Source organism: Hoeflea sp. TYP-13, assembly GCF_040932035.1.
GTDB lineage: Bacteria > Pseudomonadota > Alphaproteobacteria > Rhizobiales > Rhizobiaceae > Hoeflea_A.
Window position 1 is genome coordinate 685,796 of sequence record NZ_JBFRBB010000001.1, and the last position, 56,031, is coordinate 741,826.

Genomic DNA, 56,031 nt, shown 5'->3' on the forward strand with positions numbered 1-56,031 from the left:
TCAACGTCTTCAAACCGCTGCTGGCCTATAACCTGCTGCAGTCCGTTCATCTGCTCGCCGACGCGTCGCGCAGCTTCGCCGACCGCTGCGTCGTTGGCATCAAGGCAAATGAAGAGCACATCACCGCACTGATGGAGCGCTCCTTGATGCTCGTCACGGCACTGGCGCCGAAGATCGGATACGACAATGCAACAAAGATTGCCAAGGCGGCCCACAAGAACGGCACCACCTTGCGCGAAGAAGCGCTGCGGCTCGGTTATGTTACCGGTGAGGAGTTCGACACGACCGTGAGGCCCGAGCACATGATCGGGCCTTCGTAGACAGGTGGTCAGGTCACCCGATGGCCAAAAACCGTGTGCAGGTTCGAGCGGTCAAGGTCTGTGATCTTACGCTCGCCGCAAAGTGCCATCGTCGTGTCGAGTTCGGTGTGCAGTATCTCGAACAGTCTGGAAACGCCGCTCTTGCCGCCGGCGCCGAGGCCGTAGACGAAAGGGCGGCCGACATAGGTGCCCTTGGCTCCCAGGCACACGGCTTTCAAAATGTCCTGTCCGGAGCGGATGCCGCCGTCGATATGCACTTCGATCTTGTCACCCACGGCGTCGACGATATCGGGAAGCGCGCGGATGGCGGAAGGCGCGCCGTCGAGCTGCCTGCCGCCATGATTGGAAACGACAATGGCATCGGCGCCGCAGTTGAGCGATTTCCTGGCATCCTCAGCGTCGAGAATGCCCTTCAATATGACCGGTCCGCCCCAGCGCTCCTTGATCCATTCGACGTCGTCCCAGGAGAGGGTCGGATCGAACTGTTCCGCCGTCCAGGAACTGAGCGACGACAGGTCGCCGACTCCCTTGGCGTGGCCGACAATATTGCGGAAGGTGCGCCGCTTGGTCATTGCCATGGCCATGCACCACGAGGGAGACGTTCCGATCTGCCACACATGCTTGGGTGTGAATTTCGGCGGTGCGGAAAGGCCATTGCGCAAATCCTTATGACGCTGTCCGAGGATCTGCAGGTCGAGTGTTATGACCAGAGCCGAACAACCGGCGGCCTTGGCCCGGTCGATCAGATTGCAGACAAAGTCCCTGTCACGCATCACGTAGAGCTGAAACCAGAATGGTTTGGTGGTGTTTTCCGCAACATCCTCGATCGAGCAGATGCTCATGGTCGAAAGCGTGAAAGGAACGCCGAACTCTTCGGCTGCCTGCGCCGCGAGAATTTCACCATCGGCCCATTGCATGCCGCAAAAACCGACCGGTGCCAGCGCTACCGGCATCGACACGTCCTGACCGATCATCGTGGTGGCTACCGAACGGTTGGTCATGTCTACGGCAACGCGTTGCCGTAACGTAATGTCGTGGAAATCGTGCTCATTGGCGCGGTAGGTGCTCTCGGTCCACGAGCCTGAATCGGCATAGTCGAAAAACATCTTTGGAACCCGCCGTCTGGCCCGCTTTTTCAGGTCTTCCACTTCAAGAATTGGCGCCATTGCGCACCTCCACAACTGATGGGTCCATGCCGGTGCAAGACACCGCGATCCGTGTATCGGGCATCGAATGAGCGTCCGGAATTGGGCGCATCATAATGATGATGAAGGCAGAGGCAAGCCACTATAGTCTAATTGGACAATTTTTTTTACCAGTTGAGAATTGAATGCTAATCCGTGTGCAGTTCAAGCATCTGCTGACGGATCTGCTTGTCCTCTATGACGTAGGCTTCGAAGGTGTGCGATGCCCCTCCGGCAAGGTCGGGGAACGGGTTCTTGCTGACGAAACCGGTATAAAAATCGATGTGATGACCCTTAACGCCACTGCCCGTATCGGCGGCAAAGACATATCCGTCATGGGTAAAGGCGGTTCCGTCCGCATACACCAGATCACGGCCCCGAAGGTCGGGAATGAAGATCAGCGTCCGGTAGCGGATGGGAAATTGGCGGCGGTCGACTGCGATCGACCGAAACGCCGCGAGCGGCATGTCGTCTATGCCATAGCCGTATTTGACCTTGGGCGAGGTGATCTTGAAAAATCGGGTATGGCGCATTCCAAAGCGGGCCCGGGCGTGAAGGTGGGGAAAAAACTCATCGCAGTTAACCTGCGACGGTCCTCCCGCGTCACGCACATTGACGATGACCTTGCTGCCGTCCGGCATGGCGATGACCGCAGCTCCCTCAAGCGCGGCTTTGCACCAGTCTTCCCGGCTGAGTGCAGGCCCGATCGGCTTGTTGTGCTGGTTCAACAGTGCAAAACCATCCTTGCTGTTTTGCGCAATCTTGGTGTGGTAGTAGGTGCCCCATAAATGCAAGCGCCGGTGTTTTGAAAGATCCTTGGGCTCGTCATAGCTGAAGGCAGACGGATCGCCGTTTGCGGTTGTGACCATGGCAAGGCTGGACACCAATGACAGCGCCAGCAGGCAGATTGTGGATCTCAAGAACATCGCAATTCCGGCGGTGTGTATAGGGCAGTCAGGCAGATATCGAGCAGTCAATATAAGAATAAACTGAATTTTATTTAAGTAAAATCAAATAGGCGCGATCAATACTGTCAGATACGTGCGGTATATACCGTAAGTAATGCCGCGCAAATAACCGCACGATCAGGTCAGTAGCCCCTTTCAGCCCGTTGTCTGAGCTGATGATAGCGACCGAAGGCGAATTTTCTCAGGGCAAGGTAATTGCCTTTGACGGACGTTCCGATACCCCGGTTGTTGTACTTTATCTTGCGGCGCCCGTCCTCCAGGAAGCTGCCTCCAAGGCTGGCGCTTATTTCCCCTACGAGCGACGGCCGAGCCGTCCATATATCCAGCCCCAGTTCCCAGAAATATTTGATATCCTCGTCGATCTGCCTGTAGATCCGTTCCCGTGACAGAATTTTTGCCGCGCCCTGTCGGCTGAGGATATATGCGACGGCTCCGGCTCCGACGCTGCGCGGTTTGATCAATTCGATGGGGCCGTGGTTCCGCTTGGTGACAAATCCGTTCCTGGGCGGTCCGAAATCGAACAGTTTTAACATATCGCCATCGGCCATCACCGCCCCGATGTTGGCGATGAGGTGCCGCCAATGCCAGGCAGATCCCAGATTGCCGAAATCATCCTCGAAAAACAGACCGAACGGATTGCCGCTTTCAAGGAACATTTGCATCATTTTTCTGTGGCCGGCATAGACGGCGATCTCGCCTTGGCTGAGCGGCCGTTTCGAGTATTTCCTGTTCAGTTCGGTGTCGTAGTGTTGTTCCAGCCTCGTGTCGTCAGGATTGAATCCGGAGACAAATTGCCAATCGATTTCCGGTGCGATCACCCTCATCTGTGCACCCGCCGAAGAGCGCCGCCGCTGGCCTGCGCCTTCGAATGTCAACACATAGGCGGTCATGTTCGCAACATGTGTCATGAGCGCACATGCCGGATTTCGGTGTTCGGCAAACCGATCGGAACGATGCCGCAATCGTGCGCCCAGTAGCCGAATCCCTCCGTTTCAAGCAGATTTTGATAGGGGATTTCCGGGAAGCGGATTCTGGCTCTGTGCACCGATGCATGGACCAGCAGCATCGTGCCTCCGACACCGTTCATTTTGATGCGGTCGCAATAGCGCAGATCGTGAAAGTAAAGACGCTTGCTGGTGTCGACCGGCGGTGTGTACAGGCCGCCGTGGACATGTTTGTAATAGGCACTGTCGCGGTTGTCGTCCGTCACGACAAAACTGTTGAGATCATAGGTCAGGCCGCCCGGCTCCAGCACGCAGTTCGGCACCACGATCTTCTCTTGCTCGCGCAGCAATCTGGTCAGAATGTCCGGCGGATAGTGGTTGACATCGGCGTCGATCCACAGCGCCCAGTCCGCGTCGTCGTCCAGTGCTTCGTCGATCAGGTAATTGCGAACTTGCGCCAGTCCGCTCCTGCGCTGCTTCTGCAGCCTTGGCTTCCAGCGGTCCGCTCTGTCGAATCTGTTTCCGGTATTCTTTCTCAGACATCTGATGCCGGCAAACTCACCGCGAAGTTTCTCTTCGATGCTTTGCAGCTTGGACCAGGTGCCGTCCTGGCTGTCGCCCTCGCAGAACGCGATTTTGAGGTTGGCGCGGGGGTGGTCGAGCTCGCGCAACAGTTTGATGCAGCGGTCCAGGTGGGGTTCAGCGTCACGCACCGGAATGAGACAGCAGATTTTCTGATCCGGGATGGGCCTGGACGTGTCGAGCGGCGTTTCAAGAACTGCCCGGTCCACCAGTGACACTGCCTGACTTTGCGACATGAAAGGTCCGCGGGTCAGCCGATGGCGGATCCGCCTTGCGTTCTTCTTGATTTTTCTGAACGGAGTTTCGGACCAGGGACTGAACCAGCTGCCGAACCAGTAATGGGTTGATAAATGGTGGTCGCAATATTCCCCGAACCTCTCCGACCGTGATTGCGTTCCGTCTTTCGCAAGCGGGTTGAAGATATGGCAGGAGTTGATGCACAGGGAACCGGGGGCATCATAGCGTTGCGCGCAGGCGGTCAGGACGAGCGGACCTGTCGTGTCGAGGACGTTACGGGCATAGCGGCAGCGTTTCATCTCCTCAAGCATCATCACCCAGAAGGGGTGACCTTTCGGGCTGGCGATGATGCCGTTGAAGAGCACATGGTCGAGGTTTCGCACCTTGCAGTGCGCGTCGAAATGTTCAGCCGGCTCGTGCGCCAGAACAATCCGCTCCTCGTTGCAAAGCAGATCGAACGGCTTGTGACACAGTGTGTCCAGATCCGCATAGACGCCGCCGTGCATGTATAAAATCATGTATCGGCCGGCATCGGCGCGCTGAACCGGATTTCCGTAGGCGCGAAACTGATCGAGGAAATCCGGGCAGTTCTCGGCGATCAGCCGGTCAAGGTCCTTGTCCGTCCACAGCCGGTAGGTCCACCCGGGGTGCTGCGACTTCCAACTGTCCACCAACTCCCGATATTTGTCGGGGATGTTTTCATCGCGCCAGGTTTGGTGAATTATCCTCGGTATCATGCAGCAGATCCGGCCACTAAAAATCGTCCAGTTCGTTATCGATCCGTTTCAGCAACCGGTTTCGGGAGCCGAACTGAGGAATGATGCTGTCAGGAAGGCGCTGTCGCAGATTGCCGATGTCGCAGTGGTTTCGCCGCAGTCTTTCGGTGTCTCAGGTAAACGTTTGTCATACAGCAAGAGCACCCCCACCCTTCTGGTGCCAGATGATGCATGTATGAAGAATTTCGTCAAGTATATCAATGAAGAAATACCCGACATAATCTTGCTTGAAGGAGTTTCGTTGCTGAAATTCGGTGAACAAATTCTTAAAAAAGGTAACTCTTTCTTTCCAAACGTAATATTGGACAGCCACAATGTAGAAAGTGCGCTGCAAGAGGAATTGGTGCTTGGAACTGCTTCGGCCTCAATCCGGAAATTACGCGCACTCCTGTTCGGCGGCGGGCTGAGCAGGGCACGCGAGGCCGATGCACGGGCCGTGCAGCTGTTCAACAGGGTGCTCGTTCCGACTCGGTCTGATTATCGCCGGCTTTCAAATCTGGTAGGGCCCGACTTAGCGAAGGCGAAAATCCGCGTGGTCGAAAACATTGCACCCGAATGGGCGCTGGACCATCTTGCCGATGGCGGGCAGGGCGCGCCGGAAAACGGACGACCGGTAAATCGTCTGCTGTTTGCCGGGCATCTGCGATACCGGCCAAATGTCGACGCCGTGGGTGATCTGTTGAGCGGTATTTGGCCGCGCATTCTGTCCGAATTTCCCGAAATGCATTTGCGCATTGCGGGTCGAAGTCCAAAATCCCGCATCAGGCGATGGACGGCTTCTGGCAGGAATGTGGAACTGGTGGCCGATCCGCAGTTCATGGCCGATATCTACAGCGCCTGCGATGCCGTCATAATTCCGCTTCGCTCCGGCGGCGGTTCCAGATTGAAGGTACTCGAGGCACTCGCAGTTGGAAAACCGGTAATTGCGACCGCTAAGGCCGTTGAAGGGCTGGATCTGGATGAAGGCAAACACTGGCTGAGAGCCGAGGCGCCGGACGACTATGTCAGGGCTGTTGCTCTTCTGAACGAAAGCAGGCAATGCGTCGCCGATTTGGTTCAAAACGGCCGGGAAATCGTCCGCCGGCGCTACGGCAATGATGCGATGGAGGCGAGCCTGAAGTCAGTGCTGTCCGAATTCCGTCCGTGATTGCCAAACGCGATCTTAAAACCGGATTTGCCCGACACTCATTGACTAGATTGGAAGGTTTTCGCGCTCAGCTGCCTGTTTGTGCATCGCATAGGCGCCGATCTTCGAGGTTTTCAGCCGCGAGGCGATAAGCGCTTCGGCAAATGTGATCGCGCAGGTCACACCATCAACCACGGGAAGCCCGTGTTCGTGCGACAGCCTTTGCATGAGATCCGCCATGCCGGCGCAGCCAAGCACGATCGCCTCGGCATGATCTTCTTCAATCGCCTTCTGGATTTCAAGACTGATCCGGCCCACGGTATCGGGATCGTTTCGCTCCAGTTCCAGAACGGGAATATCCGTCGCCCGCACCCTGGCGCAGCGCGATGCCAGGCCGTAGCGCTGCAAGTTGGCTTCAAGCCCCGGAACCGAACGCACCAGCGTTGTAATCACCGAGAATTTGCAGGCCAGAAAACTGGCGGCATGATACGCCGCTTCGCCAATGCCAATAACCGGCACATCGACCGCGCATCGCACCGCGTCGAGACCCGTATCGTCGAAACAGGCGATGACCACCGCATCGATATCGCGGTGACGTCCGACTTCGGACAGCAGCCCGGGAAGCGAAAGAGCGATGTCATAGAAACCTTCGATACTGCTCGGTCCCTGGTCCGGATTGACGGCTATAATCTGCGTGTCGGGTCGGGCGACGGAGCGCGCAACCTCTGCTATTTTCCCCGTCATCGAGGACGTTGTATTGGGATTGACAATCAATATACGCATTCGCTTCACCGCTCAGATGTCGCCGCCGAGATAGGCGGCTTTGATGCGGTCGTCATGCAGCAATTCGCTGGATTGTCCGCTGATAACAACGCTGCCAGTGGTCATGGCATAGGCTCTGTTGGAAATGCTGAGCGCCATGCGCGAGTTCTGCTCCACCAGCAGGACTGAAACACCCTCGTCCCGGTTGATCGATACGATCGAGCGGGCAATGTCCTGCACGAGTTTTGGCGCAATGCCGAGCGACGGTTCATCGAGAAGAAGCAACCGCGGCTTTGCCATGAGTGCCCGGGCGATAACGACCATCTGCTGTTCTCCGCCACTGAGCGTGCCGGCAGCCTGGGTAAAACGCTCCCTCAGGCGGGGAAACCTTTCAAGCACGTTTTCAAGGCTGGCCGAAACCTCGTTCTTGTCGGAGCGGGTAAAAGCACCCATCAGCAGATTGTCCTTCACCGACATGAGCGGAAAAACCCGGCGGCCTTCCGGAACCATGGCAATGCCGCCTTTCACGATGTCCGGAGCGGACATGTTGTCAATCCGCCTGCCGCAAAAGTGGATCGCACCCGATTTGATCTTTCGAAGACCCGTTATCGCTCTCAGGATGGACGACTTACCGGCGCCGTTTGCGCCGATCAGGGCAACGGTTTCGCCTTCTTCAACACCTATGGAAACGCCTTTCAGCGCATAGACATTGTCGTAGAAGAGTTCGACGTTTTCGAATTTGAGCATCTCGGTCATCGGTCAGATCCCAATCGCATCGTCTTCGCTGCCGAGATAGGCCTCGATGACTTTTTCGTTCTTCTGGATTTCCTCCGGACTGCCCTCGGCGATCTTCTCCCCGAAATTCAGAACGATGATCCGGTCGGAGATCGACATCACCGCCGGCATGTCGTGCTCCACCAGCAGGACTGTTACGCCCCGGTCGCGAACCGCACGTACCAGCTCAACGGTACGCATTGTCTCGTCGTGGTTCATGCCGGCAAACGGTTCGTCGAGCAGCAGAATGATCGGGTTTGTTGCAAGCCCGATGGCTATGCCGAGAGCCCGAAGGTGTCCTTGCGGCAGGTTGCTGGCAAGTTCGTTCCGCATCTCGTAAAGGCCCAGAAACTGCAGTATCTCGTCGGCGGACCGGCCGAAATCTCCGACGTCCTTTCGCGCCGATTTTGTGCTCAGGAAATAGCCGCCAAGGGTCGCGGTGGATCGAAGATGGTGAGACACCACCACACTCTCGCGCACGGTCATGCTCTTGAAGATGGTGGATTCCTGGAAAGTGCGCACAACGCCCTTTCGGGCCACCACATGAGGCGACAGGTTGGAAATCCGCTCGCCGCGCAGCAGCACTTCCCCGGAACTGGTTTTCAGGAAAGACGAGATCATCTTGAACAATGTCGACTTGCCGGCACCGTTCGGACCGATGACTGACAGGATCTCCTTTTCCTGCACGTCGAACGAAATCGCATTGTTGGCAACCAGACCGCCAAACCGGCGGGTAACATCCTTGACTTCCAGAAGCTGGGTCATTGTCCGGCCTCCCTTTTGCCGGGCAACCGGATACTCAATACGCCATTTGGCAGGAACAGCATCAAGGTGATGAGCAGGCTTGAATAAATGAGCAGTTGGTATTTGCCGAATTCGAACAGAAGGTCCCAGCCGAAATAGAGCAGCAATGTTCCCAGCATCGGCCCGAATACGTAACCCAGCCCGCCGAGGAAGCAGTTGAGCATGAAGTTGACCGAATCGGCGACCTGAAAGCTGGACGGATAGACCGATTGTGAAATGGCGACGAACATCGCACCGCCAATGCCGCCGAGAAACGAGGAAATCGCATAAACGATGATGCGCAGATAGGTGATGTTCACGCCGATCGAGGAGGCGAGTTCCTCATTTTGCTGCAGCGAACGGCACAGATGGCCGAGCCGCGAATTGACGAGACGGTACATGCCGGCAAAGCACAACACCATGAGGACACAGGCAACGTAGTAGAATGCGAGTTTCACATTCTCCAGCGTTGAAAAGTCCGGAATGAGCGTTAGGCCGAAAACCGACAGTTTCTGCGGCAGCGGTATGGAGACAATGCCCTTCGCTCCGTTTGTTATCGGCAGGGCCAGTGCGCTGAGCCGGGCGACTTCGGTCAGCACCAGCGTGATCATGGCGAAATAGACGCCTTTCAGCCGCAATATGGGCAGGCCGATGAAGACGCTCAAAAAGGCACAGAAGAGCCCGGCGAGGGGTAGTGTCCACCAGAAGACAAGGCCGTATTTCGTAACCAGTATCGCCGATACGTAGCCGCCGACGAGCGCATAGGCGCCCTGGCCGATATTGATGCGGCCGATATAGAAGGTCAGCCAGACACCGGCACTGGCGATCGAAAGCAGCGCGACCGATGTCAGCGTGTAGTAAAAGTCCCAGCGCCCGGTCAGGCTGATCATCATGGGAACGACGACAAAAAGGACGATCAGGAAGACGGCCGCGCCGGCAAGCTGTTTGGTGTGAGTTCCCGACACGCCGGTCAGTCCCGCTTGTTTGGTCTGAATATCTGACATGTCGGTCAACCCCACGGTTTGCCCATCAGCCCTTGTGGGCGAACGGCAAGGAAAATCATCAGCGAGACGAAGATCAGCAGATAGGTGATGTCGCCATATTGGGACAGGACCGCCAGTCCGACAGCTTCAAGAGCACCGAGTATGAAGCCTCCGGCAATCGCGCCTGAAATGACACCGGCGCCACCGATCATCACCATCATGAATGCCTTGATCGACGTCGGACCGCCCATGCCCAGATTAACTCCGGTGATGGTGACCAGCAGTCCGCCGACAATCCCGGCAAGCATGGCGCCGAGGGCAAAACCGACCATTGAATAGCGGTCAACATTGACGCCCATGAGTTGGGCTGCAACGCGGTCCTGTGCCAGCGCGCGCAGTGCACGGCCGGTCTTGCTATATTGCATGAAGGCAATAAAGCCCCCGATAAAGACAATGGCCAGAATACAGATGAGGATCCGGTCATAGGGCATGATCAGCCGGAAATCCCAATTGAAAACGCCGTTGACGATTTTCGGTACGCCGCGCTGTTTTTCACCGAAGACCAGCAGAATGATCGCATCGAGCAGAAACGCGATTCCCGCCGCCAGCAGCATGCTGCTTTCTTCGCGGACCGAGCGTTTCATAACGGGGCGGAACAGGAAGTATTCGACCAGCGCGCCAACGACGGCCAGGCTCACGGCGGAGGCAAGCAGCGCGACGACAAAAGGCAATCCAAGCTGGCCATAGACAGTGTAGGTTACGAATCCGCCCAGAACATACATCTGGCCATGGGCGAAGTTCAGGACGTTCATCAGGGCGAATATCAAGGTCAGCCCGAGTGCGATCATGGCGTATTGCGAACCAAGATAAAGGCTGTTTGCGATGACCTGTTCCATAGAGAATCCTCTTCATTCGGCCCCGGGCAACTTGCCCGGGACTTAAAGTCGACTTTGGATCTTGGAGGGGAGTCTAGTCGACTTCGGCGACAAACAGTGTTTCGAACTTACCGTCACGATACACGTTTACCACCAGAGGAACTGCAACCTGGCGCTTCTGGCCGAAGGACGTCGAGCCCACATATCTGAGCTTGGCGTCGCCCTTCATGTAGGGATTTGCGACTTCGAAGGAGTCCATTGTCTTCTTGAACTCGTCGACATTGTCGATCGCCGCCGGATTGGCCTTGAGGGTCTCGAGTATATATTCCAGCGCGTAGACCTTGGTGTTGGATTCGTCGTTATATTCGCCGAACTGTTTTGTGTAGCGTTCGACGAACTCGTTCATCAGATCAGAAGCAATATCCGGTGTTGAAGCGCCGCCAACCGAAATAAAGCCGTTGGCAAGATCGCCGGCACCTTCCTGCAGCACCGAAGCATCCTGCGCGGTTTCGGTGGAGATCAGGCCTTCATATCCGAGCTCGCGCGCCGAGCGGATCAGTTGCGGTGCGTTCGCCGGCGATACGCCGGAAAGCACCAGAAGGTCGGGTCTCGAGCGCATGACGGGAGTCAGCACCGGCGTGAAATCCGTCGTGTCCACCTGGAATGTGACGTTGCCGGAGACGACTTCAAGGCCGATGGCTTCGGCCGCTGCAATGCCGCTGTCGCGCTGGCTCAGCGGGTCGGATTCGTTGGCTGCAACAAATGCGACGGTCTTAACGCCTTCATTTTCCTTCAGATATTTGTAGATGGCCGGTCCCGACTGATAGTTGGCGACCATGCCCAGGACCGCGTTTGATGCCGGCGGGCTGTAGAGTTCCTTCGGGAACGCGTAGGGGAAATAAATGATGCCGTTCTGTTCTGCGACAGGGCGGACCGCCGCCGCACCGTCATCGACATTTGGTCCGACGACGTAGTGAATGCCCTCCTGCGCCATCTTTTCCATGCCTGCGATGGCCCGCTTCGGGTCCTTTTGATCGTCGAAAGTGACGATCTCGATGTCGTAGGTTTTGCCGCCGATTTCGACGCCGCCGATCTCGTTCAGCCAGTCGGCGCGGGCCTGCATGGACCGGACATTGGATATTCCCCATGCGGCGGCCGGCCCGCTTGTGACACCGACAAATCCTATTTTGAGCGTGTCGTCTGCCGCCAGAGCACCGGTGCCCATGGCAAACGTACCCGCGATGGCAAGTGCCGCCATTCTTGAAATCATTGATCTGTGCATGCTGTCCTCCCTGACTCGCACAAACTGCATTCGCATTTGTAAGCAACGGACCGGAATTCCGTCGCCGGTAACTTCCGTCCACGCCGCATTGAACGATTGTTAACAAAAATTGTCAACCATTTAAAAAATTATTGTAAACAATTTTGAATGTGCTTGTTTACTTTCAGGTTGAATTTTCTTAACAATATCACCAATCACAGCTATCTGGAATCACACGTCCCTTGGCGAAAAAGGTGCTGAAATTGGGCAAAGCTGCCGTAGAAATGAACGACAAGCAGTCCGGAGGCGAACGCGAACCGGACGAGCAGGAAATCGTAGACAGAATTTACGCTGCGGTCATGGAGCAGCGATTGCCGCCAAAGACCAAGCTTAGCGAGGCCAAGCTGTGCGAAAGCTTCGGCGTCGGCCGCATGCGCATCCGCCGTGCGCTGCTTTTACTTGCAAGCCAGGGGATCGTCGACCTGCACTCCAATCGCGGTGCATTCGTATCCTGTCCTGATCGCCGCGAAGCAACAGACGTGTTTGGCGCGCGCAAGCACCTTGAGTCGAGCATTATCAGGGAAGTGGCGGTCAACGCGTCCGCCAAGAACCTGGATGTTCTCCGCAATCACGTTGCACTAGAGGATGCGGCACGCCAGCAGAACGAGCGGCGTGAGATCATCCGCCTGTCGGGCGAATTTCATGTCAAGCTTGCGGAGGCGACCGGCAATATGGTGCTAAGGCGCGTTGTGCGCGAACTGGTGACCCGAACTTCGCTCATTATCGGCCTGTTCGGAACTTCCGGCGGATCGAGCTGTCCCGACCATGAACATCAGGATATTCTGGATGCTATCCAGGACAAGGATCCAGATGCTGCCGAAGCACTTGTACGGGCGCATCTCGAACATATCGAGGCAGATCTCAACCTCGCGACCGAAAGAGACAGCCAGCCGGATCTCGTTTCGATCCTTGGGCTGTAGCGTTGCCGGCATTCCCGCCCTGCGGCAATTCATCCGCTTGAAATTGAAGTGCAACGGCAACAGATTCACTGCGACCAACGGGGTGGATCGCAGATGAACGAGCGGCGCGAAAAGATATCGAGGGAAATTTCCGAAAGGACCGGCATCACCGAAGAACTGATAGAGCGGCTTGTCCGGCGGTTCTATGACCGCGTTCGCGCCGACGGCGTTCTTGGGCCGGTATTTTCCGCGCGCATCACCGACTGGGAGCCGCATCTTGAGCAGATGTTCGCGTTCTGGTCATCCGTCGCCCTCATGAGCGGGCGCTACCACGGACGGCCGATGCAGAAACATGCGCCTTTGCCGGTCTCCGCGCAGCATTTCGACCGCTGGCTTGCGTTGTTTGAGGAAACGGCGCGGGAGCTGTGTTCCGCGGCCGCGGCTGATCATTTTGTCGAGCGGGCGCACAACATCGCCAAAAGTCTTGAAATGGGTGTTGCACAACATCACGGTGTAATGCTCGCGCCCGGTGAGCGGCTGAATATTCCGAACGAAAAGGCACCCGGCGCTTTGGCTCAATGAGCAGCGGCGGGTGGAGCCTCCGGGCAAGAGGGCAGCAGCTTCTTTAATGCGTCAAGTTTTGACGATGCGTAGTCGGCGCGCCACACCAGCAGTGTTTTGATGTCGGAAAAGAGTCCGGGCAGGGGCTGTTGCTGAAACTGACCCTTGGTCTGCACCATGTCCAGAACGGATCGGGGAACCACCGCATAGCCGGTTCCGGCTGAAACGCAGGCCAGGATGGCAAGATAGGAACTCACCGCCATCACGTTGCCGGGAACAATTCCCGATTCCAGCAGCCACCGTTCCAGATACCTGCGATAGGCACAGCCGGTTTCAAAGGCGACAACGGTCCTGCCGCTGATTTCGGCGACATTTTGGAGAGACGGAAATGATTTCGGGGCGACCAGGACCAGCTGTTCCTGGAATACGACCAGCGTGTGCACGCGCTCGGAGCTGACCGGCTCGGCGATAAAGGCCGCTTCGATTTCGTAATTTTGCAGACGGTCCATCAATGCCCCGGCCGTGTCGGTGGTGAGTTCGATTTCAACGTCCGGATAGAGCTCATGATAGTGCGACAGGATTTCAGGCAACCGGGCGGCTGCCGTGCTCTCCATGGCGCCGATCCGGAACGATCCGCTCGGTTTGCCTGTTGTTAGTGCTTCGGAGGCTTCGATGGACAATTGCAGGAACCGCTCGGAATAGGCAAGCAGCAGTTCACCGTCCGGTGTCAGCGTTAGACCCCTGTTTTGCCTGAGAAACAGCGGTTTGCCCAGCTCATGCTCAAGCTGTTTGATGCGGGTGCTGATATTTGACTGCACCCGGTTCAACTTTACCGCTGCCCTGGAGATGCTTCCTTCAATCGCCACGGTCCGGAAGATCTCAAGGGCACGCAAATTAAGACCGTGCATATATATCTCCAAAAGAGAAACCTAAGTTCACTATAATTCATTTTTTTAAATGTATACCGCGAGCTACCGTGCGGGCAAGCGTCGAAATCAGAGACCGTATTATGCCCAATTCATCGCAGACGGCCCGGATAGTCATAGTCGGCCTGGGTTCCCTGGCAATCGCCATGGGGATTGGCCGATTCGCTTTCACGCCATTGTTGCCCTTGATGCGCGAGGACGGGTTGGTCGGCATTTCCGATGGCGGAGTGCTGGCATCCGTCCATTTCCTCGGATATTGGCTCGGCGCGGTTTTTGCGGCGAAAATCCCTTACCCGCCAAAAACAGTCTTGCGGCTTTCCCTTATTGCCATCGGTGTTTCGACCTTCGCGATGGGGATGACGGACAGCCTATTATTGTGGTCCGTCCTTCGATGGATATGTGGTGTATGCAGCGCATTTGCCCTGGTGCTTGTCAGCAACTACTACATCAAAAAACTTGCGGATCTGGGTCTTTCTCAAAAACAGGGCTGGGTGTTTTCAGGCGTTGGCATCGGGATAGCGGTTGCGGGTTCAGGAACATTAGCCATCATGGCCGGTGGAATTGGCAGTGCCCATAGCTGGCTTATATTTGGTGGGGCCACGCTTGTTGCGGCGGTAGTTGTGTGTGCAGGTATCGGACCGGAAATTGCCGCGTCCCGTGCCGATGCGCAAAGCCAGGGATCGCGAACGAGTCCGCTGAGCTGGCGCCTCGTCATTGCCTACGGCACTGCGGGTATCGGTTACATCATTCCTGCGACCTATCTGCCGGTGATGGCCCGCGAAACGGTGTCGTCTCCACTGTTGTTCGGCCTGGCCTGGCCGGTTTTCGGGATCGCGGCTTTTTTATCGACGCTATTGGCTGCAAGAATAAACAGCCGCTATTCAAACGCGCAGATATGGACTGCGAGCCAGTTCATCATGGCAGCCGGATTGGTCCTGCCGGTCATTTGGCCACACATTTCCACGGTCATCATTGCGGGAATTTGTGTGGGCGGGACTTTCATGATCATCACCATGATGGGAATGAAGGAGGCGCATCGCATCGCGCCGGTGCACGATGTTATGCGTCATATATCGGTGATGACGGCCGCCTTTGCCAGCGGACAGATGATCGGCCCGTTGTTCGCAGGCGTCCTTTACGATGTAACACGGAGTTTCAACGCCTCCCTCGTGATCACGAGCCTCGCACTCGCGATCACCGCGCTGTCGTTGATGTGCGGTTCAGCCGTTACGAAGACAGCCGCAACATGATCGAAAAAACCGATCAGTTCCGGAGCGGCAACCGGTCTTCGACGATCTTTGCCCAGAATGCGATACCGTAGGGCAGGGCCTCATCGTTGAAATCATATTCGGGATGATGCAGTCCAGCCGTCTCGCCATTGCCGACAAAGATAATGGCGCCGGGATTTTCCTGGAGCATGTAGGAAAAATCTTCCCCGCCGAGCCGCGCCGGCTGCTCGCGGTCGACATTCGCCTCGCCCACCACCTGCACTGCCGCTTCCGCCGCATGGCCGAACTGGTCGGAGTGATTGAATGTCACCGGACATAGCCGGTCATAGGTCAGGTCCGCACGCACGCCGTAGCATTTGGCGACACCTTCGACGATTTCATGCATGCGCCGCTCGATTGTATCGCGCGTATCTTCATGCAGATTCCTAACGGTCCCCTTCAGCGTGGCGGTTTGTGGTATCACATTGTTGGCTTCACCGGCCTGCAGGGCGGTGATCGAGATGAGGCCGTTCTTCATCGGGTCCGAGTTGCGTGTAATGATCGACTGGAAGCCATTGTAGATGGCGTTTGCTGCAACAAGCGGGTCTACGCATTTATGCGGCCGTGATGCGTGGCCGCCGACGCCCTCGATCTCGACATAGAAAAAATCTGTGGCCGCCAGTGTCGGACCTTCGCAAATCCCGAAATGACCGATAGGCAAATTTGGCATGTTGTGCATGCCGTAGACCTCATCGATGCCGAGCTTGTCGAATATTCCGGTATCGAGCATTGCCTTTGCGCCGACACCGCCTTCTTCTGCCGGTTGGAAAATGAGAACTGCCTTGCCCGCAAAATTGCGTGTCTCGGTCAGATATTTGGCGGCGCCCAGCAGCATGGCGCTATGGCCGTCATGGCCGCAGGCGTGCATTTTGCCAGGCGATTGCGATGCATGTTCCGCATCCGATGCCTCTTCAATGGGCAGTGCGTCCATATCAGCCCGAAGACCGACGGTCGGGCCTGCGGCGGACCCGTGGATTACGGCAATAATGCCAGTCTCGGCAATGTTTTCATGGATCTCGTCAACGCCGATTTCCTTGAGCCGGTCGGCAATGTACCGCGACGTTTTCGGCAGGTCGAATAGCAGCTCAGGATTGCGATGCAGCCACTGGCGCCATTCCCTGACTTCGGGAATGATATCGGCAATTCGGTTGTTTGTCGGATGCATGATTTATCCCTGTGAATTTGCGCGGCTGTTTGCGCCGCTTCAAAGCCGTAATGTGTGCAATGTCTGCCGGTCTGGTGCAAGAGCGAACCAGTAGATCAGGTGAAAATTCTCCGCTATCGACCTTCAAATTTCCGGTATTTCATCCGCATTTAGGTCGTTTTTTCAGCCCTCCCGGTCCCATAAACCGAATAAACCTTTGTCATAAGGCGCGCAGATTAAACCTCCGGGCAATGGGCATTCTCCGTATGTCGTGGCCTAAGCGCATTTGTCCAACCCTGAAATTTTATTGAGTCTCGGGTTTTTCGGACACATGGCGCGAATTCATATTGGGGACACATATGCAGCTTCGAGGGGAAGCGGCAGCGGCGGAGCCGGGCTCCGGGCGTTGTCACACGTTGACCGGAAAAGACAAATCAACGACACAAACATCCACAGAAGGCAAGCATCGGGTATCCGCTTGCCAATGGAGGGGATTCCCGAGAAATCGGCAGGTACGAAACCCCCGAAGCCATGCATGGCGGCGCTTAAGCCTATCCGTCGCGCTGTTTGCTGGCTTCTGTATCGGTGCGGAGGCGGAAGAGAATACGTACCACTCTGACCCCGCCGCAAAGTGGCACGGCTGGCTCGAATTCGGTGGCTATTACGGTACCGATCGGACCAGTCGCGGCGAGGCGACCGTCTTCGCACCGATCGTACAGACCCCCGACAGCCTTTTCTTTCTGGATATCAAAGGCAAATTCTTCGAGCAGAACAACCAGGAAGGCAATTTTGCGCTCGGCTATCGGAAGATGACCGATAGTGGATTTAATCTCGGCGCCTGGGTCGGAACCGACATCCGCGCGACAAGCCTCGACAACACGTTCTGGCAGTTTTCCGGCGGCGTTGAGGCGCTTTCCCACAATTACGACTTTCGCGCCAACTTCTACATACCACTGACCGATCCGAAGGCCGGCGGCGCCGGACTGACGCAAGTGCATCTGCAGGGCAACAGCATCTTCATGACCGGTGGCCAGGAGGTTCCGCTCGGCGGTGCGGATGCCGAAGCCGGATTTCGCATACCCCTTGAAAAGCTCAATGAGAGCTTTTCCGCCGTCGAGCTCAGGGCCTACGGCGGCGGCTACTATTTCGACAGCTCGGACGCCAACCAGGAAGTTGCCGGCGGCAAGGCGAGGCTGGAACTGCGTGTTCCGGACGTTTTCGAGGCGCTGCCGGGATCGCAGCTCACCGCCGGCTATCAGTTTACCTATGACGATGTCCGCCAGTCGCGTCATCAGGCCGGTCTGAAACTGCGCATTCCGTTTGGGGAAATTTCGGATGCCGATTCGGACCGGTCTGTCCAGCTTGCATCGCTCTTACCGCAGGAGCGGCGCATGCTCGACGGCATTGAGCGCGATACCGACATTGTCGTGACTGCATCGGGGCGTGAAAGTGTCATTGACGACGCGACCAATGTCGCTCTCGACCGGGTGGCCTATGCCAGTGATCTCGCCACGCTTCAGGCGGCGATCGGGCAGGGCGCCAATACCCATATTATTGTTCGGGGCAGCGGCACGGAAATCGATGTGACCTCACTTGGCGGCATCCAACTTCAAGATAGCCAAACCATCCAGGGTGGTGGCAGCATCATATTGTTGCGCGGCGCGAGCAGCGGTACGGTGGCTGGCTTTTCGGCGCCGGGCTCGAGGCCGACGCTGGCATCCAGCGATGCGTCGTTCAGAACCGGTGTCGTCATGATGGCTGCCAACACCCACGCGGCTGGATTGAAAACGCTGGGCGGCTATGCCGGCATTTTCGGTGGTTCCGGTCTCAATAATGTGGTCATTGAGCAAAACGAGGTGTCGAGAACCCTGCAAAACGGCATCCAGATGGTCGATGCAAATACCAACTTCGCAGTACTTGGCAACAGGCTGTTCGATATCGGCGATGACGGCATCGATATTGGCGATGACAACAGCTCGTTCGTCGTTGCGGGCAATGCGGTCGGCACAGCTCCCGCGATCGGTCCTAGTGGACCCGAAACCGGTTCGGATATAGGCGATGATGGCATCGATATCGGCGACTACAACAGCTTCTTTGCCGTCGCCAACAACGTCATCCGTAATACGGATGACAAGGGCGTCAGTATTGCCGACGACAATAGCGATTTCGTGGTAGCTCAAAACGATATCAGACACACTGGCGGCCGCGGAATCTGGGTTGACGACAGGAATACCTTTGTCGGGATCATCGGCAACACAATCTCCCATGCCGCGCATGAGGGTATTGCCTTCGATGACGAAAACAATCTTGTGCTGGTCGCTGGCAATATGGTTTCCGATACAGGGTGGGAAGGGATATATTTCGACGACTACAACGGAGGAGAATACCTGGACCCGGTTCTCGGCCCGCAGCCGGGATTTGTCGCGGTAATCGGCAATACCGTCATGCGTTCCGGTCTCGACAAAAGCGACGATTTCCAGAGCGGAATAAAGTTCTACGATGACAATGTGGCGGTCGTTCTGGGTAACACCATCATTGATCCGGGTACCAACGGAATCGAATTTGTCAACTACAATGCGGCCATTGTGGCCGGCAACATGATCGCCGGCGTGAGGGCCGGCAACGGCATTCATATGAACGGCAGGTTCAATGAGCTTGTCTTCGGTGGCAACCGGTTTGGTTCTGTCGCGGGTAATCTCTTCCATTTTGACGCCCCTGGCAATGATCTGCCGCCGGCTTCGACCGTCGCTACCCTGCTTCAGGGAGCCCTGGGCGCCAACCCGGCATTTGTTGCGCAGGCGCGGAAGGCAGCACTTGCTATCGGCGTCAGCAATGCCGAGTTCGACCGGATCATTGCGGATCTGACCAGAACATTGCTCAGCCCGAATGTTGCCATGGTTGCGCCGGGCGGGCTCCTCTGCGGCCAGTTCCATCCAACAATCCCTGGCTTCAGCGGTACGCTTAACATCGTCGATCCGTCGGGCGGTCTGCGGACATTCACGGACGGCTGCTAGCAGCCGTTCACGCCTTGTCGGACCGGCGGTGTTTAGGCGCGCGCGAACCGGCGGGGCAATGGCGGGAAGGCAGTGGCGACAGCCTCCCGCCAGCTACCTCCAGAGGTGCGTCAGCTGATTGCTGGCAGCCTGGCGGGAACACGCGTCCGGTTTAGCAGTACGGAACGAGATAACTCGGCCATGTCTAAGGCAACTGCGGCGGAACCGGCGTCAGTACAGATGGGATTACGTTCACATGCCAAACAGTATGACACGTGACCATATCGGTTTGTGGGGTCTCATCGGAGTCCAGGCTCTATGCGTATTTATCCTGATTGCAGAAGTCGGTATTGAACTTTATGGCGAAACCGGCGGGAAGTCTGCCGACGGACAACCGATTGCGCCCAATTCCGACCATGATCACAATTTTGAGTTTGTTGTCATTGTGCTTTTGACAGGCAGCCTCGCATCCACCGGTCTGATCGTTCGGCGGGTTCTTAGCCGTCACAAGCGAACGGACGAGCTGTTGCAGGCCGCAACCGGCGCTTTTTTTGAACTGGTTCAGCAATATTTCGACGATTGGGATCTGACCCCATCGGAACGTGACGTCGCGCTGCTGTCGATCAAGGGACTGATGATTTCCGAAATCGCACAACTGCGAAATACCAAGCTTGGGACCATCAAGGCCCAGTGCGCTTCGATCTATAGAAAGGCCGGTGTCAGCGGCCGGCCGCAGCTTCTCAGCCTGTTCCTTGATGAGCTGATTGCAAAGGGAATGAGCGATTGTAAGAAAAGTTGTCCTCAGGCCAGGAGTATCGGACACAATTTGCCATAATAACGCTGGTTCTGCGATATGGCAGAAAATATCGATATTGATGACCGTGTCGGACCGACATCAACCACATTTTGCTGCCCGGTGGCAATATTTTGTATGCGGCTGGTGTGCTCCTAACGGATTCCGTCGTATACACAGTAATAATGCCGCGGCACCGATGCGTGATTTGCCGGTGCAATTTGGCACGATTAATATTTGATAGGCACTAAGACTGCCGGGATACTTTTGAATGACGAATATGATACGCCCGGGTACAGGTTTGTGGATTCTGTTTGGTGTACAGGCGTCTTGCGCGCTGATTTTACTGAGTAAGGTTATCTGTGAACTCGCCGGCTGGGGAAAAGCAACTGCGGCAGGCCATTCACACATCCCGGAATTCCTGGTCATATTGGTATTGATAATCGGGCTCTCGTCCACCGTGTCCGCTATCAGAAAAATGACGTCACGCCAGAACCGTATGCTCAGGCAGCTTAAAATCAACTCGGGGGCGTTCATGCGCCTTGTGGAGGACTATTTCGACGAGTGGGGGCTGACGCCATCCGAGCGCGAGGTTGCGCTGCTTTCCTTGAAAGGTTTGCTGATTTCAGACATTGCCAGTTTGCGCAACACGAGCCAGGGCACAATCAAGGCTCAGTGCAATGCGATATACAGGAAGGCCGGCGTGAACGGCCGTCCGCAACTGCTCAGCGTCTTTATCGAAGATCTGCTCGCTCTTGGCTTGACCCGGAATGAATCGCAAACCTCTCCTGCGAAATAGTTCTCACGGCAAGCCAGCCCGTTAAACACCGGGCAGGAACCGGTGCTTTATTTGAGCTGGTTCAGCAATATTTCGACGATTGGGATCTGGCCCCTTCGGAACGTGATGTTGCGCCGCTGTCGATCAAGGGGCTGATGATTTCCGAAATCGCGCAACTGCGAAACACCAGGCCTGGAACCATCAAGGCCCAGTGTGCTTCGATCAATAGAAAGGCCTGTTGCAAAGGGAATGAGCGATTGTAAGAAAAGATGCCCTCGGGCAAGAAGTATCGGACACAATTCGCCAAAATAACGCTGGTCCTGCGATATGGCAGCAAATATCGATTTTGATGACCGTGTCGGACCGGCATCAATCACATTTTGCTACCTAATGGCAATATTTTGCATGTGGCTAGTGTGTTCCTATCGGATTGCGTCGTATACACAGCAAATATGCCCGCTGCACCGATACGTGATTTGCTGGTGCAATTTGGCGCGATACATATTTGATAGGCACTAGGACTGCCGAGGTACTTTTGAATGACGAACACGATACGCCAGAGTTCAGGTCTGTGGATTCTGTTTGCTCTACAGGCATTTTGCACGCTGTTTTTGCTGGGCGAGGTCATCGGCGATCTCATCGGTTGGGAAAACAAAGCTGCTGAGGATCTCACCCACTTTATCGAGTTTTCGGTGATATTGCTGCTGTTGACGGGACTTGTATCCACGGGATCGCGAATTACGAGGATAATGTCACGCCAGAACCGTATGCTCAGGCAGCTTAAAATAAACTCGGGGGCGTTCATGCGCCTGGTGGAGGACTATTTCGACGAGTGGGGGCTGACGCCATCCGAGCGCGATGTCGCACTGCTTTCTTTGAAAGGGTTGCTGATTTCCGACATAGCCAGATTGCGCAATACGAGCCAGGGCACAATCAAGGCTCAGTGCAATGCGATATACAAGAAGGCCGGTGTGAACGGCCGCCCGCAACTTCTCAGCGTCTTTATCGAAGATCTGCTGGCACTGGGCTTGTCCCGGAATGAACCGCAAACCTCTCCTGCACAGTAGTTCTCACCGCAAGCCAGCCTGTTAAACACCGGGCCGGACCTGAAGCGCCGACCCGGTTTGAGCTCCCGTCAACTGATGTCCAACCCGCGCATGGTCAATGGGTTGGGACGGGAACGGCCGCCATCCAGCCGGGACATGAGCGCCTCACGGGCGGAACGGACGGTGCGAAGGAAGAGACGCCATCTGACAAGGCGCGCCTTAACCATCATATCCAGCGAATCTGCCGGATTGTGTGAGCTATATCTGTTCATGGTTTTTCCAATCACTTGAGCTTTCCACTGTTCAATCCGTATGTGGGGCCGCAAAGTGAACGCCGCCTTGACGTTGCATTACAGTTCTGTAATCCAGTCCCTGCACTGAGTAAGACAACGCGACATCTAAAAGCAGGACAAAAAACATGGAATTCAAGCGCCGCCGAATTGCCTGTGTCGGCGAAGCGATGGTGGAGCTTTCGCTTGACGGCGAGGGCGCGAATGCGCAAGTCGGATTTGCCGGCGATACCCTTAATACTGCCATTTATATGACCCGTGAAATCCCGGGTGCACAGGACGTGTCTTTTGTATCCAGCCTGGGTGTGGACGCCTTTTCAGACCGCATGATCGCCTTTATCGAAGGCGAGGGGGTTGCTGCAGCGGTAACGCGAAACGAACAGCGACTGCCTGGCCTGTACGCGATCAACACGGACGAACATGGCGAACGCTCATTTTCCTACTGGCGAGAGAATTCCGCGGCCCGCACGATGTTCCAGTCTAGCGGTAGACCCGACTTTTCGGCGCTGGAGGATTTTGATGTCGTCTACATGTCCGCAATCACGCTGGCGATTCTGCCGCCCGAAATCCGCGAAGCGCTGTTTGATTGGATCGCCGCATTTCGCGGGCAGGGCGGGCTGTTCGCATTCGATTCCAACTACCGGCCCCGCCTGTGGGAAAGCGTGGACGCCGCCCGTGATGCCGTATCGCGGGCCTGGCGGCTTTGTGATATCGGTCTTCCGTCGGTTGACGACGAAATGGCCTTGTTCGGCGACGTCGATGCGGATACCGCGATAAAGCGGCTCGAAGGATACGGTATCGGCATCGGCGCCTTGAAACGCGGGGCGGAAGGCCCGGTGCCGATCAATGCGCAAGCCGATCCGGGCATTCAATATGCCCGGGCTCAAAAGGTCGTTGATACAACCTCCGCCGGTGACAGCTTCAACGGCGCTTTTTTGTCTGCCTATCTATCCGGCAAATCGATGAGCGAAGCCATGTTGGCAGGTCACAATCGCGCCGCAAAAGTGATCGGCGTCCGCGGCGCGATTATTCCAAGAGACGCGGTCTAGCCGGGCGGTATCTCGCCTACTTTTTTTGGCACATGGTACCCGCGCTGAACCGCTTCGCGCGCCGCCAGCCGCTGATACCAGGCCCGCACGTTGGGGTATTGCGTCAGATCGATCTGTTGCCATTCATAGCGCGAGACCCACGGCCAGCAGGCCATGTCGGCGATGGTGTATTCATCGACAATGTAGTCACGGCCTTCGAGCCGCTTATCCAAAACGCCGTAGAGGCGGTTGGCTTCCGCTGAAAACCGCTCTTCCGCATATTCCGCCTTGCCCGGATTGAAATGGACGAAATGGTGAACCTGACCCGCCATCGGGCCGAGACCACCCATCTGCCACATGAGCCATTCGAGCACGCGGATCTTTGCAATCGGATCGGCGGGGATGAATTTCCCGTATTTTTCGGCGAGGTAAATCATGATGGCGCCCGATTCCATCAGCTTCAGCCCGTTGTCCTGATCGACGATTGCGGGGATCTTGTTGTTGGGGCTGATTTCGAGGAATTCCGGTGTTTTCTGCTCGCCCTGGCCGATATTAATCGGGTGTACGTTATATTCGACACCCAACTCCTCAAGCAGGATCGAGACCTTGCGTCCGTTGGGTGTTGTCCATGTATATAAATCAATCATCAAAGCTATCCGTTGTTGTGTCTAATCAGTTCTGCGCCAAGTCGAGGGCCGGATCATCGTCTGCCCAGGGGCTGAATGGCGCTGGGATCAGGATCTTGTTTTCCTGGCTGACGACCAGCGGGCGGATTTTCTTCACATAGGCTTTCCAGCCATCGTCGGCTCCCAATCGCGCCCGCCGTTCGCTCCGTTCCGCCATATCCCGGTAGGCCCACATATGCACGATCTGGTGCAAGGGGCCGATCTCGGTAGTAAAATAGCCGACCATGCGGCCAAGGATCGGCCGCTGTATGGCAAGGCCTTCCGCCTCATAGAGCCTCAGATATTCAGGCGCGGCACCGACTTGCAGTGAGTAGATCCGTTCCTCGACAATCATTGTTTTCCTCGCACGGTACTGTTTCTAGCTGAGTTCGAGTTGCCTTGCTTCGCCCTGGGCGCGCGCCGCTGACAGTGTTTGTGTCGGTGTCAGGGCCTCCGGATCGACAACAAGCTCGATGAGGTAGCCGCCCTTTGCCGCCCGCGCACGCTTAAGGGCGGCGGGAAACTGGTCCGTTGCCACGACACGTTCGCCCGCAATGCCGAATGCCTGTGCATAGGTGACGAAGTCCGGATTTGCCAGCTCCGTTGCCAGCGTGCGGCCCGGATGGTTGCGTTCCTGATGCATGCGGATCGTACCGTACATGCCGTTATTGACCACCAGGTAAATCACGTCGGTGCCATATTTTTTTGCCGTTGCCAGCTCCTGCGCCGTCATCAGGAAGCAACCGTCTCCGGAGATGCTGACCACTTCGCGTTCCGGCGCAATCAGTTTTGCGGCAATGGCCGCCGGAACCCCGTAGCCCATTGAGCCGCTGGTCGGTGCGAGCTGTGAGCGATAGGTGCGGTGCTGGTGAAACCGGTGAACCCAGACCGAGTAATTTCCGGCGCCGTTTGCGACAACCGTGTCCTTCGGCATGGTTTCGGTAACGTGCCGCATGACCTCGGACATATTGAGATCACCCGGAACATTTGTCGGCGCAAGAAAGGCTTTATAATCCCTGCGTTTCTCGTTCCGCCATGTGGACCATCGCTCCCTGCCGTTGCCGTCGGATATCGCATCGGTTGCGTTCCAGAAGGCAGACGGCGTCGCGGTCATCGAGATATCCGGTGCATAGACCTGGCCAAGCTCCTCGGGCCCGGGATGCACATGCACGAACTTCATGCGTGGATTTGGAATGTCAATCAGCGAATAGCCCTGCGTCGTCATTTCACCGAAACGTGGACCCACGGCGATCAGAAGGTCGACCTCACTGCGGATCCGCCGCGTGAGATCCGGTGAGGGTGCTATGCCTATGGCGCCAACGTAATTGGGGTGTGCATTGTCGACATAATCCTGGCATCGAAACGACGCGGCGACCGGTATTCCCACGCGCTCGGCAAAGGCGATCGCCGCGTCGGCGCAGGCCGGGCTCCACGATGGTCCACCCACCACCAGAAGCGGCCGTTCGGCCTTCGCTAACAGAACCTCCAAATCACGTATTGCTGCCCGCGTCGGCGCACTCTCGGTAACCGGCTTCGGGCGGATATCTTCAACCTGCGCCATGTCTGTCAGCATGTCCTCAGGCAGGGCAAGGACGACGGGTCCCGGCCGGCCCGAAAGCGCGACATTCCAGGCGCGCGACAGATATTCGGGAATACGGGAAGCATCGTTTATCTGCGCAACCCATTTCGCCATTTCTCCGAACATGCGGCGATAGTCGATTTCCTGGAAGGCTTCGCGGTCCATCATGCCGCGGCCGACCTGTCCGACAAGGACGATCATGGGCGAGGAATCCTGAAACGCTGTGTGAATGCCGTTGGATGCGTTGGTCGCGCCGGGACCGCGCGTTACCGCGCAGATGCCTGGTTTACCAGTCATCTTGGCATAGGCATCGGCCATGTTCGAGGCGCCGGCCTCATGCCGGCAGGTCACCACCCTGATGGCGTTGCGGTGCTCGTAAAGCCCATCGAGCAGACCGAGGAAACTCTCCCCCGGCACGCAGAACAGCGTGTCGGCGCCGAGAATAGCGAGCTGGTCCGCAAGGATACGGCCGCCATGGCGAAGTTCGCTCTTTTGCGCTGGCTGCTTGTCGGACATTGGCTTGTTCGTCATCTCGCTCTAAATGCTGCGGATCATGCCGCCATCGACGCGGGTGATCTGCCCGGTCACGTAACCTGCCGCATCGCTCAACAGGAACACCGCAACCTTTGCGAATTCCTCCGGCTGGCCGTAGCGTTTGATCGGCAACACCGCCTGTGCCTCGGTACGCACCGCTTCAACGGTCTTGCCTTCGCGTTCGGCGCGGGCGGCGTCGAGCCGGCCAAGACGGGCGGTATCGATCTTGCCGGGCAGGATCATGTTGACTGTGATGCCGTCGGCGGCGACTTCGGCGGAGAGCGACTTGCAAAAGCCTGCGACCGCGCCGCGGATTGTGTTCGAAACGGCAAGATTGGGAATGGGCTGGACAACGCCCGATGAACCGATTGCAACGATGCGGCCCCAGCCGCGCTCCTTCATGGCGCCGAGTGCCGCCTCGGTGATGCGCACGATGGAAAACAGCATCATCTGCGTTGAACTCTGCCACACTTCGGTTGATACGCCCGTCGACGGGGAGGGTGGCGGCCCGCCAGCATTGTTGACCAGCATGTCCGGTTTGAATTCTTCGCTGATCCTCGTGCACAGCGCTTCGACGGCGCCAGGATCGGTGAGATCCACAGCAACCGGTGTGGCGGTAATGCCGTGTTTTTCTGTTAGCGACGAGGCGATGTCCTGAAGAGCGTCGGCACTGCGCGCCGCTAGAACGACGTTGGCGCCTTCCTCGGCCAGCGTTTCGGCGATGGCGCGCCCTATCCCCTGAGATGCACCGAGCACGAGTGCGGTTTTGCCTGCGATACCAAGATCCATGGAACTGTCCTTTACTGCTGAACTTCTTCTTGCTGCGGTTCGGTGCGATAGCGCCTTATCAGCATCACGACCCCGGCGATTGCCATGCCGATAGCCGCCACCGGCCGGATGATACCCGGCATCATGAAGACCGGAAGCGCCATGACGATCAGCAATACGGACGGGTAGTACTTCGTCCATGCCGCCTTGCCGAGATGTTTCTGATAGGCCGGAAAGACGATAGAGAAACACGCAAGCAGCAGGAAGAAAAGCGACCACGGCCGGGTGAGGAAAATCGCGATATCGTCTGAGCGGGCAAAGACCTGGCTGAGCCGCGCCTCGGCGATCTGGCCGAGAACAACGCCCAGCACCATCGGCACGATCGGAAAACCGAAGGCGCGCAGAATGAAACCGGCAACGCCGAAGATGAACAGCGTCCACATGTCGTAGCCGACATTGTTGAGCGCGAAGATGCCGAGGGCGCAATAAAAAAGGATCACCGCCGTCAGCATGTACATCTTGACCTTGGTGACGAGCACAAAGCCGCGCAGTGTCACCGACTGCAGGGCCAGCATCATGAAGTTGGCGACAAAGAACGCCAGGAAGATCGAATAGGCGATCACCGGTTCATCCGAAATGAAAGACGGGCTCGGAATGACGTCGTGAATGAGCAGGGCGCCAAGCATGATCGCCGTCATGATGTCGCCCGGCAGACCAAGCGCCATCATGACGATCAGGGCGCCCCCGGCCGTCGCGTTGTTGGCGGTTTCGGGCGCGATGATCCCGTCGACCGCACCTTTGCCGAAGTCTTTGCCGTCCTTCGATGTCTTCTTGGCCTGGTCGTAGGCGAGAATATTCGAGATTGTGCTGCCGGCGGCGGGAAGAACGCCGACAAAGACCCCGATGACCGCAGAACGGATGACATTGCCCCAGCGCTTCAGCACTTCCTTGGCCGAGTGGATATAGTCGATATTGACCGCGTGGGCATCGTGTCCGCCAAGCGCCTTGTGTGCGGCTTCCGGGTCACGCACATCGTTAAGCAGACGGCTGAAGGCGAAGAGGCCGACAAGCACCGGCAGGAAGGCAAAGCCTTGCGTCGCGGAATCGATGCCGAAGGTGAAACGCGGCTGACCGAAGACAACGTCGCTGCCGACCGTCGCTACAAGCAGGCCAAAGAGCGCCGCCATCAGGCCCTTGAGCATCTGGTCGCCGGCAAGGCTGGCGGTCACCGTCAGCGCGAAAATGATCAGCGCGAAATAATCGACCGGCTGGAATTCGAGGCCGATCAGCGCCAGTTGCGGTGCGACGACCATCAAAATGAGGGACGCAATGACGCCGCCGAAGAACGACGACCACACGCCGATGCCAAGGGCAAGGCCGGGCTTGCCGCCGCGTGCCATGGGATAGCCGTCAAAGGTCGTGGCAACGGAAGAGGGCGTTCCCGGAATGCCGGTCAGGATACCGGACATCAGACCGCCTGAAAGCCCGCCGACATAGACCGCGATCATGGTCGCAAGGCCCTGCACGGCCGACATGGTGAAGGTGAACGGCAGGACAAGCACAACGGCCATTGCTATGGTGAAGCCCGGTATGGCGCCGGCAAGGAGACCGGCTAGCGTTCCGACCATCATCAGGATCATGGTCGAGACGGTAAATAGCTGCGGGGCCGCGGCTGCAAGGTTCTGAAAGAGATCCATCAGAACACCCTCAGGAGCGTGCCTTCGGGCAGAAATACGCCGAGAAGCTGGGTAAAGACCGCCCACATGCCGACAACGAAGATGGCAGTGATAACGGCATGCAATCCCAGTTTTCTAGGTGACCAGCCGCCAAGCACCGAGAGTGTCAGGAACACATAGGCAAGCCCGCCGATGAGCATGCCGAGCACCGGCATTGTCACCAGAAACAGAAAAAACAGTCCGAAGCAGAGGATCGGGTTTTTGTAGTAGACCAGCCATTCCCGAAGGCTCCTGCGTGGCTCTTTATCGGCGGACTGTCGCTGCGAAATGATGAGCAGCACGAAGGACAGTATCGCCAGGGGAATGAGGATGGTGCGCGGCCAAAGCGCCGACGACATCTGCCCGAACATGGGCGGGGGAAGCTGGAAGGTCGCCACGAACATCACGCCCGAAAGGACGAGAAAGAAGAGGGCGACAAAAAAATCCCGGTTGAGCGACATGGTTTTATCCGGACCAGTAAATCAAGGGTTGGTGTGCAGGATAGGATCCGGCATTCAGCATTGATAGTGCGGCCCTGTTTCGGGCCGCACCTGAAAACACGCCTACTGGAAGCGGCCGACCTTCAGAGCCTTGGCGGCGTCGAGGAACTCGGTTTCGGTTCCTTTCCACCATTCGGCATATTCTTCCGGCCCGAGATAAACGACGGCTGTGCCCTTGGCGGCCTGCTCGTCGACAAAGGCCGCGTCCTCGGTCGGTGCCTTGAAGACCCCGGCCCAGTAGTCGACGATCTCCTTCGGCGTTCCCTTCGGCAGAACGACGCCGCGCGTCAGTGAGTAGTTCATGTCGACGCCCTTTTCCTTCAGCGTCGGCACGTCCGGAATGAGCGGGCTGCGTTCATCGGCGGCGATTGCAAAAGCCTTCAGCTTGCCATCGCCGCGCTGCGTGCGGGCTGCGGCCATGTTGATGCCGCCAAGATCGATCGAGCCGTTCAAAAGGCCGGTGATGCGGCCAGCCGTGCCGCCCTGGAAGGGCACATAGGCAAAATCGGTGCCGGTCTTGGCGCCGAGCATGATCCACAGGAAGTGGCTGGTCGCGCCCATCGAGACGCCGGTCGGAATTTCACCCGGTTTGTCCTTGGCTGCTGCCAGCATGCCCTCAAGATCGTTATAGGGAACATGACCGCCCGCGCCGATGATCTCCGGCGTGTCGGTGAGCATCGCCACCGGCTCGAATCCGTCCCAACTGAAATCTGTCACACCGTTGATGTAGTTGACGACGAGATGCTGGTGGATCGCAAACAGCGTGCAACCGTCCGGCGCTGCCGCATGGGCTTCCTTTGCGCCCTTGCCGCCGCCCTGACCCGGAATGGTAACGACCTTGACCTTGACCGGCGCGTCGGACTGCTCGATTGCCTTTTCGAATATGCCGAAAATGACACTTGTACCGCCCCCGGCTCCCCAGGGTACGATCAGTTTGGCAGTTGTGCAGGGCAGGTCGACCGCCGAGGCGGATGTGGTGCCGATTGCCAGCGCCAGGACAGACGCCGCTCCATAGGCCAGTGCACGCAGTTTGTTCAATTTCATGAGTTCCTCCCGAGTTAGCTTTCCGGTTGGCCGTGGTCGGATGCGGCTTCTGAAACTGTCCGCTTAGGCCGGGTCAGGCCCGCCAAGGTTTGCATATTGTCATGAATAATAAAATCCCGTATTTTAGACAATAGAGTGCGAACAGGAAACATTGTTGCGGAGAATGGACAATAGATGGATGCTGATCTCCTGACCGATATGGCCGTGTTTGCGGCCGTCGTTGAACACAACGGATTTTCGGCTGCCGCGGAAACGCTGCATATGTCGAAGTCCAACATAAGCCGGCGTGTCGCCGTCCTTGAAGAGCGTCTGCAACTGAAACTGATGCACAGGACGACACGCAAGATCGGACTTACCGAGAGCGGGCGTGTCTATTATGAACATTGCGCGCGCCTCGTCGCCGATGCGCGCGAGGCGGATGCTGCAATCCGCGCGATCCACGCTCACCCGAGCGGTCTGTTGAATGTCAGCCTGCCGGAAACGCTGGGCCGCGCCTTCATACTGCCGCTGCTTCCCGAATTCCTCGAACTTTATCCGGACGTCAAGCTCAATCTCACCTTCACCAACCGCAAGGTGGACCTCATTGAGGAGCGCTGTGACGTTGCCGTGCGCAAGGGTGAGATCGAGGACGATTCCGTCTGCGCCATCCCGCTGGGGGAATCGTCGCAGTATTTCTATGCGACACCCGGTTATCTGAAATCGTCCGGCGGATTGCGTGACCCGGCAGATCTGGAAAACCACAGTTACCTCGCAAGCCGCCTGACAGTCGGCCCACTGGATCTTGCCGTTACAAGGGGCGAGGAGAACCTGACTGTCCGGCTCAATCCGCGTGTCGGCGTGCGCGACCACGAGGCCGTGCTGCATCTGACACTGTCAGGACTTGGCGTGGCGCTGCTGCCGGTCTGGATGGCCAGAAAGCATGTGCAGAAGGGAACGCTGGTTCCGGTGCTTGAAGATTGCCGCGGCCCGACAGTCGCTTTCAACGCGATCTTCCAGCCGCACCGGGGCATGGCGCCCAATCTGAGGGCCTTCATCGAGTTTTTAAAGGAGCGGTTCCGGATCAACCGCCCCTGGGAGTTCGAAGCGCCGCCCGAGGCGGAGCTTTCGCTGACAAGCTGATCAGGCCTGAACCGTTTTCTGTTTTTGCACGCCAAGCCCATCGACGCCGAGTTCCATCACGTCGCCGGGTTTGAGATAGACCGGTTCGGGCTTCTGGCCCATGCCGACGCCGGGCGGCGTGCCGGTCGAGATGATGTCGCCGGGCTGCAGGCTCATGAACTGCGACAGATACGCAACCACATAAGCAACGCCGTAGACCATGGTCTCGGTCGTGCCGCTCTGGAAGCGCTTGCCGTTGACGTCGAGATACATGGAAAGAGCCTGTGGGTTCGGAACCTCGTCGCGCGTCACCAGCCACGGACCTATGGGACCGAACGTGTCGGCAGACTTGCCCTTGGCCCACTGGCCGGACCGCCGGATCTGGAAATCGCGTTCCGAAACGTCATTGATGACGCAATAACCGGCGACATGGTCGAGCGCCTCTGCTTCGCTGATATATTTTGCTTCCTTGCCGATCACCACGCCAAGCTCGACTTCCCAGTCGGTGGCGCTTGAGCCGCGTGGAATTTCCACGTCGTCATTGGGTCCGCAGATGGCCGAAGTCGCCTTGAAGAAAAGCACCGGTTCGGGCGGCACATCCATCCCGGCTTCCTCGGCGTGGTCGGAATAGTTGAGGCCGATGCACAGGAACTTGCCGACGCCCGTGACGCAAGGACCGATGCGCGGATTGCCTTCGACGAGCGGCAGGGAAGCGATGTCGTATGCGGCAATCGCCGCCAATTGATCGTCGTCAAGAACATCTCCGGAAATATCGGTGACATGGGCCGAAAGGTCCCTGATGTTGCCGTTTTGGTCCAAAATGCCCGGCTTTTCCTGCCCGGGGTCCCCGTAACGCAATAATTTCATCGCTCAATCCTGTTCTGTTAAATTCGGCTAATTCACCCAGCCACCGTCGATAATATGAAACTGTCCCGTCGTGAAGGCGCTTTCGTCGCTGCCGAGGTAAACCGCAAGCGCTGCGATCTCCTCGGTCCTGCCGACACGTCCCATGGGCTGGCGCGCGATGAAATCTTTCAGCGCCTGGTCATAGTCGCCCATGGCGCGCAACCGCTCGTGCAGGGAAGGGCTGTCAACCGTGCCGGGGCAAATGGCATTGCAGCGGATGCCCTTGGTGACGAAATCGGCCGCGATGGCTTTGGTCAGGCCGAGCACAGCGGCCTTTGAGGCGCTGTAGATGAAGCGGTTCGGCACACCCTTGAGGGACGACGCGACCGATGACATGTTGATGATCGATCCGCCGCCGCGCTCCACCATGGCCGGTATCACCTTCTGGCACAGGCGGAACATCGACTTTGCGTTGAGGTCGAAGGCGAAGTCCCATTCTTCCTCATCGCTTTCCAGGATTGTTCCGGAATGCACGAAGCCGGCACAGTTGAAGAGCACGTCCAGCGGCCCGGTTTTTTTCAGTGCCGCCTCCACGGCCTGACCGTCCGTCACGTCAAGGTGGATTGCGGTGATGCCGTCGATGGCGTCGAGTTCGGCAAGCGTGCCTTCATTGATATCGGCGGCAAAGACCTTTGCACCCTCGCGTACATAGGCTTCCGCTGTCGCGCGGCCGATGCCCTGGCCCGCAGCCGTAATCAGTGCCGTCTTGCCTTCAAGGCGATTGGATTCAGTCATTTTTAAACACCTCCGATTGGAACGCCGGCGTGTGGCGGCACCATAGCCCGAACTTCACCCCCATGTGCACCAGGAAGTCGGGTGCTCATATATGAATGATTTATTCATGTGTAAAAACATATTTGACAGCGAGTCAATGACGTGGTGAGAATAAAACGGAAGAAGGGAGGCCGGTTTCGTGGTCGCAAATGACAGCATGAACGAGGCGGACGGCAAATACCGGGCGCCGGCCCTTGAAAAGGGGCTGGACATCATCGAGCTGCTCGCCGGCCACGCCGACGGGCGCACCCAGGCCGAGATCGCCAAGGCGCTGGGGCGCTCCGTCAACGAGATTTACCGCATGCTCACCGTGCTTGTTCAGCGCGGCTATGTCTCGAAAACGCCGGACGGTGACCGCTTCCAGCTCAGCATGAAGCTGTTTACCCTTTCGCACCGGCATCCGCCGCTGCGCCGGCTTGTCGATCAGGCGACGCCGCTTCTTCGCGAGGCCGTCGAAGTGGCGAACCAGTCAGCCCATATCGGCATCCACGATCGCGGCGAGATCGTCGTTGCCGCGATGGCGCAATCGCCGGAGAACTGGGGGCTTTCCATGCGCGTCGGGGCTGTTATCGGCCTCTACAACACCGGCACCGGCCGCATCCTTGCCGCCTTCGCATCGTCCGATAAGCGCGCCGGTATCATCAGGGAACATGAACTTGTCGCCGGCGAAACGCAGATGGACAGCAATGAATTTGATGACATTCTGGATCGCATCGTCGCGCGCGGCTACGAAGATATGCCAAGCGAGACGACCGTGGGCGTCACCAATCTGTCCTTTCCGATATTCGGTCCGGATAACGAGGCTGTTGCTGCGCTCACCTGTCCCTATCTGCAACGTATCGATGTGTCTGATAGCCCCGATATTTCAGGCGTGACCGAAATATTTGCCGATGTTGCGCGCCGGCTGTCAATGTCCCACGGCGCGCGCGAGTGACTAATCTCAAATGTTCTCGAATTCATAGCGTTTGTCTTCGACGCTGATGCGTGGGGGCATCTTGTCCGCCTCGAACAGATCGTGCCCTTCCTTCAAATTCCGCCAGAACCCGATCCATTGCGAACCAGCATGGTCCGCCATGTTTTCCTCGGTCATGCGGAAAGGAAAGATGTGTACACCGAAGGATGACTGTCCGCCTTCGAGCGCCGCCTCGACAATCAGATAAATCTCCTCGATCCCGGCATCCGTCATGGCGTAACAGCCGATGGAAACGCATTTGCCGTGAACCATCAGATAGCTTCCAGTACGTCCATGCGACAGGTCATAATTATTCGGAAATCCGATATTGAAGGACAGGTGATAGCTGCTGTTCGGATTGAGCTGACCGGCCGTAACCGAATAGAAGCCCTCCGGCGACTGCCCGTCGCCCTCCTTCAGCTTCGGTCCGAGATCACCGGAATAGCTGCAGATCGGATAGGTCTTGAAAAGCGCGAATTCATCACCGTCTTTCATCCAGAGTTCAAGTTCGCTGGACGCCTTGAATATGCGGATGAAGACCGGCGCGCCGAGGCTGAGGTTGCGCTCCGTCAGTTGTTCTTCCAGCCGGGGCGCCGCCTCCGCCCGTACCGCGTCGAGATTGGCTGTGCCGGGAATATACGGACGGACGAGATAACCGGACAGCGCCAGAACCGCGATCAACGCGACAGCGGCAATTGAGAGTTTCGAACGCAACTTCATGGATTTCCGACAACGTGTTCATATACATAAGGCGGTTATCCAGTAAACATCATTATGTCCGCAATGGGGTGCTCAACTACGGGAATGGTATTTTGAAATAAGACGCTCCACCTCCTCAAACGGGACCTGTCCAGTGTCGGCCAGTAGCACCGTAAAGCCCATGAATGTTTTTTCCGGCTTGGCCATCAGTGAGTGAATCCATGAGAGTTTCGCTATCTTACCCAACGGCTTCGTCGTGTTTATCCCGATGAACTTCTTGTTGAAGCGGTCAACAATTTTGTAATTTTCAATGTACTCCCAAGCAATGAGAGGGCGTGTATTTCCGTATAATGGACTAATGGTTATGCCGTTCTCGTCGATCGAAAATGCAGGTTTTGATTTAAGAACATTGATCACGGTCGCAGGAACAATAAGAGCGGCAAGTGGCAGCAGTACTATTGCACATATGGTGGGATAGATCCCTGGCCTTTTGTCGTCTGCAATGAGGAGTGGCAAATGAAGTTCAAACCGAGAATTCAAAATTTCGAGTGAAAAATACGCCGCGACAACGAGTACCAAAATCACTCCGTACAATTTGAATTTCGGAAGCGGTATGTCCAGTGAATCACTGCCATTGCTTACTGTTTGAGACATTTCTTGAGCACCTCAATTCGTTTTCCCGTGCCTTGCTGAGGGCAGCGCGAGATCGAAATCCTGCCACTAACTATTACCACCAGAGGTAGTAATTGTTTTAACGCCGATCGCTCAGTTTTACCGAATTGCAAAAAAAAGTGTGCCGGGGCCGAAGCGCACCCGACCATTGACGCTTCATAGGCAGCTCACCAAATGCTTGGACGACACAGAAGCAAAGCGTCAGACTTTCTACAGGATCGCCGTCCCCACGCTCGCCCCGCCGCATACATAGAGCGTCTGGCCGGTGACAAAGCTCGCCTTCGGATCGGCGAAGAACATGAAGGCGTTGGCGATATCCTCGACCGTGCCCAGTCGGCCGACGGGAATGCGCGCCGCCAGTTCGTGCTGCTGTTCGCTGTCCTTGGGAATGAGGTCCCAGAACTGGTCGGTGAGGATCGGTCCGGGTGCAACGACATTGACCGTGATCTGGTGCGGCGCAAGTTCCAGTGCCCAGGTGCGCGCCATACCGATCATGCCGGCCTTTGAGGCGCTGTAGGCGGTGCGTGTCTTTACGCCAAGCGCCGCGCGCGAGCCGTTGAAGATCACCCGGCCGAAACGCCGTTCCTTCATGCCCGGCAGGAACGCCTGCAACAGGGTAAGGGCAGAGCCGAGGTGAAGCTGCGCAAGCCCGGTGATGTCTGATGATTTTGCGTCTTCCACAAGGTTTGGCCAGATCATACCCGCATTCTGGACAAGATGCGTGACGTTGTAATTTGCCGCAATCTCGCTGGCCGCTGCATTGACGGCGTTCTCCTCGAGCAGATCGGCTTCCACCGAAGAAAGCCGTTCGTGGGAAAAGTCCGGCGCATGGCGCGCAACCGAGATTACAAAATAGCCGGCGTCCAGCATGTGCCGCGCGATTTCCGCTCCGATGCCTTTGTTTCCACCGGTAATGACGGCTGTCAGTTGCTCGCTCATGACGATGCTCCGCCGTTCGCGACCAGCGCCATGACCCGCAAGGGGCTGCCGGTGCCCTGCTTGATCTTCAGCGGCGCGGAAACCAGCATCGCGCCGGTCGGCGGCAGCTGGTCGAGATTGTTGAGGCACTGCAGCCCGTAGCGGCCTGCGCCGTGCAGAATGTAATGGGCGGGGTAGGGGGGCGTGTAATGCACGCCCTGACCGGCATCCGTGCCGACGGTTTCCGTTCCAAAGCCGCGAATGCCGCGCTCCTCGACCAGAAGCCGCATCGCGTCCGGCGTCGGTCCGGGCGAATGCGGTCCGTCCTCGCGCATGTTGAGATAGGCTTCGCCGCGGCGCTTCGACCAGTCGGTGCGCATCAGCACCCAGCTGTCTTCGGGAATGCGCCCGTGTTCCTTTTCCCAGGCGATGATGATCTCGGGCGTCAGCTCGAAATCCTCGTCCTTTGCCGCGCCATCCGAGCAGTCGATCACACAAACCGGGCCGACGAATTTATCCACCGGGATCGTATCGACGCTGTTATTGGGAAGATCGCGGCCCGAAACCCAGTGCATCGGCGCATCGAAATGCGTGCCTGTGTGTTCGCCGCAGGTAAAATTGTTCCATTTCCACCCCGGACCGCGATGGTCGTAGGCACAGATCTCCTCCATGCGGAAGCGTGCGCACTGGCCGAATTCCGGCGGCAGGATGATCACCGGAAAATCCGGGTCGAGCGTGTGGGTCAGGTCAATCGTCCTGATCGCGCCGGAGGCGAGCGACTGCGCAAGGCCCGTCAGAAGATCGGCAGGATTTGGTGCGGTTTTGCTCATCATTGGCCTCCGCTCTCGATCATTTCGCGCTCCAGGATTTTCGGACCCGCCCGCCAGCGATCGATCAGGTCCTTGGCGACATCGCCGACAAAGACATCCTCAAGTCCGTCCTTCAATCCCCCGATCACCGATTTTGCGAGCGCCGCAGGCTGCACTTTCGGCGGCGGCAAGGGCTGGTGCCATTCGTCTTCCGTCGGGCCTGTGAAGACGTTCATCACCCGGACACCACCTTGCCACAGCTCCGCGCGCAGGCATTGCGACAGCGACAGGGCTGCAGCATTGGAAGCGGAAAATGCCCCGTATTCGGGCATGTTCGACCAGGCATAGACGGAAAGGATATTGACCCAGGCGGCGGCACTGTTCTGGCCGTCGGCGCCGCGGCCGCGCATCGCCGGGCCGAAGGCCTGGGCAAGGCGCATCATGCCGAAGAAATTCACGTCCATTTCGTCGCGCGAGAAATTGACGTCCGTGCGGTCGATAATGCCGCCTGGCCGCACGAAGCGCGCATTGTTGACGAGGATATCGGTCTTGCCGCCGATCTCGCCGGCAAGTTCCAGCACCGAACCTGTATCGGTGACGTCCAACGGCAGGATCTCGACTTTCGGGATCTTGCGCAGCGCCTCGCGGTGCGGGTAGGGGCGCCAGCTTTCAGATTCGCCAATGAAGATGATGGAGGCCTCGGCATCGGCGAAACTCTTTGCCAGCGCCGGGGCGTTTTCATTGCGGGCATCGGTAATCAGCACCCGCCTGAATTTCGGATCGCAAGTCATTTCCCGCATATGAGGATCATCCTCCATGTTCGGTGTCGCCTTGTCGGGCAGCGCAAAAAGAACGCCCTGGCCGGATTTGTCGAGCCTGATGATGAGCCGCACCTGATCGTCGACCGCCGCATCGCCATGGACATGGCAGATGACGGATGGGCCGATGTCGAGCTGCACCGTGCCGACGCGCCAGGGGGTGCGCTCGCGAAAATAGACATTGGTGCTTGTCCGCACCGTGGTGTCGGCAATGAGCCGTCCCTTTGGCGAAACGTCTTTCCAGACGAGTTCGACCGAGAGGCACGAGCGGCAGGCATCGCGCGGCGGATACTGCACCGTTTTGCATTCGTCGCAGACCTGCAGCATGAAGCGGCCTTCGGCCGCCGCTGCGGCAAGCCCGAGCGCTGCGCGGCTGCGCATATGCGAGGGGCGGGTCGGCACTCGCGAGCGCTTCTGCGGGTTCTTCTTCGGCGGCGGAACGAGCGGATTGGTCATGATGCCTCACTCCCGCTGATGATGGCGGCGCCGGAGCACACACCACGGTCGAAATTGATCATGCCGAAGCCGGAGACAAGCGCCGTTTGCGCGTCCTTCACCTGTGTCGGCCCCGCAGAGCCCGTGACCTGCCGGATCGCTTCCACCATGCCGATAAAACCGCCGGCGGCGCCCGCCTGGCCTGCCGAAAGCTGCCCCCCGGATGTGTTGTGGGGAAAATCGCCATCGATCGTCAGATCATGCGACCGGACGAATTCGGGCGCTTCGCCCTTGGCGCAAAAGCCGAGATCTTCCAACTGCATCATCACGATGACCGGATAATCGTCATAGGTCTCGACAACGTCAATCTGGTCGGTCGTCATGCCCGCCATGCCGTAAAGCTCGTCAATATCCATCTCCCAGCCGCCGCGCATCTGGATCGGATCTTCCGCAAAGGCATTGTGGCGCTCGATGGTCGAGCGGATTTGGGCGTAAGGCAGATTGGCGGCGCGGGCGTCCTCTTCGCGCATCACCAGAAAGGCTTCGGCGCCCGCCACCGGCATGACGCAGTCGAAAAGCGCGATCGGATCGGAGATCGCCCGCGCATCCATATATTGCTGCAGGCTGAGCGGCTTTTTCATGATGGCGTGCGGATTGCGCAGCGCATTTTCGCGCTGGGAAACGCAGATGGCGCCGAAATCCTCGCGCTTCGCGCCGAAGTGGCGCATGTAATAGTCGGTCAGCAGCGCAAAACAGGCATTCGGTCCGCCCGAGCCGTAAGGGTAGGAGGCGTCCTGGGCAAAGCGGCTGAAGCTTGAAAGCATGCGCCGGAAACTGTCGACATGGTTGGTGTCGCCCGAAACGCAGGCGACAAGGTTCGCGTCTCCCGCCTGAACCGCCCGCGCAGCACGCCGAAGTGCTGCAACGCCGCTTGCACCGCCGAAAGGGATATGGTCGAGCCAGCGCGGTGTCAGGCCGAGATGCTGGGTAAGGCCGACGGCGGTATCGGGAAAAAGCGTAAAGCTCGACACGGAAAATCCGTCGAGGTCGGCAGGCTTGATGCCGGCCGACCTGGTGAGTTTGCGCAATGCCCGTGCGATCCACCAATGCGCCGTCTCCTTGGAAAAACGCTGATAGGGAACGGTCACCGGAGCGGCAACGACGACGCCCCCATACCCCTGGCGCTTCGAACTCACGATGCCACCAGCCGTTTCTTCATGGACCGCGTGTCAACGGTTGCCGGATCCTCAAGCAGCTTGGGCACCAGCTTCTTTAGCTCGCCGCGCTGGATCTTCTGTGTTGGCGTCAGCGGCAATGCGTCAAGGAAGGCAACGTAGCCCGGTGCCTTGTAATAGGCCATGCGCTCCAGTGCCCAGGTGACGATTGAACGCGCCGTTTCTTCCCCATGAGCCATGTCTGTGACAATGCAGGCAAGGACTTCATCGCCGCGCAGGGCATCGGGCGCGGCGGCTGCAGCTACGGCCCTGATGTCGGGATGCTGCATTAGGATGGTCTCGACCTCCACCGCAGCGATGTTCTCGCCGCTGCGCCGGATGACGTTCTTCTTGCGGTCGACAAAAAAGTAGTCGCCCTCTTCATCGCGCATGATGATATCGCCGGTGTGGAACCAGCCGCCCTTCCACGCCTCGGCCGTTGCCTCCGGGTCCTTGTAATATTCGGAAAAGAAGCCGTAGCGCGGATCGTCTCCGGCGCGGCGCACCAGCAGTTCACCGGGTTCACCAGGACCAGCTTCCGAACCGTCATCAAGAACGATGCGGGTTGCGACTTCGGGTTCCGGGCGTCCGAGGCAGGCCTCGCCGCGCCGGCGCGGCTCATGATTGGCCATGATGACGGCGCTCATGCCGGTTTCGGTCATCGCCCAGCCTTCGACCAGGGGTATGCCAAACCTCTCTTCGAACGGAATCTGCAATTTCGGATCGATCCCGGCCCCGAATCCGAAGCGCACATCATGATCGCGTTCGCCGGGAACTTCGTCGGCCTTCATCAGGATCGACGGCATGACGCCGAGATAGTGAAGGCACGTCGATTTGCTGTCGCGCACGCTCTGCCACCAGCTGCGCGGATGGAAGCGGTCGAGCACCGTCAGGCAGCCGCCGACGGTGATCATCGCCATCAGCGAGCAGGCCATGGCGTTCATATGGAACATCGGCAGGGGCGTGATCATGCGCTCGCCGTCTTCGGTCAGCGCACACACGCCGCCTGCATGTGCGTAACAGTGACCGGCATGCAGGAAATAGGTGTTGGAAAGCACGCAGCCCTTGGGGTTTCCCGTGGTACCCGAAGTGTAAAGCATGGCTGCTTCTTCACTTGCAGCCGGCTCATATCCGGGTCCGCCGCCGGAACCCAGCTTAGGTATTTCAGCATTTTCGGCAATGACCGGAAACTCCTTGCCGGATGCACGGCTTGCCGATTCGAGATCAGCGACGCGGTTGTCGATTGCGACGGCAAGCACCGGTTCGGCGTGGCCGGCCATGTAGCTGAGTTCCGCCGATTGCAGGTCCGGATTGACCGGCACGACCGAAAGCCCGAGCGCATTGAGCGCAAACCAGTGCAGGAAATAGGAGGGCTTGTTTTCAAGCAGCAGCATCACCCGCGATCCGGCACGGTATCCGGCCTCACGATAGGCATCACGGAGATTGTCGACCGCCTGGAGTGCCGTACCGTAAGTCAGTTCCCCGGCCTCGATGCCATAGGCCTCTGCAGTCTCTGGCAGATAATTGAGGAACGGGCGCTGCGGCCATCGTTCGGCAGCAGCCGCAAACAGCTCATAAACGGAGCGGGCAGGGGATATGTCTTGCGTCATACCTACAGCTTTACAGGAAGAGCTGGATATTGCCGAACGCCGCATCGCTGTTCAGCAGATCGACACGTTTGAGGCGGATCTTCAACTTCCCTTCGATGAGCACAAGCTCATGGCGCGCATTGGCGGCGAGCAGAAACTGCTCGTCGAGCCGCGTTTCGACATAGTGAAACGGTGTGTGGGTCACGAAGAGCCCGTTTTCATGGTCGACTTCGTCGACAAAAGGACGCGACAGGACGTGATGACATCGGCTCTTGGGTTTCTGCGAGAATGTCCGCTCGCCCTTGAGGCGCTCGACCCTCAGCTTGCGCAGAAACTCGTCCTCGTAAAGCAGAGAGGTGACGAGTTTTGGGTCCGTCTGCTTGTAGTCGAGCGGCATCCAGTAGTAGCCGTCCTCGGTCCACAGATCGAGCCATTCGTCGTAGCGCCTGTCATCGATCATGCGCGCTTCTTCGTAAACGTAGTCGATCAGGTCGTCGCGGGAAGGAAAAGTCATTGCGCCGCTCCTTCCAGGGTCATCATCATGTATTTCTTCCAGGCATGGAACTGGTTGCGCATCTGCCGTTCTGTCGTGCCGTTTTCGACGGCAATTTCGCCCATGTTCTCGTCTTCCGAATAGAGCCGTTGGACATTGACCCATTCCAGCCCGTCGGAATGAAGGCCCTCCTGCGCGCGCTCATACATTTCCAGATCGTCATGACCGACGACCGAGGTCGGCGCGTTGATCAGCCGGTTGTACATGGCCGTGCGCTCCAGAAGCATGTCGGGCGCGCCGACGAGGCGGTAGATATAGGTTTCCACCAGTGTCTTGTTGGCCGCCAGCGGTATGAAGATGCGAAGCTGCTGGATCGGGCCCTTGATCATGATGTTGGGGAAATAAACCGTGTTGTGGCGGTTTTCACCGAGCACCGCCTTGGCCTTTTCCTCGCCATGCGCCTCGATCATCTTTTCAAGATAGCCGGGGATGGCCGAATAATCCGAGTGGATGGAATGGTAGACGCCCGTATGGCCGTGACCGTTGGGCCAGGTGCGAATGCCCATTTCCTCGAAAAACTCGTAAGGCGACATGAAGGGCGCGATCACCTCCATCGCCATCGGCTTCTTTGTGCCTTCGGGCTTTTCGAGCGATTCCCACAGCTTGACCGCCGTGCCGGCGGAACTTTCATGGGCGACCATCGGATGGCAGGCGTCCGTCTGGTTCTCAACCAGCATTTTCCAGTTGCACTGGTGCATGTAGCGCAAGGGCGGGCCGGCGACCTCGAGGCGGCCCTCGGGCGAGCGGTCGACCATATTGTCGATGGAGCTTAAGGATTCGCCGAAGAAATCGTCGAAATCCGGTCCCTCCTCGTTCAGCCTGGCAAAGACGAAACCGCGATAATTCTTCACCGCACCGACCTGCGCCAGCCCCTTTGCGGCTTCGCTGTCCTCAAGGCCGGTATCCTTGTAGCCCTTCTTCAGCGGGATCGCGAGCAGGCAGCCGTCGGTCTTGAACGACCAGGCATGATAGGGGCAGCGGAAGAACTTGCCGGTGTTGCCTTCCCGGTCGATAACGATTTTCGTTCCCTTGTGGGGGCAGCGATTGTGCATGACGTAGATTTCGCCATTTGAATGGCGCGACATCAGCACCGGCTGGCGGCCGATTTCAGTGGCGAAATAATCGCCCTTGTTGGGCACCTGGCTTTCATGTCCGACGAACACCCACGTGTTGGCGAACAGGTGCTTCATTTCCAGATCGAAAACCTCTTCGTCGATATAGACGTCGCGATGAACCTGCGTCGGCTTTATCAGCGCCTCGACCATAGCCGGATTATCTGTATACCTGCCCATAGCCTCTTCCTCCCAAACGCGTACAAACGTTTATAAATCCAGTACCAGCCTGTCCGATTTCGCCCGCGATACGCAAATCTGCATGACATCGTTGGCGGCGCGCTCGTCATCGGTCAGGATGACGTCGCGATGATCGGGGATACCCTCCAGAACGTCCGTCTGACAGATGCCGCAGTCGCCACGCTGGCAATCGTAGATCAGATCGACACCGGCTTCCTCCAGAACTTCGATGATCGACTTGTCCGGAGGGATTGTAAACACCTCGCCGGTCGAGCTGATCTCGACCTCGAACGATCCGCCGGCCACCTGTTCATCGTGTTTGCTGAACAGTTCGAAATGGACGTGATCCTTGTCGAAGCCGCAATCGTGGGCCCGTTCTCGCACCGCCTCGATCATGCCGCGCGGGCCGCAGACATAAATGTGACTGCCGGGTTCAACGGATGTCACGAGACCGGCAAGGTCAACCGCCGTGTCCGGCTCGTCGTCGCAATGGATGGTGAGGGCATCGCCGCACAGCGCCGCGAGCGGTTCGACAAATGCAAGGGCGTTTCTCGTGCGGCCGCAATAATGGAATTCGAAGGACTGGCCCTTTGCCTTCAGCTCGGAGGCCATCGAGATAATCGGCGTGATGCCTATGCCGCCGGCAATGAGCACGATGCCGACGTTCTCGCTTGTCACGCCAAACTGGTTTTCGGGGCCGATTGCCGTGACGGCATCGCCCTCTTTGAGCCCGTGCATGTAACGCGAGCCGCCGGCGCTGTCCTCTTCCAGCCGGACACCGAGTTGATAGGACGCGGGATCCGTCGTTGCCTCGCTCGAAGCATCGGCATTGACGAGAGAATAGGGGCGCTCTCCGCCATCGGGCAGTTGCACCTTGATATGCGAGCCTGCGGTGAATGACGGCAGCGCCTCATCGTTTTCTTGAGCAAGCGTGATGGCTCTAATCTGCGGCGTGACCGCCTCGCTTTTCGTAACGACAAGCCTGAGTTCCGGCATTTTTACATCCGCGTCCCTGAAGGTGGTGGCGTCCGCGCGCCATTTCGCACCTGAAATATGCTTGATCGCAAATTCTTCTGTCAAGCTTTAAATATAAAATATTTTGTTTGCATATATATCGGCTTCAAAAATGTCGGGCGACTTTTCTCTTGAATTTTACCGGAAAAGGTGGATTAATGAGAAAATATTATGTCTCGTGGGTGGAAAGCGTGATGGAAAGTCACATCAAGATGATTGCAAATGCAATTATTGTGGCCACGGATGCTCCCACGGTGAAACGGTGTTGTCATGAATGAAAACGCGCTCCGCTCGGATCAGGTCTTTGATGAGGTGTCGATACCGAAGACGATCGGCGAAATCGGCCTGCAGAACTTTGTACCCTATCTGCTGAACCGTATTACGGGGCGCTACAATCAAAGCCTTCAGGACAGCCTTGGAGAAACGGGACTGTCGGTTGCGAAAATGCGGACCCTTGCGGTGCTGTCGGTGGTCGACGGCCTCATGACCAATGAACTGTCCGTCTATGCGGTGATTGAACAATCGACGTTGAGCCGCACATTGGATGCGCTGGAAGGCGAAGGTCTGATCCGGCGCGAAGCCGGTGCCAGGGACAGCCGCGTGCGTCACATATACATCACGCAGGATGGGCGCGACGCCTTTACCAATGTCTGGCCAATACTGGCGGAAGCCTACCAGGCGATGTTTGCCGGAATTCCGGCGGACGAGCATGACCGGTTCGTCGGCACGCTCAACAAAATACTACGCAATATCCGCAAGCACGAGCTCTAGAGCGCTGATCAAAGCGCCTGCGGTAAGGGATACGGACACAAGGGGAAGGCATGGCTGAGCGATCTTTCGCAAAGGAAGTTCAAAAGCTGAAGATGGGTGAGGGCGACATCTTTCGCGGGGAGGGCATTCTCGCCATCACCAAGGCGCTTCTGGAAAACGGCGTCGGCTATGTCGGCGGCTATCAGGGCGCGCCCATCAGCCATCTGATGGATGTTCTTGCCGATGCGCAGGAGATCCTCGGCGAACTTGGCGTGCATTTCGAGGCAAGCGCTTCTGAAGCCGCGGCCACCGCCATGCTGGCCGCCTCCGTTCATTACCCTATACGCGGTGCCGTCACCTTCAAGTCGACGGTCGGCATCAATGTCGCCTCCGACGCGCTCGCCAATCTGTCTTCCGGCGGTGTTGCCGGTGGTGCGCTGATCATCGTCGGCGAGGACTATGGCGAGGGTTCGTCCATCATGCAGGAGCGCAGCCACGCCTTTGCCATGAAGAGCCAGGTCTGGCTGCTTGACCCGCGCCCGAATCTTCCGTCGATCGTTAAATCGGTCAAGGACGGTTTTGAGCTTTCGGAAGCGTCCAACACACCGGTCATGCTGGAGGTGCGCATACGCTCGTGTCATGTCCACGGTCAGTTCGAGGCGCACGACAACAAAAAACCCGAGATGAGTGTGGCGGATGCGCTTGAAAATCCGCGTCGCGATGCACAGCGCGTCGTCCTGCCGCCTGCCGCCTTCCAGCACGAGCAGGACAAGATCACAAAACGTCTGCCGGCGGCAATTGAATTCATTGAGAAAAACAAACTCAATGAGCTCTTCGGACCGGATGATGAGAAGGTCGGGATCATCCTGCAGGGCGGCATGTATAACGGTGTCATTCGTGCGCTGCAGCGTCTTGGCCTTGCGGATATCTATGGCGACACCAAAGTGCCGCTTTACGTAATGAACGTCACCTATCCGCTTATCGACAGCGAGGTTACGGCATTTTGCGAAGGCAAGGACGCGGTGCTGGTGGTGGAGGAGGGCCAGCCGAACCATATCGAACAGGCTATCGGCGCGATACTGCATCAGGCTGGCGCTTCCACCCGGCTTGTCGGCAAGGGACCGTTCCCGGTCGCCGGCGAATATACCGGCCAGGTCATGCTCGACGGTCTCCGCGCCTTCCTGAAAGATCATGCGGCCGGCCTTTTATCGGACCGTGACCGTGCGCCCAATGTTCCGGCGGCTGATGTCGTCGGCAATCTTGCCGACGTGGTGCCGATGCGTCCGCCGGGCTTTTGCACCGGTTGCCCGGAGCGGCCGATCTTTGCCGCAACCAAGCTGGTTGAACGCGAACTCGGGCAACATCACATCGCCTCCGACATCGGCTGTCATCTGTTTTCGGTCCTGCCGCCCTTCGACATCGGCGCGACGACCATGGGATTTGGTCTTGGGCCCGCCTCGGCTTCCGCATTCAATACGCCCGATGCCACCCGGCGCTCCATATCCTTTGTCGGCGACGGCGGCTTTTGGCACAACGGGCTGACCTCATCTATCGGCAATGCGGTTTTCAACCGCAATGACGGCGTCATTGTCGTGGTCGACAACTATTATTCCGCCGCGACCGGGGGGCAGGACATTCTGTCTTCGCGCGCGGATAACCGCACAAAATCCACCAAACACCCGATTTCGGAAGCGGTGAAGGGCGTCGGCGTCAAATGGGTGCGCGAGATCGACCGCACCTATGATGTCGGCAAAATGGCGAAAACGCTGAAAGAGGCTCTGACGACCCCCGAAAAGGGGCCGAAAGTCATCGTCGCATCTTCGGAATGCATGCTGAACCGACAGCGGCGCGAGCGTCCGCTAACAAACAAGGCCATCGGCAATGGTGAGCGGGTGGTCAAACCGCGATTCGGCGTCGATGAGGATGTGTGCACGGGCGATCACGCGTGTATGCGCCTTTCCGGCTGCCCGTCCCTGTCGGTCAAGAAACTCGATGATCCGCTGCGCGACGATCCGGTTGCCCATATCGATCAGAGCTGCGTCGGATGCGGAAATTGCGGCGAGGTTGCCGATGCGGCGGTTCTATGCCCGTCTTTTTATCGTGCCGATACGATTCACAATCCGAACGGCCTCGACCGTTTCCTCGACCGGTTGCGCAAACGGGTGATCGATTGGATGCAGGCCCGGCGCGAATCCCGGCAACTGATCTTCCGGGAGCAATAGGATGAATGTCGGCAAGCATCCGCAGGTGAAATCCCTCGGCGTAAAGTCCGATGGTGTCGACACCACTGGCGATATCATCAAGCTTGCGATGCTGGCTGTCGGCGGCCAGGGCGGCGGCGTGCTTTCGGACTGGATCATCGATGTCGCTGAAAGCAACGGGTACCGGGCCCAGTCCACATCGGTTGCCGGCGTGGCGCAGCGTACCGGCGCGACGATCTACTATGTCGAAATGACGCCAGACACGGGGCGCGAACCGGTTTTTTCGCTGACACCGGCGCCGGGTGACGTCGATATCATGATCGCCGCCGAACTGATGGAAGCGGGCCGGTCCATCCTGCGCGGTTTCGTAACCCCGGACCGCACCACGCTCATCATGTCTTCGCACCGTATATTGGCGGTTTCTGAAAAAATGGTGCCGGGCGACGGGCGGCGCGATTCCAGCAAGGTGATTGAACGGGCGCAGTCGGCCGCGAAGAAGGTTGTCGCCTTCGACATGGAACGCGAGGCTCTCGACGCCGGCACGGTCATTTCGGCGAGCCTCTTCGGCGCGCTTGCCGGCTCCGGCGCGCTTCCGTTTCTGCGCGAGAGTTACGAAGAAACGATAAGGGCCGGCGGACGCGGGGTCGATGCCAGCCTTGCGGCATTCGGCGCCTGTTTCGAAAAAGCCGCATCGAGTGATGGGGCCTCCTTGCCGGGCGTGCAAAATGAAACTTCGCCAGACAAACCAGCGCCCCGGATCGAGGGCCCCTCAGAATTGCTCGACCAGTGGAATGCCCTGACAGCACGGACACAACAACTGCCCGATGCGGTCCAACCGATGGCGCTTGCCGGGCTGCATAAGGTTGTCGATTACCAGGACGTTGCCTATGGCGACGCTTATCTTGAACAGGTCGAACGGGCAGTCGCCGCTGACAGTGCAAACCGCGATTGGAAGTTCAGTACCGCGGCGGCGAAATATGTCGCCAACGCCATGGTCTATGACGATATCATCCGCGTTGCCGATCTGAAGCTTCGCAGCGCCCGGACAAAACGCGTGCGCGACGAGGTTGGCGCGGGTAAGGACACGATCCTTAATGTCACCGAGTATTTCCATCCGCGCGCGCAGGAGGTTTGCGGCACGCTTCCGGCCGGGCTGGGACTTTTCATCGAGAACCGGCCGACGCTGTTCAGGCTTCTCGACAGGCTGGTCAATCGCGGCCGCCGCATCCGAACCGACAGTCTGACCGGCTATTTTTCCCTCTGGGTTCTCGCGGCACTGAAACCGGTCCGCAGGCGGTTGCGCCGTCACACGGTGGAGGCCGATCATCGCGACAAATGGTTTGCGCAGGCAATGTCCTCCTGTGCCAGTGATTATGACCTTGGCGTTGAGGTTCTCAACTGCCGCAGGCTGATAAAGGGATATTCTGACACCCACGCACGCGGCCAGTCGAAATTCGATCTGGTCATGTCTGCGTTGGATCAGCTTGCCGGAAAGTCAGACCCTGCGAGCTTGCTCAGGCACTTGCGGGAAGTGGCGCTCGCCGAAGAAGGCACCGGTTCGCTTGAAACGGAACTGGCGCTGCTCAGGACTTGAGCCGGGGCAACGAAATCGAATTCAGCAGTCACTTAGGTTGGTGAAATGATGACTTCGCGCGTATAAGCATTACCTGACACGGAAGATTTCTTGGCTGAAAGGAAACCTGGATTGTCGGAAAAAAGCGCTGCGCTCAAACAAAATCCGCATCGGCTGGAGCGGCTTGACAGACCGGATGAAAAAACCCTGGAACTGTCGATCGGACGCGAAGTCAAGGCTTTCCGCAAGAAGCTCGGCCTGACCGTCGCTGACCTTTCGGACGCCACCGGTATTTCCATCGGCATGCTCTCCAAGATCGAGAACGGCATGACATCACCGTCGTTGACAACGCTTCAAACGCTTTCGGCTGCGCTGGGCGTGCAGATCTCAAGCTTTTTTCGCGAATATGAGGAAACACGCAGTGCGGTCCACGTAAAGGCCGGTGAAGGGCTGGAAATCGAGCGCCGCGGATCACGTGCTGGCCATCAGTACAGCTTGCTGGGTCATCTAGGCGGCAATTCCAGCGGCCTGATGGTCGAACCATACATGATCACGCTGACCAGTGACTCGGATGTGTTTCCAACCTTTCAGCATGACGGGCTTGAATTTCTGTACGTTCTGGAGGGCGAAGTGGAATACCGGCACGGCTCCAACGCCTATCATCTGAAGCCCGGCGACAGCCTCTATTTCGATGCCAACGCACCGCACGGCCCCGATAAACTCCTGCAGCTTCCCATCCGGTTTCTGTCAATCATCTCGTATCCGCAGAAAGATTAAATATTCCTAGCAGGAAATTTTTATTCCTGGCTATTGCGTGACCTCCGCGACTTCTCTATGCTTGCCGCAGAGACTTTTGTCAGTGGAGACAGGCAATGTGCGGAATAGTTGGGCTATTTCTGAAAGATGCGTCGTTAAAGCCGCAATTGGGTGAGCTGCTGTCGGACATGCTGGTGACGATGACCGACCGCGGTCCCGATAGTGCCGGCATAGCCGTCTATTCGGATACGGACGGTAAAAGCGGCAAGATCACCCTGCAGTCGGATCGGCCAGACGAGGATTTTTCAGCACTCGAAAAAACGTTGGCGGATGCCTCGGGCGGCGCGGCCAGCATGGTGCGAAACGACACCCATGCGGTAATCACCGCCCCGGCAGAGGCGCTGAAAAAGATTGAAGCGCATCTGGCAAGCGCGCACCCCGGCCTGCGGGTCATGAGCCGCGGCGAAGCCATGGAAATCTACAAGGAAGTCGGCCTGCCGTCTGATGTGGTCGACCGTTTCGGCATCCGCTCCATGCAGGGCAGCCACGGCATCGGCCACACCCGCATGGCAACGGAGTCCGCCGTCACCACGATGGGCGCGCACCCGTTCTCGACCGCCACCGACGAATGCCTGGTGCACAATGGCTCGCTGTCGAACCACAATTCGCTGCGCCGTAAGCTGGTGCGCGAGGGGCTGCGTTTCGAAACCGAAAACGACACCGAAGTCGGCGCTGCCTATATGACCTACCGCATGCAGAACGGAGCCAATTTGGGTGAGGCACTGGAGGATTGCCTGAGTGCGCTCGACGGTTTCTACACTTTCGTTGTCGGCACCAAACGCGGTTTCGGCGTGCTGCGCGATCCGATTGCCTGCAAGCCGGCGGTGCTCGCCGAAACCGATCGTTACGTGGCCTTCGGCTCGGAATACCGGGCCCTGGTAAACCTGCCGGGTATTTTGGACGCCCGGGTCTGGGAACCTGAGCCCGCAACCGTTTACTTCTGGGAGCACTGATTTATGCCGATACTGGATATGTCCACGTGCTCGCTACGCGAGCTCAACGCAACGCTTCAGGAACAAAAAACCGGCACGAATAATACCGAATGGGAGGTGCTGCACCCGCGTGGCTCCCACGCGGTCGCCGTCGGTCTGGATGGACCGCTGACCGTGACCGTGCGGGGCAGTACCGGCTACTACTGCGCCGGAATGAACAAGGAAGCGACAATCCTGATTGACGGTTCGGCAGGTCCGGGCGTTGCCGAAAACATGATGTCCGGCAAGGTCGTCATCGAGGGCGACGCCAGCCAGTATGCCGGCGCGACCGGCCGCGGCGGAACGCTTGTCGTTAAGGGCAATGCTTCCTCGCGCTGCGGCATCTCGATGAAAGGCATCGACATCATCGTGCACGGCAATGTCGGGCACATGTCGGCCTTCATGGCGCAATCGGGCAGTCTTGTTGTCTGCGGCGATGCCGGGGATGCGCTCGGCGACAGCCTCTACGAGGCGCACCTGTTCGTCAAAGGCTCAGTAAAGTCGCTCGGCGCCGACTGTATCGAAAAAGAGATGCGTCCCGAGCATCTCGAGCTGCTGGCCGAACTGCTTGAGCGTGGGGAGGTCACGGGCGCAAAGCCTGAGGACTTCCGCCGCTATGGTTCGGCCAGGCAGCTTTACAATTTCAACATCGACAATATCGACGCTTATTGAGGGGCATGACATGGCAAAACCGATTACCCTCCCACGCCAGCCATCGACCTTCGATGAATATACCAATTCCGAAATTCGCCGTGCGGCGGCCACCGGCATCTATGACATCCGCGGCGGCGGAGCCAAGCGCTATGTGCCTAATTTCGATGATCTTCTGTTCCTCGGGGCATCGGTTTCGCGGTATCCGCTTGAGGGCTATCGTGAGACCTGCAACACCAAGGTCACGATCGGAACGCGCCATGCGAAAAAGCCGATCGAGCTCGATATACCGATTACCATTGCCGGTATGAGCTTCGGTGCGCTTTCCGGCGGCGCCAAGGAGGCGCTCGGGCGTGGTGCCTCGGCGGCAGGTACGTCCACGACAACCGGAGACGGCGGAATGACGACGGAAGAACGCGGTCATTCCGATAAGCTCGTCTATCAGCTCCTGCCGTCGCGCTACGGCATGAACCCGGACGACCTGCGCCGCGCCGACGCCATCGAGGTGGTGGTCGGCCAGGGCGCAAAGCCCGGCGGCGGCGGCATGCTTCTGGGCCAGAAGATCAGCGACCGCGTTGCCGAAATGCGCGACCTTCCCAAGGGCATAGATCAGCGCTCAGCCTGCCGTCATCCCGATTGGACAGGCCCGGACGACCTTGAGATCAAGATCCTGGAACTGCGCGAGATCACCGGCTGGGAAAAGCCGGTTTACGTCAAAGTTGCCGGATCACGCCCCTATTACGACACCGCGCTGGCGGTCAAGGCCGGCGCCGACGCTGTCGTCCTTGACGGCATGCAGGGCGGCACGGCCGCGACGCAGGAAGTATTCATCGAACATGTCGGGCAGCCGACACTTGCGTGTATCCGGCCCGCCGTTCAGGCGCTGCAGGATCTCGGCGTGCATCGCGAGGTGCAGCTGATCCTTTCCGGCGGCATCCGCAACGGCGCCGATGTGGCTAAGGCGATGGCGCTGGGAGCCGATGCCGTATCAATCGGTACGGCCGCGATGATAGCGATCGGCGACAACGACCCGCACTGGGAGGAAGAATATCGCAAGCTCGGAAGCACGACAGGTGCCTATGACGACTGGCATGAGGGTCAGGACCCGGCCGGAATCACCACCCAGAACCCGCAACTTGAAAGACGGCTTGATCCGATAGCCGCCGGACGCAGACTTGCCAATTATCTGAAGGTGATGACACTGGAGGCCCAGACCATTGCGCGTGCTTGCGGAAAGAGCGATCTTCGTAACCTCGAGCCGGAGGACCTTTGCGCACTGACCGTCGAGGCGGCGGCTATGTCGGGCGTTCCTCTTGCAGGTACCAGCTGGATACCGGGGCAGGAATAATACTGAGGGCATAAGGAAAATAAACGACAGGGATTGGGAGCACACCATGGCGAAAGATCTGGCCGCCTTTGCCAAGGCAAACGGCATCAAATACTTCATGATTTCATTCACCGACCTGTTTGGCGGTCAGCGCGCCAAGCTGGTTCCGGCCGAAGTAATCGGCGAAATGCAGGAGGAGGGAGCCGGCTTTGCCGGTTTTGCCTCCTATCTGGACATGACGCCGGCGCACCCCGACATGCTCGCTGTTCCCGATCCCGACAGTGTTATCCAGCTTCCGTGGAAACCCGAGGTCGCCTGGGTTGCGGGTGACTGCATGATGGATGACGAACTTGTCGCACAAGCGCCGCGCAATACTCTAAAGCGTCTTATTGCTGAAGCTTCAGGCGAGGGCATGCGCATCAAGACCGGCATCGAGGCGGAATATTTCCTGACGACGATGGACGGCACGCAGATCTCCGATCCCCACGATACAGCCGCGAAACCCTGCTACGACCAGCAGGCGGTGATGCGCCGATACGATGTTATTGCGGAAATCTGCGACTACATGCTGCAAATGGACTGGGGCCCGTACCAGAACGACCACGAAGACGCCAATGGCCAGTTCGAAATGAATTTCGCCTTCGATGACGCGCTGGCGACCGCCGACAAGCACTCCTTCTTCAAGTTCATGGTCAAATCGATTGCCGAGAAGCACGGTCTTCGCGCTACCTTCATGCCGAAGCCCTTCGAAAACCTCACCGGCAACGGCTGTCACGCACATATCTCGGTCTGGGACGAAAGCGGCAGCAACAACATCTTTGTCGACGATTCCAGGGAACTCGGGCTGTCCGATTCAGGCATGAATTTTCTCGGCGGCATCATGAAGCACGCTGTCGGCATGACGGCGATCACCAATCCAACGGTCAACTCGTACAAGCGCATCAACGCGCCGGTAACGACATCCGGCGCCACCTGGTCTCCCAACACGGTCACCTGGAGTGGTAACAACCGCACCCACATGGTGCGTGTTCCGGGTCCGGGACGCTTTGAGTTGCGGCTGCCCGACGGCGCCACCAACCCCTATCTCCTGCAGGCCGTGATCATTGCCGCCGGCCTTTCCGGCATGCGCTCCAAGGCCGATCCGGGTAAGCGTTACGATATCGACATGTATGCCGAAGGCCATCTGGTCACCGATGCACCGCGCCTGCCGCTCAACCTGCTCGACGCGCTCAGGGCAATGGATGCCGATACTGATCTCAAAGCCCTGATGGGCGACGAGTTCTGCTCTGCGTTCCTGAAGCTCAAGAACAAGGAATGGAACAGCTTCGTAACGCACTTTTCCAATTGGGAGCGCGATCATACGCTGGATGTCTGAGGTTTGAGGCCAAACGACAGCTTGATGCAGTAACCGGTTGAGATGCCCCGATAAACGTCGATTTCCGCTTGTGTTATGCTGAGCCGGGGTAATGTCGTCCGGCCCGGTACAAATCGGCCTGATGAAACCTCGGATTTGCGTTTGAGGGAGTGGGCACGTGCTAACCCGCTTTATTCGCATCGGTCACGCGCGCGAAGATTCTGAACGCGAGAAGCGATTGAAATCGATTTTCGCGCTGATACTGATCTGCGTGATATTCATGGATCTGGAATATGTGCTGTTCCGGGATCGTTCGGTGGTCGAGCTGACAACCGACGCGTGGATTTTTGCGGCCTGCGTCACCGCTCTCGTCATCATGCATCTGACCCGAAGGATGGATGTGTCCTATGTGGTTTTTGCCTGCATGATGATTCCTGTTTTCATGTTCGAATTGTGGATCGCCGGAAACAAACACGGGGCGCTTTACACATTTGCGATATTTTCGATCTGGACGATTGCTGCTGTGGGGCCGAAGGCCTCCATTCCCATGTTCATCGTCTGTGTCGCGGTGGTGATCATTTCGGTAGCCATTGAACCGTATCTTCCCAGGATGCGCACGGAATTTGCCATGACAGCCAGCAATCCGGAGGGCTGGCTCTTTCACAATCCGCAGAAGGAGCCTATCGGCCGGGATGAGGCGCTGACATTTCTGTTTGGCCTGTCAATTCTCTATGCCGGCATGTATTCCGCGCAGAGTGCGCTCAATCAGGCCAATCGGCGTATCGAGCATTTGTTGGTGAATGTCCTGCCACCTAGCATAGCAGCGCGCCTGACGGAGCGAGATGAGCATGATTTCCTGGACGGTGGTGCGACCATCGCTGATGCGCATGACGAGGCGACCATTTTATTTGCTGACATTGTCGGATTTACAGAGATTTCATCGAAAATCCCACCCGATGAGGTCGTGGCATTGCTGGACCGCATATTCGGCACCTTTGACGATCTTGCAGAGCTTTACGAAGTGGAAAAGATCAAGACCATTGGCGATGCCTACATGGCCGTGTGCGGCCTTCCGGAACCGAATACGCATCATGCGGTAAACATTATGGAAATGGCGATCGCTATGCTCGATGCCGTCAGCCGCATCCGCACGGAATCCGGTTCGCAGATCCACCTTCGTATTGGCATCAACACCGGGCCGGTCGTTGCCGGCATCATCGGCCGCCGGCGCTTCCTCTACGATTTGTGGGGCGATGCGGTCAATACGGCGAGCCGCATGGAAAGCCATGGCGAAGCCGATACGATCCAGGTCGGCCGCAATACCTACGAAGCGCTCAAGGATGCATATGAGTTTCGCGCCCTCGGCAATATCAAGGTAAAGGGGAAGGGCCTGCTGCCCGCATGGCAACTCATCGGGCGGCGCCGCATCGCGCCGCTCGAAGGTGGAGACGCCGCGGCAATATAATCGCTCAGATTTCGGCCGCGATACGTCTGGCCACGACCTGCTCGCGGAAAATCACATAAAGACCGGCACCCACCGTTATCAGGATGCCGAGCGCTGCAAGCGCATTGGGCAGGTCGCGAAACACCAGCCAGCCGATGAATGTGGCGAATGGAATCTCCAGATACTGCATCGGCGCCAGCGTCGCCGAAGGTGCGAAGCGCAGCGACCAGGTCATTAAAAGATGCGCTGTCGTTCCGAGAATACCGAGTGCGGCAAGCAGCAGCGTGTCATCGAAGCTCGGCTTGATGATTTCCAGCGGCTGCAGGTCGACGCCGCTGAAGAGCCACAGCAGTACCGCCAGCAACACGCTGCCCAGTATACCGTTCGATACCTGCAGGCTGATCGGGTCGATTTCCTTGGCGATCTGCCGGGTCACCAGCATGAAAAGCGAAAAGATGACGGCGACCGCCAGCGGCAGCAGCGCCGGCGGGCCGACCGCTGCAAAATTCGGCTGGATCACCAGCAGCGTGCCAACGAAGCCGACGGCACAGGCAGCCAGCCGGTGCGGACCGACTTCTTCGGAAAGGACGAATTTGCCGAGCAGGAGCATGATGAACGGCATGACGAATGCGATCGCCACCGCATCGGCAAGCGGCAGGAAACGCAAGGAAGCAAACATCGCCCCGACACCGACAATATGCAGCACAGTGCGTATACTCATCAGCCAGAAAACCCGGCGCGTCATGCGCAAGGTGCGGTCCGTCAGCAAAACGAGCGGCAGGAGTATCAGTGCCTGCATCGCAAAACGCACCAGCAGAAGCTGGCCGAGCGGAACGGTATTGCCGAGCAGCTTGGCGATGGAATCACCCAGCGGTGCAAGAACGCAAAAACCGATCATCAGGAGGATGCCGAGAATTGGCCGGTCCGAAATCATTGCGCGACGTTAGTGAGATGCCGATGCAATTGCAATCAGTGAGCGTGTGATGATTGTATTGTACGGCCTGTTTCGAGCACGAAAAAAAATCGATCCCGGTG

The 56,031-nt window shown here is 57.8% G+C and carries 54 protein-coding genes (1 of these 54 running past the window's edge); 21 read left to right on the forward strand and 33 right to left on the reverse strand.

Annotated elements, in window-relative coordinates; genetic code table 11:
* A protein-coding gene (fumC, locus tag ABVT35_RS03155; protein ID WP_368464823.1) for a class II fumarate hydratase crosses the window boundary here: on the forward strand, nucleotides 1-320 show its 3' end. The gene continues 1,084 nt to the left of window position 1, outside the view; only the last 320 of its 1,404 coding nucleotides appear in the window; its start codon lies off the left edge, out of view; it ends in the stop codon at nucleotides 318-320.
* 8 nt (nucleotides 321-328) lie between these two features.
* On the opposite strand, the gene ABVT35_RS03160 is transcribed toward fumC, so the two are convergent.
* From ABVT35_RS03160 to ABVT35_RS03175, 4 genes are all read right to left on the reverse strand, one after another.
* On the reverse strand, nucleotides 329-1,486 hold the full coding sequence (locus ABVT35_RS03160) for an L-lactate dehydrogenase (protein WP_368464824.1): 1,158 nt from the start codon (nucleotides 1,484-1,486) through the stop codon (nucleotides 329-331).
* Between the two features lie 167 nt (nucleotides 1,487-1,653).
* Nucleotides 1,654-2,430, reverse strand: coding sequence for a 3D domain-containing protein (locus tag ABVT35_RS03165; protein WP_368464825.1), 777 nt, complete (start codon nucleotides 2,428-2,430; stop codon nucleotides 1,654-1,656).
* A gap of 164 nt (nucleotides 2,431-2,594) precedes the next feature.
* Nucleotides 2,595-3,380: a glycosyltransferase family 25 protein gene (locus ABVT35_RS03170; RefSeq protein WP_368464826.1), complete on the reverse strand. Its 786-nt coding sequence runs from the start codon at nucleotides 3,378-3,380 to the stop codon at nucleotides 2,595-2,597.
* Nucleotides 3,377-4,972 (reverse strand): glycosyltransferase, encoded by a 1,596-nt coding sequence (locus ABVT35_RS03175; protein WP_368464827.1) that lies wholly within the window; start codon nucleotides 4,970-4,972, stop codon nucleotides 3,377-3,379. Before ABVT35_RS03175 ends, ABVT35_RS03170 begins: the two co-directional genes overlap by 4 nt.
* Here ABVT35_RS03175 and ABVT35_RS03180 point away from each other — a divergent pair.
* Nucleotides 4,971-6,158, forward strand: a complete 1,188-nt coding sequence (locus ABVT35_RS03180) for a glycosyltransferase family 4 protein (protein WP_368464828.1) — start codon at nucleotides 4,971-4,973, stop codon at nucleotides 6,156-6,158. The genes ABVT35_RS03175 and ABVT35_RS03180 overlap by 2 nt on opposite strands.
* A gap of 45 nt (nucleotides 6,159-6,203) precedes the next feature.
* Here ABVT35_RS03180 and ABVT35_RS03185 read toward each other — a convergent pair whose 3' ends face one another.
* The 6 genes from ABVT35_RS03185 to ABVT35_RS03210 all read right to left on the reverse strand — a co-directional run bounded on the left by ABVT35_RS03185 (nucleotide 6,204) and on the right by ABVT35_RS03210 (nucleotide 11,539).
* Complete coding sequence (locus ABVT35_RS03185; protein ID WP_368464829.1) at nucleotides 6,204-6,920, reverse strand: aspartate/glutamate racemase family protein; 717 nt, start codon at nucleotides 6,918-6,920, stop codon at nucleotides 6,204-6,206.
* A gap of 12 nt (nucleotides 6,921-6,932) precedes the next feature.
* A complete protein-coding gene (locus ABVT35_RS03190; RefSeq protein ID WP_368466263.1) occupies nucleotides 6,933-7,646 on the reverse strand; it encodes an ABC transporter ATP-binding protein in 714 nt (237 codons plus the stop codon).
* A gap of 12 nt (nucleotides 7,647-7,658) precedes the next feature.
* Entirely contained in the window at nucleotides 7,659-8,438 is a 780-nt protein-coding gene (locus tag ABVT35_RS03195; protein ID WP_368464830.1) for an ABC transporter ATP-binding protein, read from the reverse strand.
* Nucleotides 8,435-9,460 (reverse strand): branched-chain amino acid ABC transporter permease, encoded by a 1,026-nt coding sequence (locus ABVT35_RS03200; RefSeq protein ID WP_368464831.1) that lies wholly within the window; start codon nucleotides 9,458-9,460, stop codon nucleotides 8,435-8,437. Before ABVT35_RS03200 ends, ABVT35_RS03195 begins: the two co-directional genes overlap by 4 nt.
* A 5-nt stretch (nucleotides 9,461-9,465) precedes the next feature.
* On the reverse strand, nucleotides 9,466-10,335 hold the full coding sequence (locus tag ABVT35_RS03205) for a branched-chain amino acid ABC transporter permease (protein ID WP_368464832.1): 870 nt from the start codon (nucleotides 10,333-10,335) through the stop codon (nucleotides 9,466-9,468).
* A gap of 73 nt (nucleotides 10,336-10,408) precedes the next feature.
* Entirely contained in the window at nucleotides 10,409-11,539 is a 1,131-nt protein-coding gene (locus ABVT35_RS03210; protein WP_368466264.1) for an ABC transporter substrate-binding protein, read from the reverse strand.
* 299 nt (nucleotides 11,540-11,838) lie between these two features.
* Here ABVT35_RS03210 and ABVT35_RS03215 point away from each other — a divergent pair, with 299 nt between their 5' ends.
* On the forward strand, nucleotides 11,839-12,555 hold the full coding sequence (locus ABVT35_RS03215; protein WP_368464833.1) for a GntR family transcriptional regulator: 717 nt from the start codon (nucleotides 11,839-11,841) through the stop codon (nucleotides 12,553-12,555).
* Between the two features lie 93 nt (nucleotides 12,556-12,648).
* Nucleotides 12,649-13,116 carry a group III truncated hemoglobin gene (locus ABVT35_RS03220; protein ID WP_368464834.1) on the forward strand — a complete coding sequence of 156 codons (468 nt, stop codon included), beginning with the start codon at nucleotides 12,649-12,651 and terminating at the stop codon, nucleotides 13,114-13,116.
* On the opposite strand, the gene ABVT35_RS03225 is transcribed toward ABVT35_RS03220, so the two are convergent.
* Nucleotides 13,110-14,003 carry a LysR family transcriptional regulator gene (locus ABVT35_RS03225; RefSeq protein ID WP_368464835.1) on the reverse strand — a complete coding sequence of 298 codons (894 nt, stop codon included), beginning with the start codon at nucleotides 14,001-14,003 and terminating at the stop codon, nucleotides 13,110-13,112. The genes ABVT35_RS03220 and ABVT35_RS03225 overlap by 7 nt on opposite strands.
* Before the next feature lie 101 nt (nucleotides 14,004-14,104).
* Between ABVT35_RS03225 and ABVT35_RS03230 the strand changes: the two genes are divergently transcribed.
* Entirely contained in the window at nucleotides 14,105-15,271 is a 1,167-nt protein-coding gene (locus ABVT35_RS03230; protein ID WP_368464836.1) for a YbfB/YjiJ family MFS transporter, read from the forward strand.
* A gap of 13 nt (nucleotides 15,272-15,284) precedes the next feature.
* On the opposite strand, the gene ABVT35_RS03235 is transcribed toward ABVT35_RS03230, so the two are convergent.
* On the reverse strand, nucleotides 15,285-16,454 hold the full coding sequence (locus ABVT35_RS03235) for a M20 aminoacylase family protein (protein ID WP_368464837.1): 1,170 nt from the start codon (nucleotides 16,452-16,454) through the stop codon (nucleotides 15,285-15,287).
* Between the two features lie 338 nt (nucleotides 16,455-16,792).
* Between ABVT35_RS03235 and ABVT35_RS03240 the strand changes: the two genes are divergently transcribed.
* The 4 genes from ABVT35_RS03240 (at nucleotide 16,793) to ABVT35_RS03255 (ending at nucleotide 22,064) form a co-directional block, all read left to right on the forward strand.
* Entirely contained in the window at nucleotides 16,793-19,447 is a 2,655-nt protein-coding gene (locus tag ABVT35_RS03240) for a right-handed parallel beta-helix repeat-containing protein (RefSeq protein ID WP_368464838.1), read from the forward strand.
* A gap of 235 nt (nucleotides 19,448-19,682) precedes the next feature.
* Nucleotides 19,683-20,261 (forward strand): helix-turn-helix transcriptional regulator, encoded by a 579-nt coding sequence (locus ABVT35_RS03245; RefSeq protein WP_368464839.1) that lies wholly within the window; start codon nucleotides 19,683-19,685, stop codon nucleotides 20,259-20,261.
* A gap of 229 nt (nucleotides 20,262-20,490) precedes the next feature.
* Complete coding sequence (locus tag ABVT35_RS03250; RefSeq protein ID WP_368464840.1) at nucleotides 20,491-21,018, forward strand: helix-turn-helix transcriptional regulator; 528 nt, start codon at nucleotides 20,491-20,493, stop codon at nucleotides 21,016-21,018.
* Between the two features lie 518 nt (nucleotides 21,019-21,536).
* Nucleotides 21,537-22,064, forward strand: coding sequence for a helix-turn-helix transcriptional regulator (locus ABVT35_RS03255; RefSeq protein ID WP_368464841.1), 528 nt, complete (start codon nucleotides 21,537-21,539; stop codon nucleotides 22,062-22,064).
* Nucleotides 22,065-22,132: 68 nt separating this feature from the next.
* Here ABVT35_RS03255 and ABVT35_RS03260 read toward each other — a convergent pair whose 3' ends face one another.
* Nucleotides 22,133-22,315 carry a hypothetical protein gene (locus ABVT35_RS03260; protein WP_368464842.1) on the reverse strand — a complete coding sequence of 61 codons (183 nt, stop codon included), beginning with the start codon at nucleotides 22,313-22,315 and terminating at the stop codon, nucleotides 22,133-22,135.
* 146 nt (nucleotides 22,316-22,461) lie between these two features.
* Here ABVT35_RS03260 and ABVT35_RS03265 point away from each other — a divergent pair, with 146 nt between their 5' ends.
* The gene (locus ABVT35_RS03265; RefSeq protein WP_368464843.1) at nucleotides 22,462-23,382 is read left to right on the forward strand and encodes a sugar kinase; all 921 of its coding nucleotides are present in this window, start codon (nucleotides 22,462-22,464) and stop codon (nucleotides 23,380-23,382) included.
* On the opposite strand, the gene ABVT35_RS03270 is transcribed toward ABVT35_RS03265, so the two are convergent.
* The 7 genes from ABVT35_RS03270 to ABVT35_RS03300 form a co-directional block, all read right to left on the reverse strand.
* Nucleotides 23,379-24,008, reverse strand: coding sequence for a glutathione S-transferase family protein (locus ABVT35_RS03270; protein WP_368464844.1), 630 nt, complete (start codon nucleotides 24,006-24,008; stop codon nucleotides 23,379-23,381). The two genes, ABVT35_RS03265 and ABVT35_RS03270, sit on opposite strands and share 4 nt — an antisense overlap.
* Before the next feature lie 25 nt (nucleotides 24,009-24,033).
* Nucleotides 24,034-24,381, reverse strand: coding sequence for an NIPSNAP family protein (locus ABVT35_RS03275; RefSeq protein ID WP_368464845.1), 348 nt, complete (start codon nucleotides 24,379-24,381; stop codon nucleotides 24,034-24,036).
* Between the two features lie 24 nt (nucleotides 24,382-24,405).
* Complete coding sequence (locus tag ABVT35_RS03280; RefSeq protein WP_368464846.1) at nucleotides 24,406-26,136, reverse strand: thiamine pyrophosphate-binding protein; 1,731 nt, start codon at nucleotides 26,134-26,136, stop codon at nucleotides 24,406-24,408.
* A 6-nt stretch (nucleotides 26,137-26,142) separates the two neighbouring features.
* On the reverse strand, nucleotides 26,143-26,928 hold the full coding sequence (locus tag ABVT35_RS03285) for an SDR family oxidoreductase (RefSeq protein WP_368464847.1): 786 nt from the start codon (nucleotides 26,926-26,928) through the stop codon (nucleotides 26,143-26,145).
* 11 nt (nucleotides 26,929-26,939) lie between these two features.
* Nucleotides 26,940-28,604, reverse strand: a complete 1,665-nt coding sequence (locus ABVT35_RS03290) for a tripartite tricarboxylate transporter permease (protein ID WP_368464848.1) — start codon at nucleotides 28,602-28,604, stop codon at nucleotides 26,940-26,942.
* Entirely contained in the window at nucleotides 28,604-29,083 is a 480-nt protein-coding gene (locus tag ABVT35_RS03295) for a tripartite tricarboxylate transporter TctB family protein (RefSeq protein WP_368464849.1), read from the reverse strand. The genes ABVT35_RS03290 and ABVT35_RS03295 overlap by 1 nt, the downstream gene beginning before the upstream one ends.
* A gap of 102 nt (nucleotides 29,084-29,185) precedes the next feature.
* Nucleotides 29,186-30,166, reverse strand: a complete 981-nt coding sequence (locus tag ABVT35_RS03300; RefSeq protein ID WP_368464850.1) for a Bug family tripartite tricarboxylate transporter substrate binding protein — start codon at nucleotides 30,164-30,166, stop codon at nucleotides 29,186-29,188.
* A gap of 174 nt (nucleotides 30,167-30,340) precedes the next feature.
* On the opposite strand from ABVT35_RS03300, the gene ABVT35_RS03305 reads away from it, so the two are divergent.
* Nucleotides 30,341-31,285: a LysR family transcriptional regulator gene (locus ABVT35_RS03305; protein WP_368464851.1), complete on the forward strand. Its 945-nt coding sequence runs from the start codon at nucleotides 30,341-30,343 to the stop codon at nucleotides 31,283-31,285.
* On the opposite strand, the gene ABVT35_RS03310 is transcribed toward ABVT35_RS03305, so the two are convergent.
* Nucleotides 31,286-32,131: a fumarylacetoacetate hydrolase family protein gene (locus tag ABVT35_RS03310; protein ID WP_368464852.1), complete on the reverse strand. Its 846-nt coding sequence runs from the start codon at nucleotides 32,129-32,131 to the stop codon at nucleotides 31,286-31,288.
* Nucleotides 32,132-32,158: 27 nt separating this feature from the next.
* Complete coding sequence (locus ABVT35_RS03315) at nucleotides 32,159-32,905, reverse strand: SDR family oxidoreductase (RefSeq protein ID WP_368464853.1); 747 nt, start codon at nucleotides 32,903-32,905, stop codon at nucleotides 32,159-32,161.
* 178 nt (nucleotides 32,906-33,083) lie between these two features.
* Here ABVT35_RS03315 and ABVT35_RS03320 point away from each other — a divergent pair, with 178 nt between their 5' ends.
* A complete protein-coding gene (locus tag ABVT35_RS03320; protein ID WP_368464854.1) occupies nucleotides 33,084-33,878 on the forward strand; it encodes an IclR family transcriptional regulator in 795 nt (264 codons plus the stop codon).
* A 6-nt stretch (nucleotides 33,879-33,884) separates the two neighbouring features.
* Here ABVT35_RS03320 and ABVT35_RS03325 read toward each other — a convergent pair whose 3' ends face one another.
* The 10 genes from ABVT35_RS03325 to ABVT35_RS03370 form a co-directional block, all read right to left on the reverse strand.
* Nucleotides 33,885-34,616 carry a L,D-transpeptidase family protein gene (locus ABVT35_RS03325; protein ID WP_368464855.1) on the reverse strand — a complete coding sequence of 244 codons (732 nt, stop codon included), beginning with the start codon at nucleotides 34,614-34,616 and terminating at the stop codon, nucleotides 33,885-33,887.
* Nucleotides 34,617-34,688: 72 nt separating this feature from the next.
* Nucleotides 34,689-35,249, reverse strand: coding sequence for an STM3941 family protein (locus ABVT35_RS03330; RefSeq protein ID WP_368464856.1), 561 nt, complete (start codon nucleotides 35,247-35,249; stop codon nucleotides 34,689-34,691).
* Nucleotides 35,250-35,477: 228 nt separating this feature from the next.
* Nucleotides 35,478-36,206 (reverse strand): SDR family NAD(P)-dependent oxidoreductase, encoded by a 729-nt coding sequence (locus tag ABVT35_RS03335; RefSeq protein ID WP_368464857.1) that lies wholly within the window; start codon nucleotides 36,204-36,206, stop codon nucleotides 35,478-35,480.
* Entirely contained in the window at nucleotides 36,203-37,015 is an 813-nt protein-coding gene (locus ABVT35_RS03340; protein ID WP_368464858.1) for a cyclase family protein, read from the reverse strand. The genes ABVT35_RS03335 and ABVT35_RS03340 overlap by 4 nt, the downstream gene beginning before the upstream one ends.
* Nucleotides 37,015-38,268: an SDR family NAD(P)-dependent oxidoreductase gene (locus tag ABVT35_RS03345; RefSeq protein ID WP_368464859.1), complete on the reverse strand. Its 1,254-nt coding sequence runs from the start codon at nucleotides 38,266-38,268 to the stop codon at nucleotides 37,015-37,017. The genes ABVT35_RS03340 and ABVT35_RS03345 overlap by 1 nt, the downstream gene beginning before the upstream one ends.
* On the reverse strand, nucleotides 38,265-39,446 hold the full coding sequence (locus tag ABVT35_RS03350; RefSeq protein WP_368466265.1) for a thiolase family protein: 1,182 nt from the start codon (nucleotides 39,444-39,446) through the stop codon (nucleotides 38,265-38,267). The genes ABVT35_RS03345 and ABVT35_RS03350 overlap by 4 nt, the downstream gene beginning before the upstream one ends.
* The gene (locus tag ABVT35_RS03355) at nucleotides 39,440-41,071 is read right to left on the reverse strand and encodes an AMP-binding protein (RefSeq protein WP_368464860.1); all 1,632 of its coding nucleotides are present in this window, start codon (nucleotides 41,069-41,071) and stop codon (nucleotides 39,440-39,442) included. The genes ABVT35_RS03350 and ABVT35_RS03355 overlap by 7 nt, the downstream gene beginning before the upstream one ends.
* Nucleotides 41,072-41,081: 10 nt before the next feature.
* Nucleotides 41,082-41,564 (reverse strand): aromatic-ring-hydroxylating dioxygenase subunit beta, encoded by a 483-nt coding sequence (locus ABVT35_RS03360; RefSeq protein ID WP_368464861.1) that lies wholly within the window; start codon nucleotides 41,562-41,564, stop codon nucleotides 41,082-41,084.
* The gene (locus ABVT35_RS03365; protein ID WP_368464862.1) at nucleotides 41,561-42,895 is read right to left on the reverse strand and encodes an aromatic ring-hydroxylating dioxygenase subunit alpha; all 1,335 of its coding nucleotides are present in this window, start codon (nucleotides 42,893-42,895) and stop codon (nucleotides 41,561-41,563) included. The genes ABVT35_RS03360 and ABVT35_RS03365 overlap by 4 nt, the downstream gene beginning before the upstream one ends.
* A 30-nt stretch (nucleotides 42,896-42,925) precedes the next feature.
* Nucleotides 42,926-43,891: a 2Fe-2S iron-sulfur cluster-binding protein gene (locus tag ABVT35_RS03370; protein ID WP_368464863.1), complete on the reverse strand. Its 966-nt coding sequence runs from the start codon at nucleotides 43,889-43,891 to the stop codon at nucleotides 42,926-42,928.
* A gap of 288 nt (nucleotides 43,892-44,179) precedes the next feature.
* Between ABVT35_RS03370 and ABVT35_RS03375 the strand changes: the two genes are divergently transcribed.
* The 9 genes from ABVT35_RS03375 to ABVT35_RS03415 all read left to right on the forward strand — a co-directional run bounded on the left by ABVT35_RS03375 (nucleotide 44,180) and on the right by ABVT35_RS03415 (nucleotide 55,017).
* On the forward strand, nucleotides 44,180-44,680 hold the full coding sequence (locus ABVT35_RS03375) for a MarR family winged helix-turn-helix transcriptional regulator (RefSeq protein ID WP_368464864.1): 501 nt from the start codon (nucleotides 44,180-44,182) through the stop codon (nucleotides 44,678-44,680).
* Nucleotides 44,681-44,730: 50 nt separating this feature from the next.
* Nucleotides 44,731-46,881 (forward strand): thiamine pyrophosphate-dependent enzyme, encoded by a 2,151-nt coding sequence (locus ABVT35_RS03380; protein WP_368464865.1) that lies wholly within the window; start codon nucleotides 44,731-44,733, stop codon nucleotides 46,879-46,881.
* A gap of 1 nt (nucleotide 46,882) precedes the next feature.
* Complete coding sequence (locus ABVT35_RS03385) at nucleotides 46,883-48,454, forward strand: indolepyruvate oxidoreductase subunit beta family protein (protein WP_368464866.1); 1,572 nt, start codon at nucleotides 46,883-46,885, stop codon at nucleotides 48,452-48,454.
* A gap of 111 nt (nucleotides 48,455-48,565) precedes the next feature.
* Complete coding sequence (locus ABVT35_RS03390; protein ID WP_368464867.1) at nucleotides 48,566-49,210, forward strand: helix-turn-helix domain-containing protein; 645 nt, start codon at nucleotides 48,566-48,568, stop codon at nucleotides 49,208-49,210.
* 95 nt (nucleotides 49,211-49,305) lie between these two features.
* Entirely contained in the window at nucleotides 49,306-50,202 is an 897-nt protein-coding gene (locus ABVT35_RS03395) for a glutamine amidotransferase family protein (protein WP_368464868.1), read from the forward strand.
* Nucleotides 50,203-50,205: 3 nt separating this feature from the next.
* Nucleotides 50,206-50,892 (forward strand): protein GlxC, encoded by a 687-nt coding sequence (locus ABVT35_RS03400; protein WP_368464869.1) that lies wholly within the window; start codon nucleotides 50,206-50,208, stop codon nucleotides 50,890-50,892.
* 10 nt (nucleotides 50,893-50,902) lie between these two features.
* Complete coding sequence (locus ABVT35_RS03405) at nucleotides 50,903-52,219, forward strand: FMN-binding glutamate synthase family protein (protein WP_368464870.1); 1,317 nt, start codon at nucleotides 50,903-50,905, stop codon at nucleotides 52,217-52,219.
* Between the two features lie 46 nt (nucleotides 52,220-52,265).
* Nucleotides 52,266-53,573 carry a type III glutamate--ammonia ligase gene (glnT, locus tag ABVT35_RS03410; RefSeq protein ID WP_368464871.1) on the forward strand — a complete coding sequence of 436 codons (1,308 nt, stop codon included), beginning with the start codon at nucleotides 52,266-52,268 and terminating at the stop codon, nucleotides 53,571-53,573.
* Nucleotides 53,574-53,790: 217 nt separating this feature from the next.
* Nucleotides 53,791-55,017, forward strand: a complete 1,227-nt coding sequence (locus ABVT35_RS03415) for an adenylate/guanylate cyclase domain-containing protein (protein ID WP_368464872.1) — start codon at nucleotides 53,791-53,793, stop codon at nucleotides 55,015-55,017.
* Nucleotides 55,018-55,021: 4 nt separating this feature from the next.
* Here ABVT35_RS03415 and ABVT35_RS03420 read toward each other — a convergent pair whose 3' ends face one another.
* Nucleotides 55,022-55,930 (reverse strand): DMT family transporter, encoded by a 909-nt coding sequence (locus ABVT35_RS03420; RefSeq protein ID WP_368464873.1) that lies wholly within the window; start codon nucleotides 55,928-55,930, stop codon nucleotides 55,022-55,024.
* Nucleotides 55,931-56,031: the final 101 nt, after the last annotated feature.

What these genes read in the sequence shown, in the direction of transcription:
- ABVT35_RS03160 (WP_368464824.1), bottom strand. Translation starts at nt 1,486, where the DNA reads ATGGCGCCAATTCTTGAAGTGGAAGACCTGAAAAAGCGGGCCAGACGG.
- ABVT35_RS03165 (WP_368464825.1), bottom strand. Translation starts at nt 2,430, where the DNA reads ATGTTCTTGAGATCCACAATCTGCCTGCTGGCGCTGTCATTGGTGTCC.
- ABVT35_RS03170 (WP_368464826.1), bottom strand. Translation starts at nt 3,380, where the DNA reads ATGACACATGTTGCGAACATGACCGCCTATGTGTTGACATTCGAAGGC.
- ABVT35_RS03180 (WP_368464828.1), top strand. Translation starts at nt 4,971, where the DNA reads ATGCAGCAGATCCGGCCACTAAAAATCGTCCAGTTCGTTATCGATCCG.
- ABVT35_RS03175 (WP_368464827.1), bottom strand. Translation starts at nt 4,972, where the DNA reads ATGATACCGAGGATAATTCACCAAACCTGGCGCGATGAAAACATCCCC.
- ABVT35_RS03185 (WP_368464829.1), bottom strand. Translation starts at nt 6,920, where the DNA reads ATGCGTATATTGATTGTCAATCCCAATACAACGTCCTCGATGACGGGG.
- ABVT35_RS03190 (WP_368466263.1), bottom strand. Translation starts at nt 7,646, where the DNA reads ATGCTCAAATTCGAAAACGTCGAACTCTTCTACGACAATGTCTATGCG.
- ABVT35_RS03195 (WP_368464830.1), bottom strand. Translation starts at nt 8,438, where the DNA reads ATGACCCAGCTTCTGGAAGTCAAGGATGTTACCCGCCGGTTTGGCGGT.
- ABVT35_RS03200 (WP_368464831.1), bottom strand. Translation starts at nt 9,460, where the DNA reads ATGTCAGATATTCAGACCAAACAAGCGGGACTGACCGGCGTGTCGGGA.
- ABVT35_RS03205 (WP_368464832.1), bottom strand. Translation starts at nt 10,335, where the DNA reads ATGGAACAGGTCATCGCAAACAGCCTTTATCTTGGTTCGCAATACGCC.
- ABVT35_RS03210 (WP_368466264.1), bottom strand. Translation starts at nt 11,539, where the DNA reads ATGGGCACCGGTGCTCTGGCGGCAGACGACACGCTCAAAATAGGATTT.
- ABVT35_RS03220 (WP_368464834.1), top strand. Translation starts at nt 12,649, where the DNA reads ATGAACGAGCGGCGCGAAAAGATATCGAGGGAAATTTCCGAAAGGACC.
- ABVT35_RS03225 (WP_368464835.1), bottom strand. Translation starts at nt 14,003, where the DNA reads ATGCACGGTCTTAATTTGCGTGCCCTTGAGATCTTCCGGACCGTGGCG.
- ABVT35_RS03230 (WP_368464836.1), top strand. Translation starts at nt 14,105, where the DNA reads ATGCCCAATTCATCGCAGACGGCCCGGATAGTCATAGTCGGCCTGGGT.
- ABVT35_RS03235 (WP_368464837.1), bottom strand. Translation starts at nt 16,454, where the DNA reads ATGCATCCGACAAACAACCGAATTGCCGATATCATTCCCGAAGTCAGG.
- ABVT35_RS03240 (WP_368464838.1), top strand. Translation starts at nt 16,793, where the DNA reads ATGCAGCTTCGAGGGGAAGCGGCAGCGGCGGAGCCGGGCTCCGGGCGT.
- ABVT35_RS03245 (WP_368464839.1), top strand. Translation starts at nt 19,683, where the DNA reads ATGCCAAACAGTATGACACGTGACCATATCGGTTTGTGGGGTCTCATC.
- ABVT35_RS03250 (WP_368464840.1), top strand. Translation starts at nt 20,491, where the DNA reads ATGACGAATATGATACGCCCGGGTACAGGTTTGTGGATTCTGTTTGGT.
- ABVT35_RS03255 (WP_368464841.1), top strand. Translation starts at nt 21,537, where the DNA reads ATGACGAACACGATACGCCAGAGTTCAGGTCTGTGGATTCTGTTTGCT.
- ABVT35_RS03260 (WP_368464842.1), bottom strand. Translation starts at nt 22,315, where the DNA reads ATGAACAGATATAGCTCACACAATCCGGCAGATTCGCTGGATATGATG.
- ABVT35_RS03265 (WP_368464843.1), top strand. Translation starts at nt 22,462, where the DNA reads ATGGAATTCAAGCGCCGCCGAATTGCCTGTGTCGGCGAAGCGATGGTG.
- ABVT35_RS03270 (WP_368464844.1), bottom strand. Translation starts at nt 24,008, where the DNA reads ATGATTGATTTATATACATGGACAACACCCAACGGACGCAAGGTCTCG.
- ABVT35_RS03275 (WP_368464845.1), bottom strand. Translation starts at nt 24,381, where the DNA reads ATGATTGTCGAGGAACGGATCTACTCACTGCAAGTCGGTGCCGCGCCT.
- ABVT35_RS03280 (WP_368464846.1), bottom strand. Translation starts at nt 26,136, where the DNA reads ATGACGAACAAGCCAATGTCCGACAAGCAGCCAGCGCAAAAGAGCGAA.
- ABVT35_RS03285 (WP_368464847.1), bottom strand. Translation starts at nt 26,928, where the DNA reads ATGGATCTTGGTATCGCAGGCAAAACCGCACTCGTGCTCGGTGCATCT.
- ABVT35_RS03290 (WP_368464848.1), bottom strand. Translation starts at nt 28,604, where the DNA reads ATGGATCTCTTTCAGAACCTTGCAGCCGCGGCCCCGCAGCTATTTACC.
- ABVT35_RS03295 (WP_368464849.1), bottom strand. Translation starts at nt 29,083, where the DNA reads ATGTCGCTCAACCGGGATTTTTTTGTCGCCCTCTTCTTTCTCGTCCTT.
- ABVT35_RS03300 (WP_368464850.1), bottom strand. Translation starts at nt 30,166, where the DNA reads ATGAAATTGAACAAACTGCGTGCACTGGCCTATGGAGCGGCGTCTGTC.
- ABVT35_RS03305 (WP_368464851.1), top strand. Translation starts at nt 30,341, where the DNA reads ATGGATGCTGATCTCCTGACCGATATGGCCGTGTTTGCGGCCGTCGTT.
- ABVT35_RS03310 (WP_368464852.1), bottom strand. Translation starts at nt 32,131, where the DNA reads ATGAAATTATTGCGTTACGGGGACCCCGGGCAGGAAAAGCCGGGCATT.
- ABVT35_RS03315 (WP_368464853.1), bottom strand. Translation starts at nt 32,905, where the DNA reads ATGACTGAATCCAATCGCCTTGAAGGCAAGACGGCACTGATTACGGCT.
- ABVT35_RS03325 (WP_368464855.1), bottom strand. Translation starts at nt 34,616, where the DNA reads ATGAAGTTGCGTTCGAAACTCTCAATTGCCGCTGTCGCGTTGATCGCG.
- ABVT35_RS03330 (WP_368464856.1), bottom strand. Translation starts at nt 35,249, where the DNA reads ATGTCTCAAACAGTAAGCAATGGCAGTGATTCACTGGACATACCGCTT.
- ABVT35_RS03335 (WP_368464857.1), bottom strand. Translation starts at nt 36,206, where the DNA reads ATGAGCGAGCAACTGACAGCCGTCATTACCGGTGGAAACAAAGGCATC.
- ABVT35_RS03340 (WP_368464858.1), bottom strand. Translation starts at nt 37,015, where the DNA reads ATGAGCAAAACCGCACCAAATCCTGCCGATCTTCTGACGGGCCTTGCG.
- ABVT35_RS03345 (WP_368464859.1), bottom strand. Translation starts at nt 38,268, where the DNA reads ATGACCAATCCGCTCGTTCCGCCGCCGAAGAAGAACCCGCAGAAGCGC.
- ABVT35_RS03355 (WP_368464860.1), bottom strand. Translation starts at nt 41,071, where the DNA reads ATGACGCAAGACATATCCCCTGCCCGCTCCGTTTATGAGCTGTTTGCG.
- ABVT35_RS03360 (WP_368464861.1), bottom strand. Translation starts at nt 41,564, where the DNA reads ATGACTTTTCCTTCCCGCGACGACCTGATCGACTACGTTTACGAAGAA.
- ABVT35_RS03365 (WP_368464862.1), bottom strand. Translation starts at nt 42,895, where the DNA reads ATGGGCAGGTATACAGATAATCCGGCTATGGTCGAGGCGCTGATAAAG.
- ABVT35_RS03370 (WP_368464863.1), bottom strand. Translation starts at nt 43,891, where the DNA reads ATGCCGGAACTCAGGCTTGTCGTTACGAAAAGCGAGGCGGTCACGCCG.
- ABVT35_RS03375 (WP_368464864.1), top strand. Translation starts at nt 44,180, where the DNA reads ATGAATGAAAACGCGCTCCGCTCGGATCAGGTCTTTGATGAGGTGTCG.
- ABVT35_RS03380 (WP_368464865.1), top strand. Translation starts at nt 44,731, where the DNA reads ATGGCTGAGCGATCTTTCGCAAAGGAAGTTCAAAAGCTGAAGATGGGT.
- ABVT35_RS03385 (WP_368464866.1), top strand. Translation starts at nt 46,883, where the DNA reads ATGAATGTCGGCAAGCATCCGCAGGTGAAATCCCTCGGCGTAAAGTCC.
- ABVT35_RS03395 (WP_368464868.1), top strand. Translation starts at nt 49,306, where the DNA reads ATGTGCGGAATAGTTGGGCTATTTCTGAAAGATGCGTCGTTAAAGCCG.
- ABVT35_RS03400 (WP_368464869.1), top strand. Translation starts at nt 50,206, where the DNA reads ATGCCGATACTGGATATGTCCACGTGCTCGCTACGCGAGCTCAACGCA.
- ABVT35_RS03405 (WP_368464870.1), top strand. Translation starts at nt 50,903, where the DNA reads ATGGCAAAACCGATTACCCTCCCACGCCAGCCATCGACCTTCGATGAA.
- glnT (WP_368464871.1), top strand. Translation starts at nt 52,266, where the DNA reads ATGGCGAAAGATCTGGCCGCCTTTGCCAAGGCAAACGGCATCAAATAC.
- ABVT35_RS03420 (WP_368464873.1), bottom strand. Translation starts at nt 55,930, where the DNA reads ATGATTTCGGACCGGCCAATTCTCGGCATCCTCCTGATGATCGGTTTT.